Origin of the sequence: Pseudomonas kurunegalensis, assembly GCF_030291635.1 — a bacterium.
Classification (GTDB): domain Bacteria; phylum Pseudomonadota; class Gammaproteobacteria; order Pseudomonadales; family Pseudomonadaceae; genus Aquipseudomonas; species Aquipseudomonas monteilii.
Map to the genome: position 1 here is coordinate 4,230,577 of NZ_CP127871.1, position 57,671 is coordinate 4,288,247.

The following is a 57,671-nucleotide window of genomic DNA, read 5'->3' on the forward strand; positions in this document are numbered from 1 at the left end:
GATGTGCGGCGTGGTCGGCGCCCTGTCGGCGTTCTATCACGACTCCCTGGACATCAATAACCCGCAACACCGCGAAATTTCCGCGGTGCGCCTGGTCGCCAAGATGCCGACCCTGGCCGCGATGGTTTACAAGTACTCCATGGGCCAGCCGATGATGTACCCGCGCAACGACCTGTCGTACGCGGAAAACTTCCTGCACATGATGTTCAACACCCCGTGCGAGATCAAACCGATCAGCCCGGTACTGGCCAAGGCAATGGACCGGATCTTCATCCTCCATGCCGACCACGAGCAGAACGCCTCCACCTCCACCGTTCGTCTGGCCGGCTCGTCGGGTGCCAACCCGTTCGCCTGTATCGCCGCCGGTATCGCCGCACTGTGGGGCCCGGCCCACGGCGGTGCGAACGAAGCCGTACTGACCATGCTCGATGAAATCGGCGATGTTTCGAACATCGACAAGTTCATCGCCAAGGCCAAGGACAAGAACGACCCGTTCAAGCTGATGGGCTTCGGTCACCGCGTGTACAAGAACCGCGACCCGCGCGCCACCGTGATGAAGCAGACCTGCGACGAAGTCCTGCGCGAGCTGGGCATCAAGAACGACCCGCAGCTGGAACTGGCCATGCGCCTGGAAGAGATCGCCCTCACCGATCCTTACTTCATCGAGCGCTCGCTGTACCCGAACGTCGACTTCTACTCGGGGATCATCCTCAAGGCGATCGGCATTCCGACCAGCATGTTCACCGTGATCTTCGCCCTGGCACGTACCGTGGGCTGGATCTCGCACTGGAAAGAAATGCTCTCCAGCCCGTACAAGATTGGCCGCCCGCGCCAGCTGTACACCGGCGAGCAGAAGCGCGACATCGTTGCGCTGCAGGACCGCAAGTAAGCTTTACTGGCCGAACGCAAAAAGGCTGCCCTTGGGCAGCCTTTTTATGGTCTTTCCTGCGCCGGCCTCTTCGCGGGTAAACCCGCGAAGAGGCCGGCGCAGGCAGCACAAAACCTCAGTTTTTCTCAGCCCGCTCCCGCAGCCCTTTCAGGGTATTGAACGGCGCATCCACCACGAACTTGTTGGCCACCATTGCCGGCACACTACCACCCGGCTCGGTGTGCACCTGGTAGGTCACTTCGGTGCTGTCACCCTTGGGCACCAGCTTCCAGAAGCCCTCCACTTTCGCCACCCGCACAAAGCCCTTCTCTTCCGGGACATAGGTCGGCTCTTCGACCAGATTACGGGTCAAGCTGCCATCAGCCCCCTTGACCGTGGTGATATGCAGCACCGAATCACGCGGCGTCACCGGCCACGGCGTGTTGAACTGGGTGTAGGTCCAGCTCTGGTCACCTTCATGCTTGAGCAGCTTTTGCGACTTGCACTCGTGAATCCATGCACAGGCGCCGACCACGTCTTCCTGCAACGCCTGCACCTTGGCCAGCGGCGCCTTGATCACGGTCACGCCTTGATAGGCCTTGTACTTGGAACCAGCCACTTCACTGAGGGAAACCTTGATCCCCTCCTCGTCCTTGGCCACTTGCCAGTTTTCAGCCCAGGCCACCGGCGACAGCAAAACACCCATGCCACACAGCAGTGCAATACGCTTGAACGATCTCATCATGTTTATCCTTGTTGTCGAAGATCCAGCCTCTCACGCCGCCGTCATCTGCTCCCACCAACCCAGAATCCTGATTGCCTCGTCACGGTCGCTGCCGCACACCTCGACATCCGCCTTGAAGCCACCGCACACCGCCGGCCGCTCGGGCTTGCCAAACAGGTCGCAGAGGTTGGCAGCCGTCAGGTGCAGGCAGCGCTCACCCGCCGGCTTGCCATTGGGCATGCGCGGCATCGCAGAAGTGATGGACGGGGCGATGCAGCAGGCACCACAGCCCTCACGGCAATTCATGGCTATTCACCAAAATCAGGACTCCCTGGAACAAAACGGGACGAACGTCCCTGGATAGTAACCGCTCAAACAGGCGTTTGAAATTGCTGGCACGATGAAATGTGCAGTGACCCGGCAGTCAGTTTGACTGCTACTGCCGGTACTCGAAATCGATGGCCGCCCCTTCAACGTCATGACGGCTGTCGTTGCGCAATTGCAACTGCATTTCGTTGTTGATCAGCCGGCCATTGAGCTGGAACGGGCTGTCGTTGGTTTCTGGTTTCTCGGTAAACATGGGCGGCAGCAAGGGTTTGCGTCGCTGAATCGGCGACGGGGTGCCAACGTTCGGCTCAAGTGAGTTGACCATATCGACCGGCAGGCTGAGGTCAAGCTTTGCCTTTGGCAGTGGCTTGGCCACCGCCTTGCTGACCGGCTTGTGCGCCTTGGTCTTGCTGTTGGCGGCTTTTTTTACCACCTGCTTCTGCGCAGGCTCGGCTGTCGCCTTCTTCTGCACTGGCTTGCCCTGGGTTACCGGAGCCTGGCTGGCCGGCTGCGCAGCCATGGCTGGCACACAGCAGAACGGTGCAAGGCACAAGATCAGGGCAAAACGGCGTAAAGCATTCATGGCAAATGGACAGACTGGCAGGAAAGGTGCGTATGCTCCCTGTTCCACAGGCAGCTGGCAAGCCTTACAAAAGTGTGAGCGCAGGCTCCCGGCACAACTGCTGAGCCAGCAAGCCGAGGGTAATCACCGCACGCTCGGCCTCCTTGTTCCACGGAATACCGCAATTAAGGCGGATGCAGTGGTTGAACTGCTCTGTATTACTGAATATTAGCCCTGGCGCAATGCTGATGCCCTGCTCCAGCGCCCGCACATGCAGCTCCTGGGTGTTGACCCGCCCGGGCAGGCTCACCCACAGAATGAAACCGCCCGTGGGCCGGGTCATCTGGGTGCCTTCGGGGAAGTGCTGCTGCACTGCCAACTGGTAGGCACTGAGGTTCTTGCGATACTCCTGGCGGATGTAGCGCAGGTGCCGGTCGTAGCCGCCATTCTCCAGATAGGCCGCCACCCCCATTTGCGTGACGCTGCACGCCGAGTGGGTAGTGAAGGTTTGCAGCCGCTGGATTTCGTCCTGGTAGCGCCCGGCAATCATCCAGCCAACACGTACGCCGGGGGACAGCGTCTTGGAGAAGCTTGAGCAATAGATAACCCGGTCCAGCCGGTCGAACGCCTTCAGCGCCTTGGTCTTGCCCTGCTCGAACATCAGCTCGCCATAGATATCGTCCTCGATGATCTGGATATCGAAGTCCGACGCCAGCCGCAGCAGTTGTTTCTGTCGCTCTTCCGGGACGGTGCCACCCAACGGGTTGCTCAGCCGCGCGGTGAGCACCAGGGCCTTGATCGACCACTGGTTGGCCGCCAGCTGCAAAGCTTCAAGGCTGATGCCCGTGGACGGGTCGCTGGGGATCTCGATCACCTTCAGGCCCAGCAGGTCCGCCAGCTGCAGCAAGCCGTAATACGTCGGCGACTCGGCGGCGATCAAGTCCCCCGGACGCGTCAGCACACGCAATGACATTTGCAGCGCATCGACGCAACCGTGGGTCACGATCACCTCACGCGGGTCGACCAGTACACCGGCATCGCGCATGCGAATGGCAATCTGCCGGCGCAACGGCTCGAAACCCGGGCTGAACATGTAACTGAACGCGCGCGGGCTGTGAAAACGGGTGACCTTGGCAATTTGCTGGTGCAGGGCACGCACCGGCAGGTAGTCGACATGCGGCACCGCAGCGCCGAACGGAAACACACCGTCACGGCGCGCCTCGGTGAGCACTTGCTGAATGATGCTGGCACGGGTCACCAGACCAGGGCGCTCCACCCGAGCGATGTCGGGGGTTTGCGCAGTCAGGGCCGGCGTCTGGTGCACATAGTAGCCAGACTGCGGCCGCGCGCGGATCAGCCCTTGATCTTCGAGGTTGGCATAGGCCTGCAGCACCGTGGCATGGCTGACGTTGAGCTGGGCGCTCATCTTGCGCACGGAGGGTACCCGCTCGCCTGGCTGGTAGACACCACGGCGGATGTCATCGGCCAGTTGCTGGGCGATACGCTGGTACAGCAGCAGGTTGGTCATGGCGGCAGGCTCGTTGTTCTTGTGCGGCTCGATGACGGTAAAGGATACCGTAACAGTTGCAAAGTGTACTGGGACAGAATGCAACATAGTCGACAATACAACAGCGTGATAACTATCGAAACGATTAAACCGACAAAAAGAAGGGCCGCATGGCGGCCCCTCTATGGGTCGAACTCAGCGCGCAGGCGCGAGCCTGCCCTTGTCATCGGAGAATACGATTTCTACCCGACGATTCTGCGCCCTGCCCCGCTCAGAGGCATTGGCCTCGATCGGGTACTGATCGCCATAGCCCTCGACCTGCAAACGCTTTTCGTCGATGCCCAGGTCCACCAGCATGTCAGCCACGGCCTGCGCCCGGTCGCGAGACAGTTTCAGGTTGTCCTCGGCCGCGCCGGTGCTGTCGGTATAGCCTTCGATGCGTACCACCCGACGCGGGTTAAGCTGAAGGAACTGCACCAGCTTGAGCACGGTGCGGCTGGCCGAGTTCTTCAGGTCGGCACGGCCGGTATCGAACAGCACGTCGCCCAAGGTCATCACCAGGCCACGGTCGGTCTGCTCCGAGGCCAGCGCCGCGATTTGCGACTCGACCCATTTGCCCTGTTGCTGCACGCTGGCCAGCTTGGCCTCGCGCAAGGCCAGCTGCAGGCGCTGGCGCTCCAGGTCGAGCTTGGTCTGGCGTTCCTGGTTCAGCGCCAGCTTGGCATGCTCACGGGCAATTTCGCTGTAGCGCTGGCTGAGGTAAGCGTAATGGCGCACATCGGAACCGGTACCGATGTAGCTGGACAAACGCTCGGCACGGGCCAGCGACTCGCCCGCTCGGATCACATCGCGCGGCGCACTGCGCAGCACATCGGAATCATCCTTGACCTTCGCGAAGGCGGCACTGGCTTCATCCAGCGCTGCAGAACTGCGCTGGCTGGCACAGCCTTGCAAGCCTGCGGCCAGCGCCAGCACTACCAGCGCAGCCAACGGTGTGCGGCGGATCATGGCTGCACCTCCAGTTGCTTGCGCAGGCGCTTGACCCGCGACTGCAACAGCTGGAGCTGCTCTTCGCTCTTCTGGTTCAGCACCTGGGCCTCGGCCAGACGTGCATCCAGCTCGGCCTGCTCGGCACGCATGCGCGCATCGCGGTAGTCTTCGGTCAGCATGTTGGCCTTGGCCCGGGCCAGCTTGTCTTCAGCCAGCTTCAGCGTTTCGACCTGCTCGGTGGCACCTACGGCCTTGGCCTGCTCCAGGGCCTGTTCGGAAATGCGCATCTGCTCGTCAGGGGCCGGATCATTGGCGCAGCCAGCCAGGCCAAGCATGGCCAAGGCAAGGATTAGTGGTTGGGTTCTCACGCAATCTTCCTAGTGTTTGGGGGCGTCCGCCGGCACCTGCAACTGCGCTTTCCAGCGCTCGACATTTCGCTGCAGGACCGCCTCGGACGCACCGGAGATCGGCAATTCTGTCAGTTTTTTCGCCAATTGCCCACGTAACCAGCTGTCATTGCAGGCCGAGTTGTGCGAAAGGGCCAGGTACAGGCCTGGCCGGTCCACCGGCAGGCCACGGGCGATCAGGTCATTGCTCATACCCAGGCTCTGGGCCATGGCCATGCCTGAATAGCGGCCAGCCAGCACATAATCCACTTGGCCGAGCACCAGTTTCTGGAAGGCCTGGGTAAGGTTCTGCGCCGGCACCAGCTTGAGCTGGGCCTTGGCGAAGGCGGTGAAGGCCGGGGTCAGCCGTGCGCGCTCGGACAAGCTGCCCTGATACCTGGCCAGGTCCGCCGGGCCATCGAAGGTAAGCTGGGCATCATGACGCGTCCACACCAGGTACTCGTTGAGCTGCAACGGCGGGTGGATGTAGTCCAGCGCGGTCAATTGCTCCACCTGCATGGGGGTGTCGAGCAGCAGATCCATGCGGCCACTGCGCACTTCCTCCAGCGCCTGGTCACGACGACCTGCACTCAGTACTTCGACTTTTACACCCAACTCGCCAGCCACCTGACGCAGCAGGTCCACGTTGGCGCCGATCAGGTGTTTAGGGTCTTGTGGGTCTTGCCACGAATAGGGCGGTGCATCAGGGCTGCCGGTTGCCACCAGGCGTTCGCACTTGCCTGCCGCCATGACCAGCGGTGAAAACAGCGCCGCCATGCATGCCAGCACCCTGCCCGTTTCACGCAACGTCATCCCTCACTCCTCAACCCATAAAAAAACCCGACCCTCGAAACGAGGGCCGGGTTCTTTATAAGTGAAGCAGGCGGATCAGACCAGCTTTTCCAGCTCCGGAACCGCTTCGAACAGGTCTGCGACCAGGCCGTAGTCGGCTACCTGGAAGATCGGCGCTTCTTCGTCCTTGTTGATCGCAACGATCACTTTGGAGTCCTTCATGCCGGCCAGGTGCTGGATCGCGCCGGAGATACCGACGGCGATGTACAGCTGTGGCGCAACGATCTTGCCGGTCTGGCCGACCTGCATGTCGTTCGGCACGAAGCCGGCGTCGACCGCAGCGCGCGAAGCACCGACGGCAGCACCGAGCTTGTCGGCCAGGCTGTACAGGTGCTTGAAGTTGTCACCGTTGCCCATGCCACGGCCGCCGGACACGACGATCTTGGCAGCGGTCAGCTCTGGGCGGTCGGACTTGGCCAGCTCTTCGCCAACGAAGGCCGAAATGCCAGCGTTGTGCGCAGCACCAACAGCTTCAACAGCGGCCGAACCACCTTCGGCGGCGACAGGGTCGAAGCCGGTGGTACGCACGGTGATGACCTTGACCGAAGCGCTCGACTGCACGGTGGCAATGGCGTTACCGGCGTAGATCGGGCGTTTGAAGGTGTCGGCGGACTCGACCGAGATGATCTCGGAAATCTGGTCCACGTCCAGCAGCGCGGCAACGCGCGGCAGGATGTTCTTGCCGTTGGTGGTGGCCGGAGCCAGCACGTGGCTGTAACCGCTCGCCAGCTCTTTGATCAGCGGCGCGACGTTCTCTGGCAGCACGTGGGCGTAGGCAGCGTTATCGGCAACCAGCACCTTGGCCACGCCAGCGATCTTGGCAGCAGATTCGGCAATGCCGCCGACGTTCTGGCCAGCGACCAGCACGTGTACATCACCACCGATCTTGGCGGCAGCAGCAACAGTGTTCAGGGTAGCCGGGGCTACGGCACCGTTTTCGTATTCAGCGACAACCAGGATAGTCATTTAGATTACCTTCGCTTCGTTCTTCAGCTTCTCGACCAGTTCGGCCACCGATTTGACCTTGATGCCAGCGCTGCGGGCAGCCGGGGCTTCAACCTTCAGGGTCTTGTTGGTGGAGGCGAGGGAAACGCCCAGCGCGTCCGGAGTAACAGTCTCCAGCGGCTTCTTCTTGGCCTTCATGATGTTCGGCAGCGACGCGTAGCGCGGCTCGTTCAGGCGCAGGTCGGTGGTGACGATGGCTGGCAGGTTCAGCGATACGGTCTGCAGACCGCCATCGATTTCACGGGTGACGTTCAGCTTGTCGCCAGCCACTTCGACCTTGGAGGCGAAGGTGCCTTGCGCGTAGCCGGTCAGCGCAGCCAGCATCTGGCCGGTCTGGTTGTTGTCGCTGTCGATGGCCTGCTTGCCGAGGATGACCAGCTGTGGCTGCTCCTTGTCGACAACGGCTTTCAGCGCCTTGGCCACAGCCAGGGAGTTCAGTTCGTCAGCGGCTTCTACCAGGATGGCGCGGTCGGCACCCAGGGCCAGGGCGGTACGCAGTTGCTCCTGGGCAGTGGTCGGGCCGACGGAAACGACGACGATCTCGGTCGCAACGCCTTTTTCCTTCAAGCGGACAGCCTCTTCCACGGCGATTTCGCAGAAGGGGTTCATGGACATCTTGACGTTAGCAAGGTCGACGCCGGAGTTGTCCGCCTTGACGCGAACCTTGACGTTGTAGTCGACCACTCGTTTGACAGCTACAAGAACCTTCATGGATTCCTCGTTACTCTCCGGTGAATAGATAGTCGCCTGGGACTGAGCCCTGCGATGCGCGTGGGTACAAGGGCACCTCTAAAAACGTATCGGGAGGCAATAACTTCACAGTGACCGAACAGTCTTGTTCGGACCATTGCGACAAATACTCACGGGTCATTTTCTGTCGTGGCGTGTAAACTCCACTACAAACCGGCCAAAGGCCGCAAAACCCTGCTCCACACCTGGTCTTTAGAGGTGTACCTGCGCCCGGCTGCAAGCCTACGGCGAACGTAAAACCGCTCGTATCTTGACCGTAACACCCCATCCGGTCAATACGGCAAATCGGTCACCCTCCAGCCGCGCTCCTGTGATTTTACTGGCCTGCGGCAAATTCAAACAAACGTTTGTATTGGACCCGCCAAGTGGTGTAGATATAATGCGCGACCAAGACAAAACGGTGTAGTCCGTCATTTGCGCAGCTACAGTTCCGCTCCCGTGATGAGCCACTGCGCGCAAGCACCCATAAGACAAAGCAACAGCACGAGCCTTGATGAGTAGGAGAGAACCAGTGGAACGCGAATACATGGAATTCGACGTGGTCATCGTCGGCGCCGGCCCGGCGGGCCTGTCCGCCGCCTGCCGCCTGAAGCAGAAGGCCGCCGAAGCCGGTAGCGAAATCAGCGTCTGCGTGGTGGAAAAAGGCTCTGAAGTGGGCGCCCACATCCTCTCCGGCGCGGTGTTCGAACCCCGCGCCCTGAACGAGCTGTTCCCCGACTGGAAGGAACTCGGCGCGCCGCTGAACACCGAAGTGAAGCGCGACGACATCTACGTGCTCAAGGATGCCGGCAGCGCCACCAAGGTGCCTGACCTGTTCGTGCCCAAGACCATGCACAACGAAGGCAACTACATCATCTCGCTGGGCAACCTGTGCCGCTGGCTGGCCCAGCAGGCCGAGAACCTGGGCGTGGAAGTCTACCCGGGCTTCGCCGCCCAGGAAGCGCTGTTCGATGAAAACGGCGTGGTGCGCGGCATCGTCACCGGTGACATGGGTGTGGACCGTGAAGGCAACCCGAAAGACGGCATGTACACCCCGGGCATGGAGCTGCGTGGCAAGTACACCCTGTTCGCCGAAGGTTGCCGTGGCCACATCGGCAAGCAACTGATCAAACGCTTCAACCTGGACAGCGAGTCCGATGTGCAGCACTACGGCATCGGCCTGAAGGAAATCTGGGAAATCGACCCCGCCAAGCACGAGCAGGGCCTGGTGGTACACACCGCTGGCTGGCCGCTGGACGTGATGGCCAAGGACAACACCGGGGGTTCGTTCCTTTATCACCTGGAAAACAACCAGGTGGTGGTCGGCCTGATCGTCGACCTCTCGTACGCCAACCCGTACCTGTCGCCATTCGACGAGTTCCAGCGCCTGAAGCATCACCCGGTAATCAGCCAATACCTCGAAGGCGGCAAGCGCATCAGCTACGGCGCCCGCGCCCTGGCCAAGGGCGGCATCAACTCGCTGCCGAAAATGGTCTTCAATGGTGGCGCGCTGATCGGCTGCGACCTGGGCACCATGAACGTGGCCAAAATCAAAGGCAGCCACACCGCGATGAAGTCCGGCATGCTCGCCGCCGAAGCCGTGGCTGATGCACTGCTCGCCGGCAGCGAGGGCGGCGATCAGCTGAACAGCTACGTCAGCGCCTTCAAGGCCAGCTGGCTGTACGAAGAACTGTTCGCCAGCCGTAACTTCGGCCCGGCCATGCACAAGTTCGGCCCGCTGCTGGGCGCGGCGTTCAACTATGTGGACCAGAACTGGTTCGGCGGCAAGCTGCCGTTCACCCTGCACGACACCAAGCCGGACTACGCCTGCCTCAAGCTCGCGGCCGACTCGAAAAAGATCGACTACCCGAAACCGGACGGCAAGCTCAGCTTCGACAAGCTCAGCTCGGTATTCCTCTCCAGCACCAACCACGAAGAGGAACAACCCTGCCACCTGAAGCTGACCGACCCGAACGTGCCGATCGCCAGCAACCTGCCGCTCTACGACGAGCCGGCACAACGCTACTGCCCGGCAGGCGTGTACGAAGTGGTCACCCAGGAAGACGGCAACAAGCGCTTCCAGATCAACGCGCAGAACTGCGTGCATTGCAAGACCTGTGACATCAAGGACCCGGCCCAGAACATCACCTGGGTTACCCCTGAAGGCGCGGGCGGGCCGAACTACCCGAACATGTAAGGCCCCTGCCCTGGCGGCAACAAAAAGCCCCCGGCTCTCACGAGACGGGGGCTTTTTGTTGGCTGCCAATATCAAGCAGTACGCACTTCCTCGAAGAGCTCAGGATGGCGATCCAGCAGTTTGAGTAGCTTCACCAGCGCCACTGGCGGGGTGGTCTTGCCGTTTTCGTAACGGGAGAACGCATTGACCCCACCACCGAAAATTTCCCCCGCTTCACGCTGGTCGAGGTCAAACTTCCTGCGCATGGCTGCAATGAAGGCAGGATCAACAACAGCGCCATTCACTTGTCGCTCAAAGGCCGACATCAGGTCACTCATACGCTGCGCCTCACCCATGCGCAGTACCACCTCACCGCAGGCCGGGCAGTAGTCACCAAAAACATCTGGAATGACAGTAGCTTCACCCTTGTAGCGATAGGGCATGTCCTTGGATTGCGCGACCAATTCCGCACCTCCACACAGTGGGCATTTCATTTCATAGCTCCTTGAAAGACACGATGAGAAGGTCGTCAACCACCATCAACTTGAGGTAAACCTTGCCTACGGCGGTCTGGGGACGATAGACGTCCTGCCAGACTCGATGATTGTTGTAGGCCGTCATGCTCTTGTGAAAGTCGGCTGCCGTTAGCTCGCGAACAATGTTCAGCATGGCGAAAGGCTCAATCCCCAGCGCCCGCGCACCCTGCGCGGCTACCCCGGTAGTACGCACCTTACCCAGACTCAACAGCGCCTTCACACGCTCCAGCGGACAATGAGGCGTTCTCTTTTCCATGAGAAATTAACCTTCCAGGTTAAATTTGGCTAATAGGTTATTCCAATAACCCCCGCCTGGAAGGATGCCTCAATGCCCCGAGACCGTTACCAGCTCATTTGTCACCGCACATGATCGGCATCGGCTCCGCCGCGAACGCCAATGGCTCACGACGCCCGAAATACAACGCTGTCAGCAGCCCCACCGTGCCCATGACCAGACAAAAACCGACACACACCCACGGGCTCCACGGCATCAGCGCAATCAGCGCCAGCGGCGTGGTACTGGCCCACAGCGCGTAGGCCACGTTGTAGGTGAAGGAAATGCCCGACACGCGAATCTCGGCCGGGAACAGTCCAACCATCACCGACGGCACCACACCGACCACGCCGCAGGACAACCCCGCCAGCGCATAAGCCAGCCAGGTCATCTCCCACTGCCCCACCAGGCTGGCGTACAGCGCACCAATCCCCAGCGGCAGCAACAAGCTGTAGAGCATCAGCGCACGCCAAGCCCCTACGCGGTCGACCAGCAACCCGGCCAGCACGCAGCCGATGTTGAGGAAAACAATGCCTACGCTGCTCAGGGCGAAGGTGTGCCCGGCGCTCATGCCAAAGCGTTGCTGCATTACCGTGGGGGTGATCACCACCAGCACCACCACGGCCGAGGTCAGCACACAGGTCAGCAATGCCGCCGGAATCAACGCCCGGCGGTGCTCGCCCAGCACCCGCCGCAGCGGGAATTTCACCGGCTGTTCCTGGCGCGCACGCAGGGCGAGGAACACCGGTGTTTCGCTGAGCCAGCGGCGCAGCCACACGCCAATCACACCAAACACGCCACCCAGCAGGAACGGGTAGCGCCAGGCGTAATCGAGGATTTCCTGCGGCGTGAACACTTGCGCCAGCAACGTCGCGGTCAGTGCCCCCAGCAGGTAGCCGAAGGTCAGCCCGGCCTGCAAGAAGCCCAAGGCATACCCACGCCGCCCGGCAGGCGCGTGCTCGGCGACGAAGGTCCAGGCACTTGGCACCTCGCCCCCCACGGCCGCGCCCTGGAGGATGCGCAGCGCCAGCAGGATCAACGGTGCGGCATAGCCGATGTCGGCATAGGTCGGCATTACCCCGATCAGCAGGCATGGCAGGGCCATCATCAGGATGCTCAGGCTGAACACCCGCTTGCGCCCCAGGTGGTCGGCGAAGTGCGCCATCAGGATGCCGCCCAGCGGCCGCGCCAGGTAGCCGGTGACGAAGATCCCGAAGCTTTGCAGCAGGCGCAGCCACTCTGGCATCTCGGGCGGGAAGAACAGCTGGCTGAGGGTCAGCGCAAAAAATACGAAAATGATGAAGTCGTAAATTTCCAGCGCGCCGCCCAGTGCCGCCAGGCCCAGGGTCCGATGGTCGCCGCGGCTGAACCGGGGCGGGCGAGCGGTATCGATGGCAGTCATGGCAGGGTCCGCAAATCGGCAAAGGGCAAGAGGATAGCAAATAGCTGCCCCGTTGCCCCGCCTGCTGCGCCGCTAGCGGTTGAACACCGTGTGCGCGAAGTTGGCCCGCGGCCGTGGCCTGGCCGTAGCCGTCGGCATGGCGCCCGGCAGCGGCAACTTGCCGACCAGCATCGGTCCGTCGATGATCGCCATGAATGACTCCAGCGCCTCGTTATCGGGCACCTGCGGCAGGCTCAGGCTGACCGCCTGGCGCTCGGCCTGCGGCACCGCAGGCACTTTCAACTGGCTGGAATGGTAAAGCAGGGCGTGCTGGATCTGGGTACTGACGCGACAAAAACGCTCCAGGTCAACCCCGGCATGGCTGGCCAGTTCGATATTGCCCAGCAGCAAGTGAAAAGGCTGCAAGGCGCACTGCACCAAACGCTGCAGCTCCTCGAAGCTGTCAACGGGGGCGATCCGATAGTAGCCCATGCCATTGAGCAGCCGCTCCAACTGCAGCCGCTGGCAGGGGTGGGTGTCGGCAATGAGAATGCGCAGGGTCTTGTTTGCCATGGTCGGGCCTGGGCAGCTGGGTAATGGGCACATTCCATGACCTTACTGCGCCCGTCAAGGCGACTGCCAAGGCCATGCCTGGCAGCGGTCTACTTTGATAGAAGTCGGGAATGCCGCATAAATCAAGTGATTGACTGACGGAATTTGCATTTGCCTTTAGCCCGGTACTGCGGTTTGCCACTTGCGCTCACCCCGTCAAGCCGTGCAGATAACCGCGCGCCTAAACCCGGACGCTCGCCCTTCGTTTAAAGGAGGCTCATGCCCCAAGGCATCGCCTCTTACATTCGCGGAGAACCCAGATGTTTCGCCCGGCCCTAGCCTTTTTCGCCCTGACCCTGTCCAGCGTCGCATGGTCCGCCGAGCCCTGTTCGGTAGACATTCACAGTACCGACCAGATGACCTACGACCTGAAAACGATCACCGTACCGCCAACTTGCCAGCGCTTCACGGTTAACTTGCTGCACACCGGCACGCTGCCCAGGAACATCATGGGCCACAACTGGGTGCTGGCCAAAAAGGACGACATCAAAGGCGTGACCACCGATGGCGCTGCGGCAGGTGAAGCCGATAACTACCTTCAGCCGGGCGACAAGCGCGTGCTCGCCCATACCCGACTGATCGGTGGCGGCGAAAAAGATTCGGTCACTTTCGACACCGGCATGCTGCAGGCAGGTCAGGCGTACGCGTTCTTCTGCTCCTACCCTTTCCATTCCACCATGATGAAAGGCACCCTCACATTCGGTACCTCGTCAGGCAGCTGACGCTATCGGAAAGTGGGCCGCACAAGCCGAACGTGCGCTCAGGCCTCGGCCCACTCACGCATACGCAGCCGGCAATGCTTCATGGCGTTGACGATATGCTTCTCCACCATGGCCTTGGACAGGCCAAGACGCGCGGCAATCTCCCCATGTGACAGGCCTTCGAGCTTGCGCAGCAAAAAGCACGCCCGGCAGGTTTCGCTCAGCTCCGCCACTGCACGCTGCAGCAACTCCAGGCGTTCTTCCTGGCGACAGGCGCCGTGCACGGGGGCGACGAAGAATCGCTCATCGGTTTCCAGAACCTCCAGAGGCTCGGCGCGACGAAGCTGGTTGCGCCGATGACCATCGGTGACCAGGTTAAGGGCGGTACGGTAAAGGAAAGCGCGGGGATGGGAGATCTGCGTGTCGTCACACCGCTCGAGTACCCGCAGATACGCCTCCTGCGCGATATCCTCGGCAGCATGGTGGCTACCCAGACGCGAACGAAGGAACCCGACCAGTTCACGGTAGTAATGCTCGAGCAGTACACCCGAAGACGGCATCGAAGCGCTTTCCCTGTTATCCGATGATGGTAGAAGACCGCTGCAGGCCAAGTAATGGCACCGCTGGCGCATAAAATATAATAATTCTCATCAAGCTTAAAGACGTTGTTACATTTCCACGCCCGCAACGCGCGCTCCCCGCTAAATCCGCCCTGATCGCTTTCGTTTAATCGGCAGCCTCCCTAGCTGATCCTTGGTGACAGCGGCCCTCTCATGGTCGGAAATCCTGCATGATCCCTCAACGCCTTACCCGTCGTGCCGTAACGCTCGCGCTGTGCCTTATTCCGGTGGCCGTATTCGCCACCTGGCAACTGTTGCCCGGCGAGGCCGAGCAGCGGCCGTTCGTCAGCGTCAGCCGTGGCAACATCGAATCCAGTGTCACCGCGCTGGGCACCCTGCAGCCCCGTCAGTACGTCGACGTGGGCGCGCAGGCCTCCGGGCAGATCCGCACGTTGCACGTAGAAGTCGGTGACACCGTCAAGCAGGGGCAGCTGCTGGTGGAAATCGACCCTGCCACGCAACAGGCCCAGCTGGATGCCGAGCGCTATGCCATCCAGACCCTGAAAGCGCAGGTCAAGGAGCAGCGTGCCGAGCATCTCCTGGCCGAACAACAGTTGCGTCGCCAGCAGCGGATGGCCAGCGACGGCGCCACGCGCGAAGAGGATGTGCAGACGGCCCAGGCCAAGGTGCTGACAACCCAGGCGCGCATCGACATGTATGAGGCGCAGATTCTCCAGGCGCAGGCCACGTTGCGCAGCGCGCAAGCTCAGTTGGGCTACACCCGCATCTACGCCCCGATCGGCGGTACCGTGGTGGCTGTCGATGCCCGAGAAGGGCAAACCCTGAACGCGCAACAGCGCACCCCGCTGATCCTGCGGATCGCCAAGCTGTCGCCGATGACGGTATGGGCCGAGGTCTCGGAAGCCGACATCGGCCAGGTCAAGACTGGCATGCAAGCCTACTTCACCACCCTGGGCAGCGGCGGCAGGCGCTGGACCAGCACCGTCAGGCAGATTCTGCCGATTCCGCCCAAACCGCTGGACCAGCTCAGCCAGGGCGGCGGCAGCCCGGTTGCCACCGGTACGGCAAGCGGCAGCGGGACCGGCCGCGTGGTGCTCTACACCGTGCTGCTGGATGTCGACAACGATGACAACGCGCTGATGGCCGACATGACTGCCCAAGTGTTCTTCGTCGCCGGATCTGCCAAGGATGTGTTGACCGTGCCCATCGCGGCGCTTCAGGGACGCGGCCAGGGCGAGGGGCTGCAGACTGCCCATGTTCTGACCGGCAAAGGCGACGTACAGACGCGCCAGGTACGTACCGGGCTTAGCGACCGCCTGCGCGTGCAGATACTCGACGGGCTTGCCGAAGGTGACAAACTGCTGATCGGCCCTGTCGGCGGTGAGGGTTGACATGAGCACTCCGCTGATAGAACTGGTCGGCATCCGCAAATCCTACGGGGGCGGCGACAGCCCCCAGGTCGATGTGTTGCGCGGCATCGACCTGAAAGTCCATGCCGGCGAGTTCATCGCCATCGTCGGCACCTCGGGCTCTGGCAAGTCGACCCTGATGAACATCCTGGGTTGCCTCGACCGCCCAAGCGCCGGGCACTATCGCTTCGCCGGCCAGGATGTTGCCGGCCTGAACAATGACGAACTGGCCTGGTTGCGCCGCGAAGCGTTCGGGTTCGTGTTTCAGGGTTATCACCTGATCCCCTCCGCCTCGGCGCAGGAAAACGTGGAGATGCCGGCGATCTACGCCGGAACCACGGCGGCCCGGCGCGCCGAAAGGGCCAAGGCCCTGCTGCAACGCCTGGGCCTGGGCGAGCGCACCGGCAATCGCCCGCGCCAGCTTTCAGGCGGCCAACAACAACGGGTGTCCATCGCCCGGGCATTGATGAACGGTGGCCACATCATCCTGGCGGACGAACCCACCGGCGCGCTGGACAGCCACAGTGGCACCGAGGTCATGCGCCTGCTGGATGAACTGGCCGAGCAAGGCCATGTGGTGATCCTGATCACCCACGACCGCGATGTGGCCGCCCGAGCCCAGCGCATCATCGAGATCCGCGACGGCGAAGTGATCAGTGACAGCGGCGCCGACCAGGCGCCGCCACCGCGTCGCCCAGGTGCGCTGCAAGCCGTCGATCTGGCCGGGCGCCTGGTGCGTGCCGACAGCCAGGGCAGCCCCTGGCTGGGCGAAACCCGGGACGCCCTGCAAGCCGCCTGGCGGGTCATGTGGAGCAACCGCACACGCACCGCGCTGACCCTGCTGGGGATCATCATCGGCGTCGCGTCGGTGGTCGTCATGCTGGCAGTGGGTGAAGGCAGCAAGCGCCAGGTCATGGCCCAGATGGGCGCGTTCGGCTCGAACATCATCTTCATGAACGGTGCCCCTCCAACACCGCGCGCTCCGCCCGGCAACGTTCGCCTCAGCGACGTGCAGGCGCTGGCCGAGCTACCTCAAGTGAAGTCCATCATGCCGGCCATGACAGTGGAAGCGCAGGTGCGCTTCGGCAATCGTGACCTGGAGTCGACCATCGGTGGCTATTCGCCTGTGTTCCCGACGCTGATGAGCTGGCCCGTCAGCGAAGGCAGCTTCTTTACCGACAACGACCTGGCCACGGCTGCGACCGTGGCGGTGATCGGCTCGGAGGTGCGCAAGAAGCTGTTCGTCGACGGCCAGGACCCGATCGGCCAGTACATCCTCATCGAGAACGTGCCGTTTCAGGTGATCGGCGTGCTCGCCAGCAAAGGCTCCAGTGGCGCCAACCAGCGAAACGACCTGCGCATCGCCGTGCCGTACTCAGCGGTTTCCATACGTCTTTCCGGCACGCAACACCCGGAATACGTGATCATCGGTGCCGCCGACAGCACCCAGGTGCATGACACCGAACGCGCAATACGCCAACTGATGCTGAGCCTGCACGGTGGCATCGAAGACTTCGAGATCGACAACAGCGCGGCGATGATCCAGGCCGAGGCGGCGACACGCAACGGGTTGTCCCTGATGCTTGGCGCCATTGCCGCCATTTCGCTGCTGGTCGGCGGGATCGGCGTCATGAACGTGATGCTCATGACCGTCCGCGAACGCACCCGCGAAATCGGCATCCGCATTGCCACCGGCGCCCGACAGCGCGACATCCTGCGCCAGTTCCTGACTGAAGCCGTGGTGCTTTCGCTGACCGGCGGCCTGATCGGCGTCTGCCTGGCGTTGCTGATCGGCGTGGTACTCAGCCTGGCCAAGGTGGCCGTGGCGTTTTCTGCCCTGGCGATAGTGGGTGCCTTCGCCTGCTCGGTAGCCACGGGCGTCATCTTCGGTTTCATGCCCGCGCGCAAAGCCGCCGCCCTCGACCCTGTCGCCGCCCTGACCAGTGAATGACCATGACCAGAACCCCGTTTTTACTGCTACCGCTGCTAACCCTGCTGGGTGCTTGCAGCCACAACCCTGCGCCATTGGACAGCGGTATCGCTGCACCTGCCAGCTGGCAAAGTCCGGCTGGCGGCACGGCGGCCTCCGCGCAATGGTGGACAACGTTCAATAGCGCTCAACTGAGCCAACTGATCGAGCAGGCGCGCCAGGGCAGCCATGACCTGCGCGCCGCCATGGCAAGGGTCAGGCAGGCACAGGCCGACCTGCGTATTGCCGGCGGCCCCCTGCTGCCGCGCCTCGACGCCAGCGCCGACGCCTATCACCAGCGCCTGCTACGAGGCCAAGGGTACAGCGAGCAGGACACGTCGAACCGCGAGCGGACCTACCGCTACTTCAACACGGCCCTGACGACCAGCTACGAGCTGGACTTCTGGGGTAAAAATGCCGCTGCGCGTGACAGTGCCCGCCTTGGCCTGCAAGCCACTGCACGTGACCGTGACACGCTAGAACTGAGCCTGACGAGCAGCGTCGCCGATACCTACCTGAGCGCCCTCGCCGCTCGCGAGCAGGCACGCATCGCCGCGCTTAACCTGGAAAACGCCGACAAGGTCCTGAGCCTTGTACGCACACGGTTCCAGGCCGGGTCGTCGACTGCCCTGGAACTGGCCCAGCAAGAGAGCCTTGTGGCCAACCAGCGACAACAGTTACCGCTCTACCAACAAGAGGCCCGCGATGCGCAGATCACCCTGGCAACCCTGCTTGGCGTACCGGTGCAGGCGCTTGAACTGGCCGATCAGCCTTTCGATCAACTGAGCGGCCCGAGCATTGCCGCCGGCATTCCCAGCCAACTGCTGACGCGCCGCCCGGATATCGCTGGCGCAGAGGCGCGCCTGGCTGCGGCTCAGGCGGATGTCAGCGTTGCGCGGGCAGCACTGTTCCCCACGGTGAGCTTGACGGCCAGCCTGGCCACTGGCGACAGAAAAGCCATCGACCTGCTGCGCAACCCGGCGCTCAACCTCGGTGCCGGTCTGACGGCGCCCATTTTCAATAATGGCGCCTTGCGCGCCGAGCGTGATCGCGCCATCGCTCGCCAGGACGAGCTGCTCGAGGCCTATCGCAACGTGCTGATCACCAGTTTCGGCGAAGTCGAGAAGGCCTTGAACAGCGTCGACGGCCTGGACCGCCAGACACACTGGCAGCATGAAGCACTCACCCAGGCGCAACGTGCCTTCGACCTGGCCGAGAACCGCTACCGGGCCGGGGCCGAAGACCTGCTCAGCGTGCTGGAAGCGCAACGCAGCCTGTTTACAGCACAGGCCGAACGGGTACGGCTGCGCAAGGCGCGTTTGCAGGCCAGTGTTGCGCTTTACAAGGCATTGGGCGGCGGCTGGACGGCGTCGGACACACTGATGACAGCGAGGTAGGCAAGCCCCCTGACGGGAGCCCTACCTGCTGCAACACCGGCCAAAAATCCTCAACGCTACAAACCGTCACGTCGCGGGCCGGGTGCCAGATGACGGGCATACCAAGGCCGCTGAGGCACCCTGCCGGCCAGGCGATCGCCGTCTTCTTCAGGGCTGAAAATGACTTGCAAGGCCAGCTTCATGGTCTCGATGTCCAGTTTCCCGGTGCCGCCACCATTGCCCAGGCCCCAGGCACCGCAACCTTCACGCGTGGGCCCCAGCCAAGGCTCGGCCACACGCACCCAGCGCCCTGGCGCAAACCACGGAATGCCATCGATCATCTGCGGCTTCACTTCCCCTGGGTGCGCCTGTTGGTGGGCCAGGTACCAATCGTTCAGGCGGTCGTCGATCCAGCCATGAAAGGCCCAGAACACCGGGTTGACGTGGGAGGAAAACGGATCGCCGAGGAAGTCGTTCTCGGCGCGGAACCAGCGTTCGGAAAAATCGTAGTTGCGACGCCCGTAAGGCATCGGGTAATCCGAGTTCGGGTCACGCCCCAGGGATGCCCAACGCATGTGCAGCCAATCGTGGATCCCCAATTCGATGCGTGAACCCAACTCTCCCAGACACAGGGTGCTGAGGTATTGCGGATCATGCAGCTGGGCTTCCCACAGCTGGAAGTTGGCGTGCAGCCCCTGGCTGCTCTTGACGTAGTACAGCCATTGGCTGAAGGCTTCATCGCCGGCCGCCTGCCAGTTGGGCGGGACGCTGTAGCCGTCGCGGTTGTCGAGGTAATCGAAAAACGCCTGAACGCCATGCCCGATGGATGGACGTGCCGCAGGCAGGCTTGCCCAGGAACGCAGGTCCTGGACCTCGCGCACGCCATGCAGCATGTGCCGATGCATGAACAGAAAATCCTCGCCAGAGCCGTTGCGATGGCGATCATGCCCGCGTGCGTTGCGCTCCTTGCCCAACGGGCCGACCTGCCAACCCAGCGCACGCACCATCTGCCGCCGGGATTCATCGATGCGGTGCCAGCGATCGCGGCTGGCGTGCCAGAGCTGGTGATAGTAGCGACGCTGCGGTGAAATCAGGTCCTCGTGCAGGGCCGCCACGTACGGCAGCCGCTCACGCGCCAGCACGAACGGTCGGCGGACGGCGACAAAGCTCGCCTGCGCCCCGGAATGCCCCGCCTGCGTCCCTGCCAGGCGTACGTGCCCACTCAGGGTCGCGCTGCCTCCCCCCTCGCTCCAGTCGCCCCATATCTCATCCAGCACGGCATCGCAGTCATACGCCTCGCCAGAGCCCGCCATCATCTTCAGTTGCACCTTCGGCAGCCGGTCGGCAGCCAGCGGGCCGTATACCTGCAAACCCTGACCGCCATAGGGCGCAGTGCCCAGGTAGCCGCGCACGGCACGGGCACCCTGCCCTACATCGAGCAGCAGCTGCTGCGGCCGGGCCAGCTCGGTCAGCGCCGGGTGATCGCTCGTCATGCGCCAGTCCCAGATCCCGACCAGGCGTTCACCTAACAGCGCATTGGGCAGGTCATCGACCGGCACCGCAGGCTCGTCACTGCTCAGCTCCGCTTCCTCGGCCCGCTGCCACGCCTGCCGTGCGTAATAGCCGGCAGGCAGTGCTACACCGGCAGCCACCAGGCCCGCCAGGATCTTTCGACGTGACACTTTCATCCACTGTACTCATGACGTGACTCCTGCTGCGAAAACGAATGGTTGCGGGAGCGATTTAGAGGGTTGCTAAATTCTCTTGGGCTCGGCTCGTTTCACCCAGCAAGTTCGAACGGCATGGGGCCGTCGTGCAGGCGGTCGAGTACGCAATGAAGAAACAGGCTTTTTTTTCGCGCAGATGGCCATGGGCTTTGGCCCTTCTGCTCTTGCTCCTGGCGGCCGCAGGCGCCTGGTGGTATTGGGTCTACCTTGCCAAACACCCCTACGGCCGGGAAATCGAACAGCGGGCCAACGCCCTGCAGGCGCGCATCCCGGCCCTGGATGCGCACCTTGACGTGCCGCTGAGCTATGGCACCGATGGCGAGGAAGCAAACCGTGACGGCCCGACCCAGTTCGACCTGGTGAAAGCCGCCAAAGGCCGCCTGAGCGGCGCCTCGATCGCAATCTGGTCATGGCCGGAGTTCTGGAGTGGGCCCAATTGGCCGCACCGCCCCACACCCGGGTTCGAGGCGGCGATGGCCAACGAACTGGAAGTTCGCTATCGGATCATCACCAGCATCGCCAAGGACTACCCTGCGCAGGCCGGCATCGCTTACACCCCTGCCGACTTCCGCCGACTGGTCAGTGAAGGCAAGTTCGCCATCATTATCAGCCTGCTCAACGCCGCCCCTCTTGGCGACGACATCGACAAGCTGGACCACTGGGCCGCACGCGGCATGCGGGTGTTCGGGCCAGGCTACGTCGGCAACAACAGCTGGGTCGACTCGGCGCGCCCACTGCCCTTCCTGGGCGATTCGGTCGACCCGCTGGGCGGTCTTTCCGACATCGGTCGTCGCGCCATCACCCGGCTCAACGACCTTGGCGTGGTCATCGACGTCTCGCAGATGTCCAGCCAGGCCCTGACCCAGGTCACCCAGCTGAGCCGCGCGCCGGTCATGGCCTCGCACACGGGGGTGCAAGGCATGATGGACATTCGCCGCAATCTCAGCGACGCGGACCTGGCACACATCAAGGCCACCGACGGGCTGGTCAACATCGTGGCCTACTCCCACTACCTCAAGCCGTTCTCGCGCCCGACCATCGAAAAGATGAACGCGTTACGCGCCAAGTATGGCCTGCCAGATGTACAGAACCAGACCCAGATGGGCACCACCACCGACCCGGTGTTCTCGATCTGGTCGGAGAAAAAGTTCGGTGAATACCTCACGCCGTTCTACGACATCCTCGGCGCCGAGCCCGAAGCGACCCTGGCCGACTACGTCGACTCGATCGACTACGCGGTGAAGAAGATCGGTATCGACCATGTCGGCATCAGTTCCGACTTCAACGACGGCGGCGGTGTGGCTGGCTGGGAAAATGTCAGCCAGAGCCGCAACGTCACGGCCGAACTGATGCAGCGCGGCTATTCCGACGAAGACATCGCCAAGCTCTGGGGCGCCAACTTCCTGCGTGTGTGGGAAGCCGCCCAGAAGGCCGCCAGGCCGGCCCCTCCTCCTGTTGCCCACTACCCGTAAGGAAACCCATGAAACGGCTGACCTCACTGATTGCCCTCGGTTGTCTCTCACTGTCGCTCGAAGCCCTCGCTGCCGACCCGGCTGCACCGGGCAAGGTTTTCAAAGACTGCAAGGATTGCCCGGAAATGGTCGTGCTGCCTGCCGGCAGCTACGTGATGGGCACCCCCGATGACGAACTGGGCAAACAGGACGATGAAGGTCCGTTGCACACCGTGACCTTCGCCAAGGCCTTCGCCATGAGTCGCTTCCATGTGACTGCCGGGCAATGGCAGGCCTATGCCAAGGAAACCCACACGGTGCTGCCCGACGGCGACGACCGCCCGGGGCGGCTGTGCAAGAACGGCAAGCCCAGCTACCCGCAAGGCCCGACGCAGCCTGCGGTCTGCATGACCTGGGATGAGGCGCGCGGCTACATCGCCTGGCTCGCGAAGAAGACCGGCAAGCCCTACCGCATGGTCAGCGAGGCCGAACGCGAGTACGCCGGCCGTGCCGGCTCCACCGGCCCCTTCCCGTTCCCCTTCGACCAGGAAGGGGAATATCAGATCAGCAAGCATGCCAACACCTACGGGCCGCGTGATGGCTTCACCTACACGGCCCCGGTCGGCAGCTTCCCTGCCAATGCATTTGGCATGTACGACATGCATGGCAATGTGTACGAGTGGGTCGAGGACTGCTGGCATACCGATTATGTCGGCGCGCCCACCGACGGCAGCGCCTGGACCACCGGTGGTACCTGCACACACCGGCAGATTCGCGGCAACGACTACCTGGAACCGCCCATCTTCTCCCGCTCGGGCAACCGCAACGAGCGCGAACCCGACGTGCGCGGCGACTGGCTGGGCTTTCGGGTAGCCCGCGCCCTTCAGGACGGTGAACCCAACTGACAATCCACAGGGAGAGTGACCATGCCCACCTTGAGCAGACGCCGTTTCGTCGCCGCCGCTACCTTGACCGGCCTTGCCCCCGCCATGCCCGCCTGGGCGGCGGGCGCAGCGAGCGATCCACCGGCGGACGACGCCATCATCCGCCTGGATTACAACGAGAGCCCGTATGGCCCCTGCCCTTCGGCACTCGAAGCAATGCACCAGGGTGCTCGCCAGAGCGGGCACTACTTTCCGGAACACGAATACCGCCTGGCTGAGCTGTTCGCCCGGCAAAACCAGGTACCCGAAGACCATGTGGCGGTCTTCTGCGGCTCCCGCTCGCCGTTGCAGTACGCCTTGGCTCGCCACGCCGACAAGCGCAGCGTGGTCACCGCCGCGCCGACCTATGACTCGGTGGCCAATGGCGCCAGGGCTGTCGGCGCAACCGTGCATGAGGTGCCGCTCGATGCCCGTCACGCCCATGACGTACGCGGCATGCTTGCCGCCACCCGGCAACCCGGGGTGCTGTACCTGTGCAACCCGAACAATCCCACGGGCACGCTGACGCCACGCGCCGACATCGAGCACCTGGTCACCCACAAGCCGGCAGGCAGCCTGGCGATCATCGATGAGGCCTATATCCACTTTACCGACGCGCCCTCCTGCCTGGACCTGGCGGTCAGCCATGACAACGTCATGGTCCTGAGGACGTTCTCCAAGCTCTATGGCATGGCCGGTGCCCGCCTGGGGCTGGTAGTCGGGAAACCGGCATTGCTCGCCGACCTGCAACGCCTGAACGGCTACAACTTCGTGCCACTTGCCGCCGCCATGGGCGGCATCGCCAGCCTGCAACAAGAAGACCTGGTCAGCGAACGAAAACACATCAATCGAGGCATTCTGCGGAACACGATCGACGCCCTGCAAAAGGCCGGCTACCGCTGCACCGACGCCCAGGCCAACTGCTTCATGGTGGCCCTCGGGCGCCCCGCCAAACCTGTGATCGAGGCACTCGCGCAACGCAACATCCGGGTCGGGCGGGTATTCGAGGCGTGGCCGCAGTGGATGCGTGTCAGTGTCGGCACGCCGGCGCAGATGCAGGCCTTCCTGAAGGCGTTTCTTGACGTCATGCACGGCTGAAGTCAGCCGCCTAAATCCACCCTCCGCGGCTTCGTTTAACACCTACCCAACAGCAGCGCACGCAAGGCGCTGCTCCCCCCCGCCAGCGTCGGCTGATCTACTCAGGAGCACATCATGTCCCAGCCCACCCGCGGCGCCGTGCAGGACCTCTTCGCCCTGCTCAAGCCGTTTAAATACACCGTCGCGCTTTCCGTCATCCTGGGCATGGTCGGCGGCCTCAGCATCACCGTCCTGCTGGCCACCATCAACCGGGCCCTGCACGACGATTCCGGCCTGACCCAAGGCGTGGTCTGGGGCTTCGCCGGGCTTTGCCTGGTGGCCCTGGCCAGCTCGGTGTTTTCCGACATCGGTAGCAACCGAGTGGGCCAGCACATCATTGCCGCCTTGCGCAAAACGCTGGGCGAGAAAGTGCTGTCGGCCCCCATCGAACAAATCGAGCGCTATCGCAGCCATCGGCTGATTCCGGTGTTGACGCACGACGTGGACACCATCAGCGATTTCGCCTTCGCCTTCGCGCCCCTGGCGATCGCCCTGACCGTCACCCTGGGCTGCCTGGGCTACCTGGCCATGCTGTCCTTGCCCATGTTCCTGCTGATCCTGACCGCTATCGCCCTCGGCACCGTCGTCCAGTACATCGCACGGGCCCGGGGCATGCAGGGGTTCGTCGCGGCGCGTGATGCCGAGGATGAGCTGCAACGACACTACAATGCGATCGCCGGTGGCGCCAAGGAGCTGCGCATCCACCGCGCTCGCCGCCAACGTATGTTCAGCCGCAACATCCAGGGCACGGCCGACCTGATTCGCGATACCCAGATCCGCTCCATCAATACCTTCGTCATCGCCAAGACCTTCGGCTCGATGCTGTTCTTCGTGGTCATCGGCCTGGCGCTCGCCTTGCAATCGTTATGGCCCAACAGCGACAAAGCGGTCATGAGCGGTTTCGTCCTGGTGCTGCTGTACATGAAAGGCCCACTGGAATACCTGATAGGCACGCTGCCAATCATCAGCCGCGCCCAGATCGCCTTCCGCCGGGTTGCCGAGCTCTCCGAGCGGTTCTCCTCGCCAGAGCCGCACCTGCTGCTCGAAGACAAGGCCAGCCAACTGCCCGCCTTGCGCACCCTTGAGCTGCGTGATGTGCGCTTCGCCTTCCCTCCGGTCGACGGCAACGCACCGTTTACCCTGGGGCCGGTAAACCTGCAGATCCGCGAGGGCGATATCGTCTTCATCGTCGGCGAGAACGGCTGTGGCAAGACCACCCTGATCAAGCTGCTGCTAGGCCTGTACCCCCCGCAACAAGGCGAGATTCGCATCAACGACCAGCCCATAACCGCGCGGGATCGCGACGATTATCGCCAGCTCTTCACCACCATCTTTTCCGATTACTACCTGTTCGACGACCCCTTCCTGGGCGCCAAGCAGGTGCCAGAGAGCGCCGAGGTCTATCTCAAGAGGCTGGAAATCGCACACAAGGTCAGCATCCGCGACGGCAGCTTCACCACCACCGACCTCTCGACCGGGCAACGCAAGCGGCTGGCGCTGATCAATGCCTGGCTCGAAGAGCGCCCGGTGCTGGTGTTCGATGAGTGGGCTGCAGACCAGGACCCGACCTTCCGGCGCATCTTCTACACCGAGCTGCTGCCCGAACTGAAGCGCCTGGGCAAGACAATCATCGTCATCAGCCACGATGACCGCTATTTCGATGTCGCCGACCAGCTGGTGCGCATGGCGGCCGGCAAGGTGGTCGTCGAGGCGTGCGTCGCCTGATGCAACAAAAGCGAAGCATTTGCATTCCGGTTTGTCATCAGCCGTGCGTCATACCCCTAGTCACCCTAAAAAAAGATCTGCCCAGCCTATCCACTCAACATCTACAACGAGCACCGAAATGCCCACCCACCTTCGATTGAATCACCTGACCCGGGCGCTTGGCCTTCGACGCGCATTCAACGCCCGACTGCCAGCACTGGCCCTGAGCCTGGCCCTGCCCTTGGCTGCCCAGGCGCAAGATCAGCAACTGACCTTGAATATTCCGGCACAGCCCTTGAGCTCGGCGCTGAAGGCATTTGCGGAGCAGACCGACGTGCAGGTGTTGTATGAGCCCGATGCCGTACAGAACCTGCGCTCAGGTGCGTTGAGCGGCCGCTACAGTCTGGATGAGTCGGTACGCGTGCTGCTCAGGGAAAGTGGCTTGCGCTATCAGTTGCGCGACAACACCTTGACCTTGCAGGCGGCCTACGAAGGTGGCAGCGCGATGCTGCTCGATGCCACGAGTATCCAGTCCAGAACCCTGGGTGCCACAACCGAGGGAACAGGGTCTTACATCACCGGTTCCACCAATACCGCAACGAAGCTGGCCCTGTCGCCTCGCGAAACCCCACAGTCGGTCAGTGTGGTGACGCGTCGCCAGATGGACGACCAGAACATGCAGTCACTCGACGATGTCGCGCGCGCTGCCACCGGTATCAACACCGTGAAGGACTTCGGTACCGAGCGTTCGCGTTACTTCTCACGGGGCTTCCAGGTCAACGACCTGCAGTACGACGGTGTGCCAAGCAGCATCTCGGAAAGTTTCTCCATGGACGTCACTTCGGTGAACAACATGGCGATCTATGATCGGGTCGAGTTCGTTCGCGGCGCGAACGGCCTGATGCAAGGCGCCGGCTCGCCCTCGGCAGCGATCAACCTGGTGCGCAAGCGCCCGGGCGATACCTACCAGATGAAGGCGGAGATCGGCGCAGGGTCGTGGGACAACTACCGCGGCCAGATCGACGTTGGTGGCCCGCTCAATGCCGAAGGCACCCTTCGCGGGCGCACGGTCATGCTCTACAGTGCCGGCAACAGTTTCGTGGACAGGGCCAACAAGGACAACCAGCTGTTCTATGCGATCGGCGAAGCCGACCTGAGCGACTGGACAACGGTCAGCCTGGGTACCGTGTTGCAGAAGGACAACAATGGCGGATATGACTGGGGCGGCCTGCCAACTCAGAAAAGCGGCAGCTTTTACCCCTTCTCCCGATCGACTTCCTTCGCGCCGGGCTGGGCACACCTGAACAAGATCAACCGCACCGTGTTCGGCGACGTTCGGCACGAATTCAACGAGGACTGGAAGCTGACCGTGAACGGCAGCATGACCTGGTCCAATGCTGACTTCCTTGCCTTGTATGGCACCAACGTGGGCAACGACCAGCTCCAACTGCGTACCAACGATACCAAGTACGACGACGAGCAGATCAGCCTCGATGCGGCGCTCAATGGTGCGTTTGACCTGTTCGGTCGCAAGCATGAGCTGGTCTTCGGTGCTACGGCACGCAAGGATCGCTTCATCAACGAATCGCGTTACAACGACAACCCCACGACAGTCGACATTCTCGATTTCGACCCTCACCTGGTCGCCCCCCCTACCTACAGTGGCGAGCGCGTGCAGTACCGGGCGGTGCGCAAGGACAAGGGGATTTATGCCGCGACGCGCCTGAACGCTACCGACGACCTGCACGTGATTTTGGGCAGCCGCCTGAGCTCGGTGAAGTACGAGTCACCGGACGAGATGGAACCGTTCGAGGAAAAGAACAAGATCATCCCGTATGGCGGCATCGTCTACGATGTCACCGACAACACCTCGGTCTATGCCAGCTACACCGAAATCTACCAACTGCAGGCCAACTATGGCCTGGATAACCACTTGCTCAGCCCGATCACCGGCACCAACTACGAAGTCGGGATCAAGAACGAGTTTCTGGGTGGCCGCGTCAACACCGCCATCGCGCTCTTCCAGGTAGACCAGAGCCACATGCCCGAGAAGATCAACGGAACAGGGAAATGTGGCCCAGGCGGTGCCTACAGTTGCTACGAGGAAGGCGGCAAGGTACGCAACCGTGGTTTCGACATCGAGGTCGGGGGTGAGGTCCTGCCGCAGTGGAACGTGATGGCGGGGTACACCTACAGCCATCCCGAGTATGTCTCCGGCGCCAAGAAAGGTACTGACTACTCGACCGAAACGGCCCCGCAACGACTGTTCAAGGTCTCGACCAACTATCAGTTGCCTGGCCGCTTCCAGGACTGGAGAGTCGGTGGCAACGTCTACCACCAGAGCAAGATCTACCTGGGCGATGTGAAGCAGAGCGCCTACAACCTTGTCGATCTCAACACGCAGTACAAAATCAACAACAACTTGAGCGTGCAACTCAACCTGAACAACGTGTTCGACAAGAAGTACTATTCGTCTGTCTTCAACAGCAACCTGGGCAACTACTTCGGCGCGCCGCGTAACTTCGGCCTTACCCTGCGCTACGAAAACTGAAACCGCTGGGCTGACCTTGGCCCGCAATGCAAAAAATCCGATGCCCGGAAACGGGCATCGGATTTTTTTGCGTCCCGGCCAGCGTTATCGGCTGCCGGTACCTTCGGCCTGCAACCAACTGCGCACGCCGACTGCCAGCTGGTCGTAGACCTCCGTGACTTCCGGCACGATGGACAGTGTTCGCAGCAGATCGTGAGTCAGGCCCTCTGCCACGATACATTCAACGTTCACCCCGGCCTGCTCAAGCCGCGCCGCGTAGGCCTTGCCTTCATCCAGCAGCGGGTCCAGGCCTGCCAACAGAATGATCGCAGGTGCAAGCCCCGCAAGCTCATCCGCCAGCAACGGTGAGAAACGCCAATCCCGGCGGTCTTCGTCGGACTGCGCGTACTGCGCGTAGAACCAGTCGAGTGTCTCGTCTTCCAACAAATACCCTTCACCGAACACGGTGTGCGACGAACGCTTGCAGCTTGCATCCGTTATCGGGTAGCACAGCAGCTGGCCAACAGGCGTTATCGCCGCCTGCGGGCCCTGCCTTGCCGCTTCGATCGCCAGCGCAGCGGCCAAGGTGGCCCCTGCGCTGTCGCCGGCGAACACGACCCGGGCCGGGTCGAGCCCCAGGCGGCGACCCTGGGTCGCCAGCCACTGCACGGCATCTGCACAGTCCTCATGGGCCGTCGGGAACCGGTGTTCCGGAGCAAGCCGGTAACCGACCGAAAGCACCGCGCAACGGGTACGCCCGGCAAGCTCTCGGCATACGCCGTCGTGCGAATCCAGGCTGCCTACCACGTAGCCCCCACCGTGGAAATACAGCACCACTGGCAAGTTCTCGCCCGCGTCAACCGAGGGTCGGTAAAGCCGTAACGCAAGCGAACTGCCATCGCGCACGACAGCCGACAGGTCTTCGACCCGCAGATCCCAAGGCACGGGCCAGCGCAGTCGTTGCGAAGACGACTCGAAGGTTGCCCGTGCCTGGGCCGGAGAAAGCGTGTGCAGCGGTTTGATATCAAGGTTCAAGCCAGCCAGGTCGAGGAAGGCTTCCAAAGCGTTATTCAACATGCAACTCCCTAAATGTTCGGCGCTGCTGTCCTCGGCCGTCAGGCCGGGACAGTCACGCCCACACAATGTTCGATCAGTGCCACCAGCTCGCGCTGGAACTGTTCCATCAGCCGCTCTATCGTCTCGGCTCTGTAGCGGCGTTTGCTGTAGATGCAGCGGAACGAGAGCACCCCGTCGTAGACCTGCCCTACCGTCTGCAGCTGGTTCACCAGGTTGGCATCGGCGTGGTAGCAATCGCCCGGATCATCGGCGGCTGGCTCCAGCAACGCATGCTCGTCGAAGTGCTGATCGAACTGCCCGAAGTAGTTGAAGGTGACCTCGGCCTGGGCACCTTCAAGCAGTTGCCGACGCATCTCACCCGAACCGAACTGGCGCAAGACCGCGTAGCCGATACCCTTTTCGGGGATGGCTGCCAGCTGCCGCTGCGTACTGCGAATGGCTTGCGCTGCCGTGTCGTCCTGGCGTGATGTGAGGCGGACCGGGAACAGGCTGTTGAACCAGCCGAGGGTACGCGAGACATCGACGCCCTCGAACAGGTCCTCGCGGCCATGGCCTTCCAGTTGCACCATCACCGCCTCTTGGCCGGTCCAGCGGCCCAGTGCACGCCCGAGCGCCGTCAACAAGATGTCATTGACCTGCGTGCCATAGGCAGCCGGGGCCTGCTTCAGGAGCTGCGTCGTTTGTTGCGGCGTCAGCCGGAAATGGCTCACCGCCTGTTGGCTGGAGTGATTCCGACCGCGCGGGTTGTCGCAGGGCAGCTTCCCGGCGCAAGGACGAACCTGATCAAGCCACCAGTCGCCCTGCTGCGCTTCAATGGATGTTGCCTCGGCCTGCAGGCGCTCGACCCATGACCGGTAGCTGCTGGTCCGTGCGGGCAGCACAGGGTCTGTTCCAAGGCAGCACGCCGCATAGGCAGTCTGAAGGTCCTCGAGGAGAATGCGCCATGACACACCGTCCATGACCAAGTGGTGAAGGATCAACAGCAACCGCGCCTGCCCATCCGGCAGCTGGATATGCAGGGTGCGCCAGAGTGGACCTTGCGCCAGGTCGAGGCTGCGTTGCGCCTGGTTGGCCAGTGCCGTCATCGCCTCCATGCTTTCGACACGGTGCAGGCTCAGCCTGGGCGTCGTGCTACCGGAAGGCTCGCCATAGCACTGCATCCACTGCCCGTGCGGCTGGGAGAAACGCAGCCGCAGCGCGTCGTGATGCAGTTCGACATGCTGCAGCGCCTGCTCAAGGGCGACGAGGTTCAGGGCCGCCCGGGGCCTGAGCATCAATGCCTGGTTGAAATGGGCCGGATCAGGCAGATGCTGCTCGAACATCCACTGCTGGATAGGCAGCAGGTTGAACAGGCGCTGGTCGACCTCTGTCGACAGCGGCGCTTCAACCACCGCAGGCGCGGCCTCCCAATTGGCAACGATCGCCTCGATCGTCTGATAACGCATCAAGTCACGCAGCTTGAGGTCCAGGTCGAGCTGCGGATGGTTTCTGACACGAGAGACGACTTGCAGGCTGAGGATGGAGTCCCCTCCCCGCTCGAAGAAATTATCGGTGATGCTCAAATCGTCGACCTGCAGAACCTGTTCCCAGATATCCACCAGGATCGATTCCCGCTGGTTTCTCGCTGCCTGGAACTGCGTCGAAACGAATTCGGGTTCAGGCAATCGCAGGCGGTCGATCTTTCCATTGGGCGTGACAGGGAATTGCGCCAGCTCGATCAGGTAGGCAGGCACCATGTAGTCGGGCAAGTGGTCGGCCAGGCGCGCCTTCAGTTCGCCAGCGATACCCGCCTGCTCACTGACGACGTAGCCTACAAGCTGTTTGCCTACCGGGCTTTCCCTGACCACCACCAGGGCATTGCGGATGCCAGGCTGCGCCCGCAGGCACGCTTCGATCTCACCAAGCTCGACCCGGAAGCCACGCAGCTTGACCTGATGGTCGGTACGCCCCACGTAATCGACCAGCCCATCCAGGCGCTGTCGGACTACGTCGCCACTGCGGTACATGCGCCCGCCCTCGCCAGCCGGATCAGGCACGAATCGTTCCGCCGTCAGGCCCGCACGGCCATGGTAACCACGGGCGATGCCATCACCGCCGATCATCAGTTCACCGGCAAAGCCAATACCTGACGGATTGAGGTCATGGTCGAGGATGTGCAGCGTACGGCAGCCGACCGCATGGCCGATGGGTGCATAGGCAGCCTCGCAACGTGCGCCGCCGCCCACCTTCCAGAGCAACGGCGTGACCACAGTCTCGGTCGGGCCATAGCCATTGGTGAACAGCCGTGGCCTGAGTGCAGCCTTGACCTGCTCGAAGGTCTGCTCGGGCACGGCATCGCCGCCAAAGCAGTAGATATCCACTGGCGGTGGCTCGTGCCCCGCGTCATGCACCGCTTCTGCCAGCTGTTTCAGGTAGGCGGGAGGGAAGCAGGCGATCGTGATTTCATGCTGCCAAAGTGCCTGAAGCGTCTGTTCGGCGGTCCACAACTCGCCATCGCGAATGACCAGAGCGCCTCCGCTCGCAAGCACGCTGAGCCAGCGCTCCTGGGCCCCGTCGAAGGCGAAGGACATGAAGTGCAGTTCTCGCGTCGCAGGCCCCATTTCATAGAGCCGCATGATCGCCTGGCAATGCCGGCTCAGAGGGCCTTGAGACACCGCCACGGCCTTGGGCCTGCCGGTCGATCCCGATGTATAGATCAGATAGGCCAGGCAACGCTCGTCCACGGCAATGTCGACGAACGCCGGGCCTGCATCGGCAGGCTGCGCATCAGGCGCGAGAACGAGCAGGTGGCCATGCTCCGGCAGGGCGTCGCGGCACTCTGGCCGGGTGATCATCAACGACATGCCTGAATCCTGGATCATCCAGGCCAGGCGCTCCATCGGATACTCCAGGTCCAATGGCACATAGGCGGCGCCTGTACGCATTACCGCAAGCAGCGCGACGACCAGCTCCGCCGAGCGTTGCAATGCCACCCCAACCACCGTTTCAGGTCCGGCACCGCTTGCCTGCAAGGCAAGCGCCAGGCGCCCCGAACGGCGGTCCAGCTCCGCATAACTGATGCGCTCATCGCCGCAGACCAGGGCGATGGCATCGGGGCGATCGTGGGCGTGCTCGATGATCAGCTCTGCCATCCGTTCCGGGCGGTAGCTTGCCAGCGCTTGCGTGCCAGTGTCGGCGACAGGGGCGCGCTGCGCAGCGGGCACAATGTCCAGGTTGCCAAGGCGTGCCTGCGCATCCTGCAGCAGGGTTTCTAGCACCGACTCCATGGTCTGGCGAATACCGTCGACCGCCTGTTCGCTGAACGCATTGCGCAGGTAAAGGTACTCGATCATCAGCGTATCGTTGAGGTGAACCGCAAGGTCCATGGGGAAGTTGGTGACCCCCACGTCATTGGAATCACCGAACTCCAGACCTGCCTCGGGCGCCTCACGCAAACCTTCGTCGATGGGGTAGTTCTCGAAGACGATGATGCTGTCGAAGAGTTTCTGCCCCGGCACGGCCGACCAGCGTTGAACCTCGTTCAACGGCGTATGCGACCAGTTGCGCAGCTCGACGTTGTAGGCCTGCAAGGCCTGCAGCCAGTCCGCCAGGCGCATCAGAGGGTCCAGCGTCTGCGACACAGGCAAGGTATTGATGAACAGGCCCAAGGTGGTATCGGCATCCTGTAGCGACTCTGGGCGCCCGGCCACGGTCGCGCCGAAAGTGACGTTGCGCTTGCCCGTGTAGCGCTGCAGCAGCAGAAGCCAGGCGCCCTGGATCAGGGTGTTAGGTGTAATACGCAACGTTCGGCAGTACTGCTGAAGACGTTTGGTCCATGCGGCGTCACGCCGGGTATACAGCGCGTGGTGGCCCGGTTCATCCGAAGTGTGCCGTGGGTACACGGCCTGACTGAGCGACGTCACCTCGCTGTGCGCCAGGCTGCCGCGCCAGAACGCTTCCTGACGAGATTTGTCCTGCGCCTGCAACCAGGCGATGAAATCGCCGTAGCGGCCGCTGGTGCCAGTGACCGGTTGGCCGGCGTAATGCTGCATCAGTTCGGCAAACAGCCTGGACTTGCTCCAGCCATCCATCAACAGGTGATGGCTCGTCCATATCATCTGGTAACTCGACGACGTCAGTCGAACCAGAACCATGCGGTGCAACGGAGCCTGCGTCAGGTCAAAACCTGCCACCAGCTCCTCACGCGCGACCTCACCGGCCAACCTGTCCGGCGCTGCATCCGCCCGGGCGTCGATTTCGCGCATCGGCATGTGCGCCTGGGCGTGCACGATCTGTACCGGCTCATCCAGCCCGACCCAGTGGAAACTGGTGCGCAATACCTCGTGCCGTGCGATGACCGCTGCCCATGCGCCAACGAACGCCTCAATATCGAGCCCGCTGATTGGCAGGCTGACCTGGTTGATATAGAGATCATTACCGCTGTCTTCGATCGAATGGAAGAGCATGCCCTTCTGCGCAGGCGACAGCGGGTACATGTCGGCGATCTCGGCGATCGGAACCGGCAGCTCGTCCAGTTGCATCTGGCTGAGCGAACACAGCGGGAAGTCGGACGGGGTGGCCCCTGCGACGCCTGGCAGGGTGCAGTGCTCGATCAGCGCCAGAAGCTCCAGATGGAACGCTTCAGCCAGGCCTTGAATGGTGGACTCGCTGAAACGCCGTGAGCTGAAGCGCCAGTCGATGCGCAACCCCTCCGGCCATACCCGAGCATCGACCGACAGACCGTTGCCGCATGACGATTCACGCCCTTCCCCGTCCTTCAATGGCTCGAACAGCACGTTGGCCAGCGCCTTCCGGTAGCTGAAGGAGCACTGCGGCACCGGCAATGCGGCCAAGGTTTCCCTGCTGGCTTCGTCTCCCAGATAGCGTAACGCGGCGAACGACAGGCGCTTGTCGGCAGCCGTACGCAACTGTTGCTTGAGCCCCTTGATCGCGCCATCCAGCGTGGTCTTGTCAATGTCGAGAACGACAGGGAACGGATAATCCAGGCAGCCAACCGTGCGGCCCAGATCGACACCCGAGCGTGTCTGGCGACGGGTATCAGCCTGCACGCCAAGGAAGACCCTGTCCTGGCCTGTCCAGCGGGCCAAGACACGCGTCAGCGCGACCAGCAGCAGGTCGCCGGGCTCGGCGCGGTAGGCTGCGGCGGCCTGCTCTGTCAGGCGTCGGGTCAGGTCGAGGTCCAGCCAGGTACCCAACGTTGCACTGTCGGCGGGCGCCCCTGCTTGTCGTGGGCTGCCAACCAGCTCGTCACTGACCCCGGCCAGTGCCTTCTGCCAATGGCTCAATACGCTCGGGCCATCCTCGAGCGAGTCATGCACGGAATACGCCCAGCTCTGAACCGAGGTGGACTTGGCGGGAAGCGCCACAGGCTGCCCTGCTTGGAGCTGCTCGCAGGCCAGGCGCAGATCCTGCAGGACGATGTCCCGGGATGCCTCGTCCATCGCCAGCGCATGGTTTACCAGCAGCAGCCGTTGGCTGCCATCTGCCAGCGTCGCCAGGACTGCCCGGACCAGGATGCCTCTATGGACGTCGAGGCTGGCACTCGCCTGCCTGGCCAACGCGTCCAACTGTGCCGGGTCCTGCACGGCTGCAAGCCACAGCACGGGCTCCTTCTGCCAAAGCGCCTGGTGTTCGGAAAGCGGCGCCCCGTGCGCCTCCTGCGCGGCATTGAACGCCAACCGCAACCCGTCGTGGTGCGCCAATACGGCCTGCAAGGCCTTTTCCGTCGTGTCGGGGTCAAGCGCACGGGTAGGCCTGAGCGTCATCACCACGCTGCCAGGCGCATCACCATTGCCCTGCAGTTCGAAAAAGCGTGCCTGAGCGGGCAGCAAGGGCACCTTGCCGGTGATCGGCCCCTGGTCGAGCGTCGACGTGCCGCCGTCATCCTGCTCTGCCACGGACACCAGCCCTTGGATGGTCTGGTGCTGGAACAATTGCTTGGGCGTGAAACGTATACCTTCCCGACGGGCCCGACTGACGACCTGGATCGACACGATCGAGTCGCCTCCAAGCTCGAAGAAGTTGTCGGTGATGCCCACTCTTTCAAGCTTCAGCACATCGGCCCAGATGCTCACGAGCTTCGCTTGCAGCGCGCTCTGCGGCGGCACGTAGGCTTTCTGCTGCTGGCTCACATCCGGCTTGGGTAGTGCCTTGCGATCCAGCTTGCCATTGGGGGTAAGCGGCAAGGCCTGCAGCGACACCAGGTAGCTCGGCACCATGTAGTCGGGCAATGCCGACTTGAGATGTTGCAGGATTTCCTCATGACTGGCCGCCCCTTCATCAAGCACCAGGTACGCAGCCAGCTGCTTGGCATGGAGCCCGTCGATGTCGATCACTACCGCCTCGCGAACACCCGCATGCTCAAGCAGGCTGGATTCGATCTCGCCCAGCTCGATGCGCAAGCCGCGGATCTTCACCTGATGATCGATACGCCCCGCGTACTCGATCACGCCCCCTGTTCGATAACGCGCCAGGTCGCCGGTGCGGTACAGCCGCCCCCCACCCTGCTGGCTGGCATCATGAGGGTCCGGGACGAACCGTTCGGCGGTAAGGCTCGGCCTGCGATGGTAGCCTCGCGCCAAGCCGACGCCGCCCAGGTAGAGCTCGCCGTTTGCGCCATGAGGAAGCGCAAGCAGATCGCGGCTGAGAATGTGCGTCTTGAGGTTGTCGATGGGCGTGCCGATCGGGACGCTGCCCGGGCACGATGGCCGGCAGGTCCAGTGGGTTACGTCGATCGCAGCTTCGGTAGGGCCATAAAGGTTGTACAGGCCAGCGTGTGGCAATCGGGCCAAGGTCTGCTCCGACAGATCGGCAGGCAACGCCTCGCCACTGCAGACGACACGTCGCAAGGTATCGCAGCGCTCGACATGCTCGCAGGTCATGAAGGCCTGCAACATCGATGGCACGAAATGCAACGTCGTCACGCCGTGTCTCTGAATGGTGCTCACCAAGCGCTCAGGGTCGCGGTGGTCACCCGGTTCCGCAAGCGCCAGCCTGGCGCCGGTCAACAGGGGCCAGAAGAACTCCCACACCGAGACGTCGAAGCTGAAGGGGGTCTTTTGCAGGACCGTATCAGTGGCGCCCAGACCATAGGCCTTCTGCATCCAGACAAGGCGATTGACCAATGCCTGGTGCGCGTTGGCTGCACCTTTCGGTCGCCCTGTCGAGCCCGAGGTGTAAATCACGTAGGCAAGGTGTTCGGGGTGGGTGAGGTGCACGGGATCGTCGGCGCTGAAAGCCGTCAGCCAACTGTCGTCGTCATCCAGCACAATGCTGCGCACACTGGAAGGGATCGGCAGGTGTTCGAGCAACGCACGCTGCGTCAGCAGTAACCCGATACCGCTGTCGTCCATCATGTAAGCAAGCCGATCCCTCGGATACTCAGGGTCGAAGGGAACGTAGGCGCCGCCGGCCTTGAGGATCGCCAGCAGGCCAACGACCATTTCCAGCGAGCGTTCGACCGCGATGCCGACCAGCACGTCGGGCCCTACCCCTTGCTCACGCAATGCGTGAGCGAGGCGGTTGGCGCGCTGATTGAGCTGTCGATAGGTGAGCTGCTGTTCGCCGAACAGAACGGCCAAGGCATCAGGTGTTTCGCCTGCCTGCGCCTCGATCAACTGATGCACGCTCCGATCACCGGGATAAGGTGCCTGGGTGTGGTTCCAGTGTTCGAGAATTTCCTGCTGTTCACCGGCCGCGAGCAGGGGCAGCTCGCCGATCCGTTGCCGAGGATGGTCGACGATCGATTGCAGCAGGTTGATCCAGTGCCGCGCCATGCGTTGCACGGTTGGCTCATCGAACAGCGCCGTGGCGTAATTGAGCTCTGCCGAGATACCTTCGTCGTGCTCGACGGTGTTCAAGGTCAGGTCGAACTGCGCCGTCTTGCGTTGCCAGGCAATGTTCTCGACCAGCAGGCCAGGCAGGCTACGCCGCGTACCTGCGGCGACTTTCTGGTGGTTGTACATGACCTGGAACAGCGGGCTGTGGCTCAGGCTGCGCTCAGGGTGCAGCGCCTCGACCAGTTGTTCGAAAGGCAGGTCCTGGTGGGCTTGGGCATCCTGCGTCATCTGACGCGTCTGGGCCAGCAGGTCGCTGAAGTGCACAAGCGAACCGAACTCGGCCTTGAGCACCTGGGTGTTGACGAAAAAGCCGATCAGCCGCTCGGTTTCGACACGGTTGCGGTTCGCGACCGGGATGCCGATGCGGATATCATCCTGCCCACAGTACCGATGCAGCAAGGTCTGGAAGCTGGCCAGCAGCAGCGTGAAGAGTGTCGCACCCTGCTGCTGCGCCAGTTGCTTGAGGGCATCGGCCAGACGGCGTTCGATCTCAAGGTGCACACTGGCGCCCTCGAAACACTGGTTCGCTGGGCGCGGGCGGTCGCTGGGCAGCTCGAGAACCGGGTGCTCGGTACCCAGGTGCTGCTTCCAGAACGCCAACTGTCGTTCCTGCTCCCCCGCTTCCATCCAGTGCCTTTGCCAGATGGCATAGTCGGCGTACTGGATCGGCATCTCGGGAAGCGCGAGGGGCTGGCCCATGCAGTGATGCGCGTAGTGCTGGATCAGCTCTTCGACCATCAGGTGCATCGACGAGCCGTCAGTGGCGATATGGTGCAGCGTAATGATCAGCACATGATCATCTTCTGCTACCTGTAGCAGCCTGACTCGAACAGGTCGCTCGTGCTCAAGATCGAAAGGCGCGCGGGCCTCGGCCTCTACAAGCGCCTGCAGGCGCTGTTCGAGATCGATTGCCGGTTCGCGGTCAACCTGCTCGACATCGAGCGTGAACACGCTTTGTGGATGAATGATCTGCACCACCTGATCGTCGTTCAGACCAAACGTGGTTCGCAGGGTCTGGTGGCGTGCCTGCAGTGCCTCGAAGCTCGCGCGCAACGCCTCGCTATCCAGTTCGCCCTTGAGCCTCAAGGCGACAGGCAGGTTGTAGGCAGATCCCTGGGGGTCCATCTGCCAAAGGAACCACTGGCGCTGTTGGGCGAACGAAACCGGAATGACGTCGAACAGTGTTTGAACGCAAGGCACTGGCAAGTTGGCCGGAGAAATGTTCTCGGCGTGCATCTTCTGCAGATACAGCTTGCGCTTGGCCAACGGCAGCGTGACAAAACGCTTGGCGATATTCAGCGCGGCATCATTACTCATTCATTCACCTCGAACTCTTCAAAAAGCATATCCAGACGCTGCAGTTTTTCGTCGAAAGCCGACGCGTCGCCGATGGATTCGATGTATCTGGCGAAATCGCCCAGGACCGGGTGCTGGAACAGCACGGCCGGTTCCACGGTCAATCCCAGGGAAAGTTGCAAGCGCGAGAGCACCGACAGCGCCAGCAGCGAATGCCCTCCCAGGTCGAAGAAGTTGTCATTGAGACCGACCTTCTCGACATTCAGCAGCTGCGCCCAGACGGCAGCGACCTGCTGCTCGACCTCGCTCTGCGGCGCGACATGGCCTTGCTGCGATACGCCAAGGTCAGGCTGGGGCAAGGCTTTGCGGTCGAGCTTGCCGTTGGGCGTCAGCGGCAGCGCATCGAGCCAGGTCAGGTACGCGGGGACCATGTAATCCGGCAAGGACGCGCGCAGCTGCTCGCGCAGGTGCCGACGCAAGGCGCTGCGCTGCTCCTCCGTCGCGACCGCTTCGCCGCTCGAGACCAGGTAGCCGGCCAGTTGCTTGCCGCCAGGCCCATCGATGTCGATGACCACCGCCTCGCGCACCGCAGGATCATCAATCAGCCTTGCCTCGATCTCGCCCAGTTCGATGCGATAGCCACGCACCTTCACCTGGTGGTCGATGCGGCCCACGTACTCGAGCAGGCCATCGTTGCGATAGCTGGCCAGGTCACCCGTACGGTAGAGCCTGCCACCGCCCTGCCCGCTACGATCGTAGGGGTCCGGGACGAAGCGCTCGGCGGTCAACGCGGCACGGCGCTGATACCCCCGGGCCAGGCCATCGCCACCGATCATCAGTTCCCCGGCCATGCCGGCCGCGGCTGTCGAGAGATCGTGCGCCATGACCTGCAAGGTGGTGTTGGCGATCGGCTTGCCCAGCAACGGCAAGGGGTGTTCGTTGTCCAGGCAGTACGCCGCCGACCAGATCGTCGTTTCGGTTGGCCCGTAAAGGTTCCAGATGCGCCCGCACAACGGCAGGAGCTGCTCGGCCAGGTCGACAGGCAGTGCCTCACCGCCACTGATGACCTTACAGCCACGCAAGGTCTGCGCCGGCAGCGCCTGCAGCAGCATGCGCCAGGTCGACGGTGTGGCCTGGATGGTGGTGATGGCATGGCGCTCGATCACCGCCTGCAGCGCCGACGGGTCTTTGTTCTGGCGCTCGCCGAGCAGTACCACCGAAGCCCCGGCCAACAGCGGCAGGTACAGCTCCAGGCCGGCGATGTCGAACGACAGCGAAGTCAGCGCAAGGACCCGGTCGCTGGCGTCGATCCCAGGCTCGACAGCCATGCTGGCGAGGAAGTTGACCAGTGCCTGGTGGCGTACCTCGACCCCCTTGGGCCGACCGGTGGAACCGGAGGTGTAGATGCAATAGGCGAGATGCTCGGGATGCTGCACGATGCCGAGATTCTCGCCATCGAAGGCCTCGACCTGATGCCAGTCGCTGTCCAGGCACCAGGCCTGCGCGCCGTGCGTGGGCAGTTGCGGCAGCAGATGGCTGAGGGTCAGCAGCAAGTGCGCCCCACTCTGCTCCATCATGTACGCCAGGCGCTCGCGGGGGTATTCCGGGTCCAGTGGCACATAGGCGCCGCCGGCCTTGAGAATCGCCAGCAGGCCCACGACCATTTCCACCGACCGTTCGACAGCAATCGCGACCAGCACATCTGGCCCGACGCCCAACGTGCGCAACTTGCTCGCCAGCCGGTTGGCACGCTGGTTGAGTTCGCGGTAGCTCAAGGTCTGTTCGGCAAACCGCAATGCCGGGGCCTCAGGGGTACGCGCGACCTGCATTTCGAACAGCTCGGGCAGGCAGTGCGCCTGCGGGTACTGCATCTGGGTACGGTTCCAGTCGCGGACGATGCGCTGTTGCTCCTGGTCATCGAGCATCTGCAGTTCACCGACAGGGGTATCGGCGTGTTGCACCAGCGCGTGCAGCAGATTGGCAAAGTGCCGGGCGATCTGTTCGACGCCGGTGTCGCCGAGGTGGCTGCGGTCGTAGTGGTAATGGATCGTCAGCGCATTGCCCGACTCGATCATCAGCGTCAATGGATAGTTGGTCCGCTCACGATTCTGCGTGCCCGAAAACACCAGGCCTGCGCTGGAATCCTGCTGCAGGACTTCGCCGACCGGGTAGTTCTCGAACACCAGCAGCGTGTCGAACAACTGCTCACCGGCCGAGCCCGCCCAACGCTGAATGTCATAGAGCGGCGTGTGCTCATGTTCGCGCATGCTCAGGTTCTGCGCCTGCAGACGTTCGACCCACTCCCCCACCCGCAGGTCAGGCTGCAGCCTGCCAGCCACCGGCAAGGTGTTGATGAACAGGCCCAGCTGCTGCTCGACACCGCGCAGGTCTGCCGGCCGTCCGGCAACCGTGGCACCAAATGCCACGCCTTCCTGGCCGGTATAGCGGTGCAACAGCAGTAGCCAGGCAGCCTGCAGCAAGGTATTGACCGTCACTCGCCGTTGCCTGGCAAACGCGCTCAACGCCTGGAAGCACGCCGGGTCGAGCGTCTGATGATGTTCGCCATGGCCAGTGTCAACGCGGCTGCGATCCTGACGCAGCGCCTGAGCCAGCCGCGTGGGTTCGGTGAGGTGCAGCAATTGCTGGCGCCAGAACGTCTCGCTCTGCCCCGCGTCCTGGCGCTGCAGCCACTCGATATAGTCGCGGTAGCGGCCTGCCGGGCGCTCCAGGGCAACGCCTGCGTAGTGTTGCAACACCTCGCCCAGCAGCTGCGCATTGCTCCAGCCATCCATCAGGATATGGTGGCTGGTGAAAATCAGGTGATGCCGGCCGCTGCCTGTACGGATGGCCGTCAGTCGCAGCAACGGTGCGGCCTGCAAGTCGAAGCCACGCCGACGATCCGCCTCGGCCCAGGCATCCAGACGCCCCTCGAGGTCATCCTCGTCGGCCCAGTCAAGCACGTCGAACGGCAGCTCGACGTGCTTGCGAATCACCTGCACCGGGCGTTCCAGATGGGCGACGAATGCGGCGCGCAATACGTCGTGTCGATCCAGCATTGCCTGCCAGGCACGCTTGAAACGCTCGATATCCAGCCCCGAGACGTTGACTCGCATCTGATTGACGTACTCACCCTGGCCCTGCTCGAAGACCGTGTGAAACAGCATGCCCTGCTGCATGGGCGAGAGCGGATAGATGTCATCGATGGCAGCCGCCGGGATCGGCAACGCATCCAGCTGGGCCTGGTCCAGCGCTGCCAGCGGCACATCGGACGGTGTCAGGCCCACCGCGCCCTGGCTGACGCAATGGTCGATCAACACCTGGAGTTCAGTCATGTAGTCGTCGGCCAGGGCCTGAACCGTGGCGCGGTCGAACATGGCCTGGCTGAAGGTCCAGGCCAGGCTCAACTCACCGGCATAGACCTGCCCGTTGATCGACAGCAGGTTTTCCAGCAGGGCCTCGGCAGACTGGCTGGCGCCGCTGCTTTCGCTGGCTGGCTGCAGGAATCGCTCGGTGCCCGGGCCCGCGCCTTCGGCAAAGGTACTGTCAAGCTGCCCCAGGTAATTGAAGGTGATGGGGGGAACTGGCAGGCCAGCCAGCACATTGTGCGCGTGCGAATCCCCCAGGTAGCGCAGCGCGCCATAGCCGATGCCCTTGTCAGGGATGGCGCGAAGTTGCTCCTTGATCTGCTTGATGGAGGCGCCGAGGTCCGACGCAGCGGTCAGCTTCACGGGGAAGAGGCTGGTCAGCCAGCCGACCGTCCGCGTCAGGTCGACCGCATCGAACAGGTCTTCACGGCCGTGCCCTTCCAGTTGCACCAGCACGTCTTCGCGCTGAGTCCAACGGGCAACCACCCGGGCCAGCGCGGTCAGCAGCAAGTCGTTGACTTGGGTGCGGTATGCCGTCGGCGCCTGTTGCAACAGCCGTGAGGTCTGCTGCCGATCCAGACGCGCATGCACCGTCGCGCCGTGGCGGCCATGCAACGATCCATCCGCCCTGTCCAGAGGCAGTTGCGGGTCAACCCCTTGCAACTGCGACTGCCAATAGCCGAGCTCTGCCTGCAGCGCTTCGCTTTGCGCGTAGGCCTGCAGCCGTTCGGCCCAGGCTTTGGTCGAGGTGGTCTTGGCGGGCAACACGGCAGGCTGACCTGCCACGTGACGGTCATAGGCGTTTTGCAGGTCTTCCAGGAGAATGCGCCAGGACACGCCATCCACCGCCAGGTGATGGATCACTAGCAGCAGGCGCTGGCTGCCATCGGGCAGGGTCGCCAATACACCGCGCAACAGCGGCCCCTGCTGCAGGTTCAGGCTGCGCTGCGCGCGCTCGCACAGGGCGTGTAGCGCGTCAGGATCGGTCAGGGTTTCGGCCCACAGCAACCCGGCCTCGACGTCGCCCGGCGCGCAATGAGCGGCGTGCCAAGCGCCCGCGTCCTGGGGTGGCATGAAGCGCAGGCGCAACGCATCGTGATGCTCGAGCAGCGTGTGCAAGGCCTTCTCCAGCGCGGTGCTATCGATGACCTTGGTCGAGGTCAGCAGAACCGCCTGGTTCCAGTGATGGGGCTCGGCGATCGACTGTTCGAGGAACGCCTGCTGGATCGGCAGCAAGCGTGTCTCGCCGATCACCGGCGCCTGGTCGATCTGCGGGCCGTTGCCTTCCATGCGCGTGGCCACCGAGGCCAGGTCTTGTACGGTCTGATGCTGGAACAGCGCCTTGGGCGTGAAGCGGATACCGGCCTGCCTTGCCCGGCTGACGACCTGGATCGAGATGATCGAGTCCCCTCCCAGTTCGAAGAAGTTGTCCGTCACGCCGACCTGATCGAGCTTCAGCACCTCGGCCCAGATCGCCGCGATCTGTTGCTCCAGCGCGTTGCGCGGGGCCACGTAGCTGTCCTGCAGCACGCTGGCGTCGGGCTTGGGCAGGGCCTTGCGGTCCAGCTTGCCGTTGGCCGTCACCGGCAGGCGCTCGAGGAACAGCAAGTGGGTCGGGACCATGTAGTCGGCCAGGCCGAGCCGGAGGTGCTCGCGCAGTTCGCCGCGCAGCGCGTTCTGTTGCTGTGGGTCGCTCGGCAGGTCGCCAGCCATGACCAGGTACGCGGCCAGTTGCTTGCCACCCGGCCCGTCGATGTCCAGCACCACCGCCTCGCGCACGCTCGGCTGCTCGAGCAGGCGCGTCTCGATCTCGCCCAGCTCGATGCGCAGCCCGCGGATTTTCACCTGGTGATCGAGACGGCCCTTGTAGTCGATCACCCCGTCGGCCCGATACCGCGCCAGGTCGCCGGTGCGGTACAGGCGACCGCCGCCTTGTGCCGTGTTGTCGAAGGGGTCCGGGACGAAACGTTCGGCCGTCAGCGCCGGGCGACGGTGATAGCCACGGGCCAGGCCGATGCCGCCCAGGTACAGCTCGCCAGCCGCGCGCGGGGCGACACTCTGCAGCCCGGCACCGAGGATGTGGGTTTTCAGGTTGCCGATCGGGCGGCCAATCGGCACGCCGCTGTCGCTGCCCGGGCGGCAGGTCCAGTGGGTGACATCGATGGCCGCTTCGGTCGGGCCGTAGAGGTTGTACAACTGTGCGCCGGGCAGGCGTGCCAGGGTCTGTTGCGCCAGCTCTGCAGGCAAGGCTTCGCCGCTGCACACCACGCGCTTGAGACTGCTGCAGCGCTCGACCTCGGCGCTGCCCATGAACGCTTGCAGCATCGACGGGACAAAGTGCAGCGTGGTCACCGCGTACTGCCTGATCACCTCCACCAGGCGCTCCGGATCACGGTGCTCGCCCGGTTGCGCCACGGCCAGGCGTGCGCCGGCCAGCAGCGGCCAGAAGAACTCCCAGACCGAGACGTCGAAACTGAACGGGGTTTTCTGCAGCACCGTATCGCCGGCATCCAGGCCGTAGGCCTGCTGCATCCAGCACAGGCGGTTGACCAGCGCGCGATGGCTGTTGCCCGCGCCCTTGGGCCGGCCGGTGGAGCCGGAGGTGTAGATCACGTAGGCCAGGTTGCCCGGGCGGGTGTGGTGCACCGGGTCGGCGTCGCTGTAGCCCGGCAGCGGTTCGAGCAGCAGTGGCTGCACACCCTCAGGTACCGGCAACTGCGCCAGCAGGTGGGCTTGCGTCAGCAGCAGGCCGATGCCGCTGTCCTGCATCATGTAGGCCAGGCGCTCGGCGGGGTATTCCGGGTCCAGCGGCACATAGGCGCCACCGGCCTTGAGGATGCCCAGCAGGCCGATGACCATGTCCACGCTGCGCTCGGCGGCAATGCCCACCAGCACGTCCGGCCCCACGCCCTGTTCGCGCAGCTTGTGCGCCAGCTGGTTGGCGCGGCGGTTCAGCTCACGGTAGCTCAGGGCCTGTTCGGCAAACACCAGCGCCGGCGCGTCCGGGGTGGCGGCGGCTTGCGCCTCGATCAGTTGCTGCAGACACTGCTCCAGCGGGTAGTCGGCGTGGGTGCGGTTCCAGTCGTGAACCACCTGTTGCTGCTGCGCGGCATTCAACAGCGGCAGCTCGGCGATGCGCTGCTGCGGCTGGGCGACGATGGCGGCCAACAGGCCCTGCCAGTGCCCGGCAAGCTGGGCGATGGTGGCTTCATCGAACAAGGCCGTTGCGTAGGTCAGGAACGCACCGATGCCGTGTTCATGCTCGACAGTGTTCAATGCAAGGTCGAACTGGGTGGTATGGATTTCCCAGTCGAGCGCCTCCAGGGTCAGGCCTGGCAGGCGCCGCGTCTGGCCCCTGCCCTCGCTGCCGTGGTTGTGCATCACCTGGAACAACGGACTATGGCTGAGGCTGCGCTCTGGCTGCAGGGCTTCGACCAGTTGCTCGAACGGCAGGTCCTGATGCGCCTGTGCGCCGAGCCCGGCCTGGTGAACGTGCGCGACCAGCTCGTCGAAGGTGGTGCTCAGGTCGAATTCGGCCTTGAGTACCTGGGTGTTGACGAAAAAGCCGATAAGCCCCTCGACTTCGCTGCGAGTGCGGTTGGCGATCGGGACGCCGACGCGGATGTCGTTCTGCCCGCTGTAGCGGTGCAACAACGCCTGGAAGCTTGCCAGCAGCAAGGTGAACAGCGTCACGCCCTGACGCTTGGCCAACTGCTTCAGCGACTCTGCCAGCGCATCGGCAATGGCGATGTCGAGGCGTGCCCCTGCATGGCTCTGCACTGCACCGCGCGGGCGGTCCAGCGGCAACTCCAGTACCGGCTGTTCGTCCCCCAGATGGGCCGTCCAGTAGCCCAGTTGCTTCTCGCGTTCACCCGCTTCCATGAACTGCCGTTGCCACAGCGCGTAGTCGGCATACTGCACAGGGAGCGGCGGCAATTGCAGCGCCTGCCCGGACTTGCCGGCCTCGTAGAAACGCACCAGCTCGTCGACCATGATCGGTGTCGACCAGCCATCGGAGACGATGTGGTGCAGGGTCAGCACCAGTACATGGTCATCCGCCGCCAGACGCAGCAGCTTGACCCGCAGCAAGGGCCCCTGCTCAAGGTCGAATGGCTGCTGAACTTCCTGCTCGACCCATGCCTTCAATGCCGCGCTGGCATCGGCATCGACGGCCTTGAGTGTATCGATGACCAGCTTGACGGGCGCTTCGGGGTGAATCACCTGCACCGGCTGGTCGTTGTCGAGGTGAAAGGTGGTACGCAGGGTTTCGTGTCGCGCGATCAGGGCATCGAAGCTGGCCTGCAGCGCCTGAAGGTCAAGATCGCCCTTCAGACGCAGGGCGACCGGAATGTTGTATGCGCTGCCCTGGGGGTCCATTTGCCAGAGAAACCATTGCCGCTGCTGGGCGTAGGACAACGCCAGCGCTTCCCCCGGCGCTCTCGCAGGGATCGGCGCGACTCCGTACAAGTTGATTCCCTGACGCTTCAGGAGCATGGCCAGAGCGTGACGCTCTTTGGTGGACAACGATTTGACGGAGTCGAGCAACGCTTGCACTGATGTATCCCCTATGAAATCAGTTCATCAATTTCCTCCGTGGTTAGACGTTTGAGCGCCTCCAGCGATTTAGCCAGTTCTGCCTGAATCGGATCGATTTGCTGATTTTTCTCTTCGAGGCGACGAGAGAAATCCGCCAGCAGGGGATGCTCGAACAGCTCCTTCAAAGTGGCGTCGATGCCTGTCGCCTCGCGCACACGCACGATCACCTGGGTGGCCGACAGCGAATGGCCACCCAGGACGAAGAAGCCATCGTTCAGGCCAACCCTTTCGAGCTTCAGCACGTCTGCCCAGATCGCCGCGATCTGTTGCTCCAGCGCGCTGCACGGGGCCACGTAGCTGTCCTGCAGCACGCTGGCGTCGGGCTTGGGCAGGGCTTTGCGATCCAGCTTGCCGTTGGCCGTCACCGGCAGGCGCTCGAGGAACAGCAAGTGGGTCGGGACCATGTAGTCGGCCAGGCCGAGCCGGAGGTGCTCGCGCAGTTCGCCGCGCAGCGCGTTCTGTTGCTGTGGGTCGCTCGGCAGGTCGCCAGCCATGACCAGGTACGCGGCCAGTTGCTTGCCACCCGGCCCGTCGATGTCCAGCACCACCGCCTCGCGCACGCTCGGCTGCTCGAGCAGGCGCGTCTCGATCTCGCCCAGCTCGATGCGCAGCCCGCGGATTTTCACCTGGTGATCGAGACGGCCCTTGTAGTCGATCACCCCGTCGGCCCGATACCGCGCCAGGTCGCCGGTGCGGTACAGGCGACCGCCGCCTTGTGCCGTGTTGTCGAAGGGGTCCGGGACGAAACGTTCGGCCGTCAGCGCCGGGCGACGGTGATAGCCACGGGCCAGGCCGATGCCGCCCAGGTACAGCTCGCCAGCCGCGCGCGGGGCGACACTCTGCAGCCCGGCACCGAGGATGTGGGTTTTCAGGTTGCCGATCGGGCGGCCAATCGGCACGCCGCTGTCGCTGCCCGGGCGGCAGGTCCAGTGGGTGACATCGATGGCCGCTTCGGTCGGGCCGTAGAGGTTGTACAACTGTGCGCCGGGCAGGCGTGCCAGGGTCTGTTGCGCCAGCTCTGCAGGCAAGGCTTCGCCGCTGCACACCACGCGCTTGAGACTGCTGCAGCGCTCGACCTCGGCGCTGCCCATGAACGCTTGCAGCATCGACGGGACAAAGTGCAGCGTGGTCACCGCGTACTGCCTGATCACCTCCACCAGGCGCTCCGGATCACGGTGCTCGCCCGGTTGCGCCACGGCCAGGCGTGCGCCGGCCAGCAGCGGCCAGAAGAACTCCCAGACCGAGACGTCGAAACTGAACGGGGTTTTCTGCAGCACCGTATCGCCGGCATCCAGGCCGTAGGCCTGCTGCATCCAGCACAGGCGGTTGACCAGCGCGCGATGGCTGTTGCCCGCGCCCTTGGGCCGGCCGGTGGAGCCGGAGGTGTAGATCACGTAGGCCAGGTTGCCCGGGCGGGTGTGGTGCACCGGGTCGGCGTCGCTGTAGCCCGGCAGCGGTTCGAGCAGCAGTGGCTGCACACCCTCAGGTACCGGCAACTGCGCCAGCAGGTGGGCTTGCGTCAGCAGCAGGCCGATGCCGCTGTCCTGCATCATGTAGGCCAGGCGCTCGGCGGGGTATTCCGGGTCCAGCGGCACATAGGCGCCACCGGCCTTGAGGATGCCCAGCAGGCCGATGACCATGTCCACGCTGCGCTCGGCGGCAATGCCCACCAGCACGTCCGGCCCCACGCCCTGTTCGCGCAGCTTGTGCGCCAGCTGGTTGGCGCGGCGGTTCAGCTCACGGTAGCTCAGGGCCTGTTCGGCAAACACCAGCGCCGGCGCGTCCGGGGTGGCGGCGGCTTGCGCCTCGATCAGTTGCTGCAGACACTGCTCCAGCGGGTAGTCGGCGTGGGTGCGGTTCCAGTCGTGAACCACCTGTTGCTGCTGCGCGGCATTCAACAGCGGCAACTCGGCGATGCGCTGCTGCGGCTGGGCGACGATGGCGGCCAACAGGCCCTGCCAGTGCCCGGCAAGCTGGGCGATGGTGGCTTCGTCGAACAGCGCGGTTGCGTAGGTCAGCGACACTGCAATCCCTGCCCCGTGCTCCACGGTCTCCAGCGTCAGGTCAAACTGCGCGGTCCCGCGTTCCCAGTTCAGGGTCTCGACAGCCAAGCCAGGCAGCTGCCGACCCTGCCCGCGCGCTTCGGTCTGGTGATTGAACATGACCTGGAACAACGGGCTATGGCTGAGGCTGCGCTCTGGCTGCAAGGCCTCGACCAGCTGCTCGAACGGCAGGTCCTGATGGGCCTGAGCACCCGAGACGCGTCGCTGAGTCTGCTCAAGCAGTTCAGTGAAGGTCATCCCCAGGTCGAAGTCCGCCTTGAGTACCTGAGTGTTGACGAAAAAGCCGATCAGGCCTTCGGTCTCCATTCGATTGCGGTTGGCCGTGGGTATGCCGACACGGATATCGTTCTGCCCGCTGTAGCGGTGCAGCAAGGTCTGGTAGCTGGCCAGCAGGAGCATGAACACCGTCACGCCCCGATCACGCGCCAGCTGCTTGAGGCCGGCACACAGTGTGTCGTCCAGGCTGATATCCAGGCTTGCACCTGCCCGGCTCTGCAAGGCCGGGCGAGGACGGTCGATCGGCAGTTCCAGCACCGGCTGCTCACCACCCAGCTCGGCCTCCCAGTACGCCAGCTGACGCGCCAGCTCGCCCGCTTCCATGCACCGGCGTTGCCAGATGGCATAGTCGGCATACTGGATCGGCAGTTCCGGCAACGACGCCGGCTGGCCAAGGCGATGCCCCTCGTAACTGCGGATCCACTCGTCCAGCAGTATCGGCATCGACCAGCCATCGGAGACGATATGGTGCATGACCAGGATCAGCACATGGTCGGCCTCGTTCACCTGCAGCAGCCTTACCCGCCACAGGGGCGCCTGCCCCAGGTCGAAAGGCTGGCCGGCCTCTTCTTCGATGCGACGTTCAAGGCGCTCGGCGAAATCAGCGTCGGGTGCCGCTGCAAAGGGCTCCCGCACAATGTCCACCCGCACACTCGGTTCAATGACCTGGACAGGCTGGTCGCCGTCCTGGGCAAAAGCGGTGCGCAGGCTTTCGTGGCGGTGCACCAGGTCTTCCAGGCTACGCTGCAGAAGCGCGGGGTCCAATGCGCCCCTGAAACGCAGGGCCATGCTGATGTTGTAGGCCGCGCTTTCGGGCTCGAACTGCCAAAGGAACCACTGGCGCTGCTGGGCATACGACAACCCGATGGGCCCCCATTCGTCCCGTATCCGCGGGATCGGCAGCCGAGCGAAGCTCATGCCCTTGGACTGCATCTTTTCAAAGAATTGCTTGCGCTGCTCCAGTGGCAGGTGCAGGAACCGTTTAACCAGCTCGATGTTCTGGGCCGTCATTTCAAACACTCTCCAGTTCTGCCAGGAAATCACTCAACTCATCGACATCCGCTGCGCTGGCAGGCGCCAGCTCAGCCATCGTCGCCACGTAGTCCGCAAGTCGCCCGGCACCGAACAGGGCTGAAAGCGGCACCTCCAGCCCCAGCAGCAACTGCACGCGCTGGGTCGCCTGGACTGCCAGCAGCGAATGCCCGCCCAGCTCGAAGAAGTTGTCGTTCATGCCGACCCTTTCAAGCTTCAGCACATCGGCCCAGATCGCTGCCACCTGCGCTTCAAGTTCGCTACAAGGCGCCACGAAACCTTGCTGAAGCGTGTTTGCATCCGGTGCAGGCAGGGCTTTGCGGTCCAACTTGCCATTGGGGGTCAGTGGCAGAGCGTCCAGCGCGACGAAGTGCGCCGGGACCATGTATTCCGGGAGCATGGCCTTCAGGTACTCACGCAGGGTGTCGCGAAGCGCCTGCATGCACGCGTCAGCCACAAGGTACGCGACCAGTTGCCGCCCACCCGGGCCTTCGCTATCGATCACCACCGCTTCGCGAATGGCGGGATGCGCAAGCAGCTTGAGTTCGATCTCGCCCAGCTCGATGCGGAAGCCACGAATCTTCACCTGATGATCGATACGCCCGATGTACTCGATCATGCCGTCGTTGCGATAGGACGCCAGATCACCTGTCCGGTACAGACGGCCTCCGCCTTGCTCGGAAGTATCGAAAGGATCGGGCAGGAATTTCTCCGCGGTCAGTGCCGGACGCCCCAGGTAGCCCCGGGCAAGACCGGCACCGGTAAGGCAGAGCTCGCCCGCAACCCCGGACGGCATGGATTTACCATTGATGTCCAGCGTGTACGCTGTCGTGTTCGCGATAGGCCGGCCAATATTGGCTCGCCCACCGGACTCACGGCGGGTCCAGGTGGAATAGGTGGTGTCTTCGGACGGCCCGTACAGGTCGTAGACATGCTCCACGTGGCCCAGTGCATAGAGCCTGTCCACCACTGGCTGCCGCAAAGGTTCGCCTGCCAGGTTGACAATGCGCACGCTCGCAGGCAGCGAACCGGCGTCGAGCAGCGCCTTGATGGCCGAGGGCACGGTATTGACCAGGCGTACGCGTTCTCGTGCAGCCAGGTAGGGCAGTTCCAGCGCATTCTGCGCGAGCACCGCGTAGCCACCCGCAGCCAGCGTGACAAACAGCTCCCATACCGACAGGTCGAAACAGATGGACGTCGATGCCAGCACGCCTTGCAGGTCCTGCGTGGTGTAGACCGTCCGCGCCCAACCGATCAGCGCCGTGACATTGCGGTGCTCGATCAGCACACCTTTGGGCAGTCCCGTGGATCCCGAGGTGTAGATGCTCAGCGCCAGGTTGCCCGGCGCGGTGACATTGTCCAGATTCCCATCAGCGTCGTCTCGCAGCTGCAACCGGTCAAGCAGCAAGACTTCGGCCGTCCCGCCCTGCGGCAGGCGATCCGCCAGCGAAGCCTGGGACAGCAACAGGCGAGCCTGACTGTCCTGCATCATGTAGGCCAGGCGATCACGGGGGTAGAGAGGGTCCAGCGGCACATACGCACCGCCTGCCTTCAAGATGGCAAGGAGACCGATCACCATCTCCAGGCCGCGCTCGAGTGCGACCCCTACCAGCACATCCGGGCCCACCCCGCGTTCGCGAAGGTGGTGCGCCAACTGGTTGGCACGCCGGTTGAGTTGCTGATAGGTCAGGTGTTGGTCGCCGAAAATCAGCGCGGTGGCGTTCGGCGTGCGAACGGCCTGCGCTTCGATCAACAGGTGTACACAGGGCGCGTCCGAAAGCGACAAGGCATCACCGTGTCGATGAGCGAGGTCTTGCAGGTCCTCGTCCTGGGTCGTCATTGCCAGGTCACCCAGCCTCTGATCTGCGCCATTGACCAGCGCCTGCAACAGCGTGCCGAAGTGGCGGGCGATCTGCGCGATGCTTTCTTGCGCGAAACACTGGCGGTCGTAGCTGTAGTGCACCGACAGGTGCGTACCTGCACCAATCGCCAGGGTCAGCGGCACGCTCGACTGTTCATGCCCGTGCACGTTGCCGAACACGAGCCCGGCGGGTGCGCTCTGCTGCAGTGCATCGCCGACCGGGTAGTTCTCGAACACCAGCAAGGTATCGAACAGCCCTTCCCCACCCGATCCGGCCCAGCGCTGGATGTCGTACAAGGGGCTGTGTTCGTATTCGCGCAGCGCCAGGTTCTGCGCCTGCAGTTGCTGCACCCATTCCGCCACCCGCTGCTGCGGACGCGGGTTGGCGACCACCGGCAGCGTGTTGATGAACAGCCCCAGCTGCTGCTCGACGCCGCGCAGCTCCGCCGGGCGACCGGATACCGTCGCGCCGAAGCTCACGCACGATTGCCCGGTGTAACGCTGCAGAAGCAGAAGCCACGCCGCTTGCACCAAGGTATTGACGGTCACCCGCTGCTGCCGGGCAAAAGCAGCCAGCGCCTGCGTCTGCTGCTCGCTCAAGCGCTGCTGGTGTTCACCGTAACCGGTACCCAGGCGGGCCTTGTCCTGACGCATGGCCAGTGCCAGGCGCGTAGGCTCGTTCAGGTCATGCAACTGCTGCTGCCAGAAGGCCTGAGCTTGCAGGGCATCCTGGCGCTGCAGCCATTCGATGTAATCGCGATAGCGGCCCGTCAGCCCACCGTTCGGCACCCCGGCATAAGCCTGGAGCACCTCAGCGAGCAACTGCGCATTGCTCCAGCCATCCATCAGAATGTGATGGCTGGTGAAGACCAGATGGCACGATGCTTCGCTGGTGCGGATAACCGCCAGGCGCAGCAGGGGGTCATGCTGCAGGTCGAAGCCCTTGCGCAGATCCGCTTCGGCCCAGCTGTCCAGGGCCGCACCCTGCTCCGCGATGCCTGCCCAGTCCAGGTACGTGAACGGCAATTCGAGCTGCCTGCGAATGACCTGCAGCGGGTGCTGGAAGCAGGTCACGAAGTTGGCCCTGAGCACCTCATGGCGATCGACAGCGGCCTGCCAGGCAAGCCTGAAGCGTGGCACGTCGAGCCCTTTGACGTCGACGCGCATCTGGTTGATGTAATGCCCCCCGCCTTGCTCGAACAGGCTGTGGAACAGCATGCCCTGCTGCATGGGTGCAAGGGGATAGAGGTCTTCGATCTGCGCCGCCGGAACAGGCAGGCTGTCCAGTTGGGCCTGGGTCAGCCCGGCCAGCGGAACATCCGAAGGCGTCAAACCTGCGTGGGTATCCGCCAGGCAATGCTCGACAATCGCCTTGAGCTCGGCAGCGAACTGGTCGGCCAGGCGCTGCACCGTGTCAACGTTGAACATGTCACGGCTGAAGGTCCACTCAAGGCTCAGCTCACCGGCATAGACCTGGCCATTGATCGACAACCAATTGTCCAGCGGCGCTTCGCTGCTCTGGCTGGCGCCGGCGCTTTCGCCAGCGGGCACCAGGAATGCCGACGCATCGGCGTCCGAGCCCGGCGCGAAGCTGCCGTCGAACTGCCCCAGGTAGTTGAAGGTGATGCGTGGGTTCGGCAACTGCGCAAGCGCTGCGCGGGCCTGCTCATCGCCCAGGTAGCGCAGGGCACCGTAGCCGATGCCTTTGTCCGGGATCGACCGCAGCTGCTCCTTGATCTGCTTGATCGACGCATCAAGCGTCTGCTCGGGGCTCAGTCGCACCGGGAACACACTGGTGAACCAGCCCACGGTCCGCGTCAGGTCAATGGTATCGAACAACTCTTCGCGGCCATGCCCCTCCAGCTGCACGAGCACGTCGCTACGCTGGGTCCAGCGTGCGATGACGCGGGCCAGTGCAGTCAGCAGCAAGTCGTTGACCTGCGTACGGTAGGCAGCAGGTGCCTGTTGCAACAGTTGCCGGGTACTGGCCGAGTCAAGACGGGTGCGGGCGGTGCCGACATGCATGCCATGCAACGAGCCACCCGGGTTGTCGCAAGGCAGGTCTGCATCAGCCTGGCCGAGTTGCGCCTGCCAGTAAGCCAGCTGCGCCTGCAGTGTTTCGCTGCGTGCGTAGCGCTGCAAGTGCGCAGCCCACGCCTGGGTCGCGCTGGTCTTGGCTGGCAGGTCGACTGGCTGGCCGGCATGCAACTGGCGGTAGGCGGTTTGCAGGTCTTCCAGCAGCACACGCCAGGACACCCCGTCCACCACCAGGTGATGGATCGCCAGCAACACGCGCTGGCTGCCATCCGCGAGGGTTGCCAGCAATGCCCGCAGCAACGGGCCACGCTGCAGGTCAAGGCTACCCTGGACGTCATTGCACAACGCTTCAAGCGCCTCGGCATCCGCCACAGTAGCCTGCCACAGCAGACCTTGCTGTGGCTCTGGCGAACCGTACCGAGCCGTCCATTCACCCTCTGCACAATCGAAGCGCAGGCGCAGCGCGTCATGGTGGATCACCAGGGCCTGAAGCGCTTGCTCCAGTGCCTGGCTGTCGAGCGCCTGACCTGCCTTGAGCAACAGCGCCTGGTTCCAGTGGTGGCGCTGGGCAATGTCCTGCTCGAAGAACGATTGCTGGATCGGCAGCAGCAGGGTCTGGCCTGTGGCAGCCTTCTGCTCGATCAGCAGTCCACCTTCGTCCCCTTGCCTGGCGACCGAGGCCAGCCCTTGGACGGTCTGGTGCTGGAACAGCTCTTTGGGGGTGAAGCGGATACCCGCCTGGCGCGCGCGGCTGACCACCTGGATCGAAATGATGGAGTCGCCACCCAGTTCGAAGAAGTTGTCGGACAGCCCCACCTTGTCGACTTTCAGAACATCCGCCCAGATCCCGGCGATGGTCTGCTCCAGCGCATTTCGAGGTGCCACGTACACTTGCTGCAGCTGAGTGACGTCAGGCGCTGGCAGGCCCTTGCGGTCCAGCTTGCCATTGGGCGTGAGCGGCAACGTGTCGAGGAATACCAGGTGCGTGGGCACCATGTAGTCCGGCAAGGTCGCCTTGAGGTGATCGCGCAGTTCGCTGCGCAGCAGGCTTTGCCCCGGCAGGTCGTCGAGTTGCACATCCGCACTGACCAGATACGCGGCGAGCTGCTTGCCGCCTGGGCCCTGGATGTCGATGACCACACTTTCGCGCACCGCCGGGTGATCCTGCAACCGCGCCTCGATCTCGCCAAGCTCGATACGGAAACCGCGGATCTTGACCTGATGGTCGATGCGCCCCAGGTAGTCAACCAGACCGTCGGCGCGTGTGCGGGTCAGGTCACCGCTGCGGTAGACGCGCTCGCCGTTCGCGGCGAACGGGTCGGGGACGAAGCGCTCGGCGGTCAGGCCTGGGCGGTCGAGATAGCCACGCGCCAGGCAGAGCCCGCCGAGGAACAGTTCGCCACTGTGCCCCAACGGCACCAGGTTGAGGCTGGCATCGAGGACATAACTGCGGCGGCGCCCGACCAGCCGGCCGATAGGCGCGTAGGCCGCGCCGCAGGTATCGCCTGGCGACGCGCTCCAGAGCAACGGTGTGACCACGGTTTCGGTCGGCCCGTAGCCGTTGAAGATGTATTGCGGACGCAGGGCCTGCCAGGCCAGCTCGTATCCGGCTTGCGGTACGGCATCACCACCGAAGCAATAAATGCGCACCGGTGGCGGGTTGCCCACGCGCAGGGCATGCTCGGCCAGCTGTTGCAGATAGACCGGCGGGAACACGGCAATGGTCACGCCATGCCGGTGCATCTCGGCGTAGGCCTGCTCGGGCAGCCACAGGCTGTCGTCACGCACCAGCACACTGGCGCCGTTGATCAGCAGGTGCATCCAGGCCTCATGGGCGCCATCGAAGGCGAAGGACATGAAGTGCAACTCACAATCCTGCGGGCCGGTTTCATAGCGTTCACCGTTGGCCAGAATGTGCGAGGCCAGAGGCCCGTGCGCCACTGCGACACCCTTGGGCATGCCGGTCGAGCCCGAGGTGTAGATCACATAGGCAAGGTTGTGCTTTGACAGCGCCACCTCGGGCGCCGTGTCCGGGCCTTGCTGCCAGGCGGCCGGCAGGTCCACCGCCAGCGTCGGCAACCCATGCGGGATCGGCAGCGTGCCCAGCACATCGCTCTGCGTCAGCACCAAGGCCGCAGCGCAGTCCTGCATCATGTAGCGCAAGCGGTCCTGCGGATAGGCGATGTCCAGCGGCACATACACGCCACCTGCCTTGAGCACCGCCATGAACGCCACCATGATGTCGGTGGAGCGGCGCATGGCGATGACCACCCTGACCTCCGGGCCGACGCCTTGCTCGATCAAGCGGTGCGCCAGGCGATTGGCCTGCGCATCGAGTTGGCGGTAGCTCAGGCGTTGATCGTCGAAGCGGATCGCGATGGCTTCGGGCGTGCGGGTAACCTGGTCTGCGAACAGTTGATGGACGAAACGGTCGTCCGGATGGTCGTCGCCAGTCTGGTCCCACCTTGCCAACAGTTGCTCACGCTCCTGGCTGCCCAGCATCGCCAGTTCGGCGACACGCTGATGGGGTTGACGCACGATGTCGGCCAGCAGGTTGCACCAATGCTGCGCCAGCGCCTCGATGCGCGGGCGGTCGAACAGCGACGTGGCGTAGACCAGCGAGGCCCCCAGCCCGTCGGCATGCTCGAAGGTATCAAGGGTCAGGTCGAACTGTGCGGTATAGCGCTCCCAGGCCATGCCTTGAACTTCCAGCCCGGGCAGGCTGCGCGCCTGCCCCCGCTGTTCGGTCTGGTGATTGTAGAGCGCCTGGAACAGCGGGCTGTGGCTCAGGCTGCGCTCAGGGTGCAGCGCCTCGACCAACTGCTCGAACGGCAGGTCCTGATGGGCCTGGGCCGCCAGGGCCGTCTGACGCGTTTGCTCCAGCAGCTGGCTGAAGGTGGTGTGCAGGTCGAACTCGGCCTTGAGCACCTGGGTATTGACGAAGAAGCCGATCAGGCGTTCGGTTTCCAGGCGGTTACGGTTAGCGATCGGCACCCCGACGCGAATGTCGTCCTGCCCCGAATAGCGGTGCAACAGGGTCTGGAAGCTGGCCAACAGCAGCATGAACAGGCTGACGCCCTGCTGCTGGGCCAATGCCTTAAGCGCCTGCACGAGGTCGCGGTCCAGGTCGATGGCGAAACTGGCGCCGGCGAAGTCCTGGTTAGCCGGGCGCGGGCGATCGCCGGGCAGTTCGAGCACCGGTTGCCTGTCGCCCAGCTGGGCCTTCCAGTAGGCCAGCTGGCGCTCACGCTCACCGGCCTCCATCCACTGCCGCTGCCATACGGCGTAGTCGGCGTACTGGACAGGCAGCTCAGGCAACTGCGCCGCCTGCCCGTTGCGCAGCCCTTGGTACAACTGCACCAGTTCATCGACCATCACCGGCATCGACCAGCCATCGGAGACGATATGGTGCAAGGTCAGTACGAGGACATGGTCATCCTCGGTCACGCGCAACAGTTTCACGCGCAGCAATGGCCCGTGCTCCAAATCGAACGGGCGTTGCGTCTCTGCCTCGACCAGGTGCTTGAGCTGTGCGGCCTGTTCGTCTCCCTCGCACGGTTCGACCCCTTCGCAGGCCAGGCTGAACGGCTGCGCCGGGTGGATCACCTGCAGGGCTTGGTCACCGACCTGGCGGAAGGTGGTACGCAGGGTCTCGTGCCGCGCGATCAGCGCTTCGAAACTCAGGCGCAGTGCCTCGACATCCAGCTCGCCGCGCAGTCGCAGGACCGTGGCCATGTTGTAGGCGGTACTTTCAGGGGCCATCTGCCAGAAGAACCACTGCCGCTGCTGGGCA

General features: G+C 63.4%; 31 protein-coding genes (2 of these 31 only partly in view). 11 read left to right on the forward strand and 20 right to left on the reverse strand.

Translation table 11 applies throughout. The annotated features are described in order from the left end of the window. Positions 1–889, forward strand: partial view of a citrate synthase gene (gene gltA / locus QQ992_RS19340; protein ID WP_016711651.1) — the 3' portion only. It extends 401 nt beyond the left edge of the window; the window shows 889 of its 1,290 coding nt (coding positions 402–1,290); its start codon lies beyond the left edge, outside the window; the stop codon is at positions 887–889. A gap of 115 nt (positions 890–1,004) precedes the next feature. On the opposite strand, the gene QQ992_RS19345 is transcribed toward gltA, so the two are convergent. From QQ992_RS19345 to QQ992_RS19385, 9 genes are all read right to left on the reverse strand, one after another. Further along, entirely contained in the window at positions 1,005–1,610 is a 606-nt protein-coding gene (locus QQ992_RS19345) for an START domain-containing protein (protein ID WP_025753288.1), read from the reverse strand. Positions 1,611–1,643: 33 nt separating this feature from the next. Further along, positions 1,644–1,898: a YkgJ family cysteine cluster protein gene (locus tag QQ992_RS19350; protein ID WP_009684718.1), complete on the reverse strand. Its 255-nt coding sequence runs from the start codon at positions 1,896–1,898 to the stop codon at positions 1,644–1,646. Positions 1,899–2,028: 130 nt separating this feature from the next. After that, positions 2,029–2,502, reverse strand: coding sequence for a hypothetical protein (locus QQ992_RS19355; RefSeq protein WP_286110732.1), 474 nt, complete (start codon positions 2,500–2,502; stop codon positions 2,029–2,031). Between the two features lie 64 nt (positions 2,503–2,566). Continuing rightward, complete coding sequence (locus tag QQ992_RS19360; RefSeq protein ID WP_012273358.1) at positions 2,567–4,009, reverse strand: aminotransferase-like domain-containing protein; 1,443 nt, start codon at positions 4,007–4,009, stop codon at positions 2,567–2,569. Between the two features lie 174 nt (positions 4,010–4,183). After that, positions 4,184–4,996, reverse strand: coding sequence for an OmpA family protein (locus QQ992_RS19365; protein ID WP_019096319.1), 813 nt, complete (start codon positions 4,994–4,996; stop codon positions 4,184–4,186). Then, positions 4,993–5,346: a DUF4398 domain-containing protein gene (locus QQ992_RS19370; RefSeq protein ID WP_060500813.1), complete on the reverse strand. Its 354-nt coding sequence runs from the start codon at positions 5,344–5,346 to the stop codon at positions 4,993–4,995. The genes QQ992_RS19365 and QQ992_RS19370 overlap by 4 nt, the downstream gene beginning before the upstream one ends. A gap of 9 nt (positions 5,347–5,355) precedes the next feature. Next, entirely contained in the window at positions 5,356–6,177 is an 822-nt protein-coding gene (locus tag QQ992_RS19375) for a substrate-binding periplasmic protein (protein WP_286110733.1), read from the reverse strand. A gap of 75 nt (positions 6,178–6,252) precedes the next feature. Beyond that, positions 6,253–7,182 carry an electron transfer flavoprotein subunit alpha/FixB family protein gene (locus QQ992_RS19380; RefSeq protein ID WP_264360164.1) on the reverse strand — a complete coding sequence of 310 codons (930 nt, stop codon included), beginning with the start codon at positions 7,180–7,182 and terminating at the stop codon, positions 6,253–6,255. Next, entirely contained in the window at positions 7,183–7,932 is a 750-nt protein-coding gene (locus QQ992_RS19385) for an electron transfer flavoprotein subunit beta/FixA family protein (RefSeq protein WP_016498683.1), read from the reverse strand. 550 nt (positions 7,933–8,482) lie between these two features. On the opposite strand from QQ992_RS19385, the gene QQ992_RS19390 reads away from it, so the two are divergent. After that, positions 8,483–10,147, forward strand: coding sequence for an electron transfer flavoprotein-ubiquinone oxidoreductase (locus QQ992_RS19390; RefSeq protein WP_433963091.1), 1,665 nt, complete (start codon positions 8,483–8,485; stop codon positions 10,145–10,147). Between the two features lie 71 nt (positions 10,148–10,218). On the opposite strand, the gene QQ992_RS19395 is transcribed toward QQ992_RS19390, so the two are convergent. The 4 genes from QQ992_RS19395 to QQ992_RS19410 all read right to left on the reverse strand — a co-directional run bounded on the left by QQ992_RS19395 (position 10,219) and on the right by QQ992_RS19410 (position 12,890). Then, on the reverse strand, positions 10,219–10,620 hold the full coding sequence (locus QQ992_RS19395) for a type II TA system antitoxin MqsA family protein (RefSeq protein ID WP_119369314.1): 402 nt from the start codon (positions 10,618–10,620) through the stop codon (positions 10,219–10,221). 1 nt (position 10,621) lies between these two features. Beyond that, positions 10,622–10,918, reverse strand: a complete 297-nt coding sequence (locus QQ992_RS19400) for a type II toxin-antitoxin system MqsR family toxin (RefSeq protein WP_119369313.1) — start codon at positions 10,916–10,918, stop codon at positions 10,622–10,624. A 94-nt stretch (positions 10,919–11,012) separates the two neighbouring features. Then, on the reverse strand, positions 11,013–12,338 hold the full coding sequence (locus tag QQ992_RS19405; RefSeq protein ID WP_286110734.1) for an MFS transporter: 1,326 nt from the start codon (positions 12,336–12,338) through the stop codon (positions 11,013–11,015). A gap of 72 nt (positions 12,339–12,410) precedes the next feature. After that, a complete protein-coding gene (locus QQ992_RS19410; protein WP_286110735.1) occupies positions 12,411–12,890 on the reverse strand; it encodes a histidine kinase in 480 nt (159 codons plus the stop codon). Between the two features lie 299 nt (positions 12,891–13,189). Between QQ992_RS19410 and azu the strand changes: the two genes are divergently transcribed. Next, positions 13,190–13,651, forward strand: coding sequence for an azurin (gene azu / locus QQ992_RS19415; RefSeq protein WP_119369310.1), 462 nt, complete (start codon positions 13,190–13,192; stop codon positions 13,649–13,651). A 38-nt stretch (positions 13,652–13,689) separates the two neighbouring features. Here the strand turns inward: azu and QQ992_RS19420 are convergent, their stop codons facing one another. Continuing rightward, positions 13,690–14,190, reverse strand: a complete 501-nt coding sequence (locus QQ992_RS19420) for a sigma-70 family RNA polymerase sigma factor (RefSeq protein ID WP_286110736.1) — start codon at positions 14,188–14,190, stop codon at positions 13,690–13,692. A gap of 230 nt (positions 14,191–14,420) precedes the next feature. On the opposite strand from QQ992_RS19420, the gene QQ992_RS19425 reads away from it, so the two are divergent. The 3 genes from QQ992_RS19425 to QQ992_RS19435 are packed head-to-tail and all read left to right on the forward strand — an operon-like array spanning position 14,421 to position 18,986. Beyond that, positions 14,421–15,602 carry an efflux RND transporter periplasmic adaptor subunit gene (locus QQ992_RS19425; protein ID WP_286110737.1) on the forward strand — a complete coding sequence of 394 codons (1,182 nt, stop codon included), beginning with the start codon at positions 14,421–14,423 and terminating at the stop codon, positions 15,600–15,602. Between the two features lies 1 nt (position 15,603). Continuing rightward, positions 15,604–17,571 carry a MacB family efflux pump subunit gene (locus tag QQ992_RS19430; protein ID WP_105946485.1) on the forward strand — a complete coding sequence of 656 codons (1,968 nt, stop codon included), beginning with the start codon at positions 15,604–15,606 and terminating at the stop codon, positions 17,569–17,571. Next, on the forward strand, positions 17,568–18,986 hold the full coding sequence (locus QQ992_RS19435; protein ID WP_286110738.1) for an efflux transporter outer membrane subunit: 1,419 nt from the start codon (positions 17,568–17,570) through the stop codon (positions 18,984–18,986). The genes QQ992_RS19430 and QQ992_RS19435 overlap by 4 nt, the downstream gene beginning before the upstream one ends. 56 nt (positions 18,987–19,042) lie before the next feature. Here QQ992_RS19435 and pvdP read toward each other — a convergent pair whose 3' ends face one another. Continuing rightward, positions 19,043–20,653, reverse strand: coding sequence for a pyoverdine maturation tyrosinase PvdP (gene pvdP / locus QQ992_RS19440; protein ID WP_286110739.1), 1,611 nt, complete (start codon positions 20,651–20,653; stop codon positions 19,043–19,045). A 146-nt stretch (positions 20,654–20,799) separates the two neighbouring features. Between pvdP and QQ992_RS19445 the strand changes: the two genes are divergently transcribed. The 5 genes from QQ992_RS19445 to QQ992_RS19465 all read left to right on the forward strand — a co-directional run bounded on the left by QQ992_RS19445 (position 20,800) and on the right by QQ992_RS19465 (position 28,458). Beyond that, positions 20,800–22,164 carry a dipeptidase gene (locus QQ992_RS19445; RefSeq protein WP_433963092.1) on the forward strand — a complete coding sequence of 455 codons (1,365 nt, stop codon included), beginning with the start codon at positions 20,800–20,802 and terminating at the stop codon, positions 22,162–22,164. Between the two features lie 8 nt (positions 22,165–22,172). Next, the gene (gene pvdO / locus QQ992_RS19450) at positions 22,173–23,048 is read left to right on the forward strand and encodes a dihydropyoverdine dehydrogenase (RefSeq protein WP_019096330.1); all 876 of its coding nucleotides are present in this window, start codon (positions 22,173–22,175) and stop codon (positions 23,046–23,048) included. 21 nt (positions 23,049–23,069) lie between these two features. Further along, positions 23,070–24,164, forward strand: a complete 1,095-nt coding sequence (gene ptaA, locus QQ992_RS19455) for a pyoverdine biosynthesis transaminase PtaA (RefSeq protein WP_286110741.1) — start codon at positions 23,070–23,072, stop codon at positions 24,162–24,164. A 114-nt stretch (positions 24,165–24,278) separates the two neighbouring features. Continuing rightward, positions 24,279–25,928 carry a cyclic peptide export ABC transporter gene (locus QQ992_RS19460; protein WP_286110742.1) on the forward strand — a complete coding sequence of 550 codons (1,650 nt, stop codon included), beginning with the start codon at positions 24,279–24,281 and terminating at the stop codon, positions 25,926–25,928. A 118-nt stretch (positions 25,929–26,046) separates the two neighbouring features. Next, positions 26,047–28,458 carry a TonB-dependent siderophore receptor gene (locus QQ992_RS19465; RefSeq protein WP_286110743.1) on the forward strand — a complete coding sequence of 804 codons (2,412 nt, stop codon included), beginning with the start codon at positions 26,047–26,049 and terminating at the stop codon, positions 28,456–28,458. A gap of 84 nt (positions 28,459–28,542) precedes the next feature. Here QQ992_RS19465 and QQ992_RS19470 read toward each other — a convergent pair whose 3' ends face one another. The 5 genes in view from QQ992_RS19470 to QQ992_RS19490 are tightly spaced (at most 38 nt apart) and all read right to left on the reverse strand, a layout consistent with a single transcriptional unit that may run on beyond the window. Then, complete coding sequence (locus QQ992_RS19470; RefSeq protein WP_286110744.1) at positions 28,543–29,514, reverse strand: alpha/beta hydrolase; 972 nt, start codon at positions 29,512–29,514, stop codon at positions 28,543–28,545. Between the two features lie 38 nt (positions 29,515–29,552). Next, on the reverse strand, positions 29,553–38,669 hold the full coding sequence (locus QQ992_RS19475; protein ID WP_286110745.1) for a non-ribosomal peptide synthetase: 9,117 nt from the start codon (positions 38,667–38,669) through the stop codon (positions 29,553–29,555). After that, a complete protein-coding gene (locus QQ992_RS19480; RefSeq protein ID WP_433963093.1) occupies positions 38,666–46,567 on the reverse strand; it encodes an amino acid adenylation domain-containing protein in 7,902 nt (2,633 codons plus the stop codon). The genes QQ992_RS19475 and QQ992_RS19480 overlap by 4 nt, the downstream gene beginning before the upstream one ends. Before the next feature lie 11 nt (positions 46,568–46,578). Next, a complete protein-coding gene (locus QQ992_RS19485) occupies positions 46,579–49,959 on the reverse strand; it encodes an amino acid adenylation domain-containing protein (protein WP_286110746.1) in 3,381 nt (1,126 codons plus the stop codon). Position 49,960: 1 nt separating this feature from the next. After that, a protein-coding gene (locus QQ992_RS19490) for a non-ribosomal peptide synthase/polyketide synthase (protein WP_286110747.1) crosses the window boundary here: on the reverse strand, positions 49,961–57,671 show its 3' portion. Its footprint extends 6,494 nt past the window's final position; 7,711 of the gene's 14,205 nt are visible here — the last part of the coding sequence; its start codon lies beyond the right edge, outside the window; it ends in the stop codon at positions 49,961–49,963.

Excerpts from the sequence above, each read along its gene's own strand:
- QQ992_RS19345 (WP_025753288.1), bottom strand. The coding sequence starts at position 1,610 with ATGAGATCGTTCAAGCGTATTGCACTGCTGTGTGGCATGGGTGTTTTG.
- QQ992_RS19350 (WP_009684718.1), bottom strand. The coding sequence starts at position 1,898 with ATGAATTGCCGTGAGGGCTGTGGTGCCTGCTGCATCGCCCCGTCCATC.
- QQ992_RS19355 (WP_286110732.1), bottom strand. The coding sequence starts at position 2,502 with ATGAATGCTTTACGCCGTTTTGCCCTGATCTTGTGCCTTGCACCGTTC.
- QQ992_RS19360 (WP_012273358.1), bottom strand. The coding sequence starts at position 4,009 with ATGACCAACCTGCTGCTGTACCAGCGTATCGCCCAGCAACTGGCCGAT.
- QQ992_RS19365 (WP_019096319.1), bottom strand. The coding sequence starts at position 4,996 with ATGATCCGCCGCACACCGTTGGCTGCGCTGGTAGTGCTGGCGCTGGCC.
- QQ992_RS19375 (WP_286110733.1), bottom strand. The coding sequence starts at position 6,177 with ATGACGTTGCGTGAAACGGGCAGGGTGCTGGCATGCATGGCGGCGCTG.
- QQ992_RS19380 (WP_264360164.1), bottom strand. The coding sequence starts at position 7,182 with ATGACTATCCTGGTTGTCGCTGAATACGAAAACGGTGCCGTAGCCCCG.
- QQ992_RS19385 (WP_016498683.1), bottom strand. The coding sequence starts at position 7,932 with ATGAAGGTTCTTGTAGCTGTCAAACGAGTGGTCGACTACAACGTCAAG.
- QQ992_RS19395 (WP_119369314.1), bottom strand. The coding sequence starts at position 10,620 with ATGAAATGCCCACTGTGTGGAGGTGCGGAATTGGTCGCGCAATCCAAG.
- QQ992_RS19400 (WP_119369313.1), bottom strand. The coding sequence starts at position 10,918 with ATGGAAAAGAGAACGCCTCATTGTCCGCTGGAGCGTGTGAAGGCGCTG.
- QQ992_RS19405 (WP_286110734.1), bottom strand. The coding sequence starts at position 12,338 with ATGACTGCCATCGATACCGCTCGCCCGCCCCGGTTCAGCCGCGGCGAC.
- QQ992_RS19410 (WP_286110735.1), bottom strand. The coding sequence starts at position 12,890 with ATGGCAAACAAGACCCTGCGCATTCTCATTGCCGACACCCACCCCTGC.
- azu (WP_119369310.1), top strand. The coding sequence starts at position 13,190 with ATGTTTCGCCCGGCCCTAGCCTTTTTCGCCCTGACCCTGTCCAGCGTC.
- QQ992_RS19420 (WP_286110736.1), bottom strand. The coding sequence starts at position 14,190 with ATGCCGTCTTCGGGTGTACTGCTCGAGCATTACTACCGTGAACTGGTC.
- QQ992_RS19425 (WP_286110737.1), top strand. The coding sequence starts at position 14,421 with ATGATCCCTCAACGCCTTACCCGTCGTGCCGTAACGCTCGCGCTGTGC.
- QQ992_RS19430 (WP_105946485.1), top strand. The coding sequence starts at position 15,604 with ATGAGCACTCCGCTGATAGAACTGGTCGGCATCCGCAAATCCTACGGG.
- QQ992_RS19435 (WP_286110738.1), top strand. The coding sequence starts at position 17,568 with ATGACCATGACCAGAACCCCGTTTTTACTGCTACCGCTGCTAACCCTG.
- pvdP (WP_286110739.1), bottom strand. The coding sequence starts at position 20,653 with ATGAAAGTGTCACGTCGAAAGATCCTGGCGGGCCTGGTGGCTGCCGGT.
- QQ992_RS19445 (WP_433963092.1), top strand. The coding sequence starts at position 20,800 with ATGAAGAAACAGGCTTTTTTTTCGCGCAGATGGCCATGGGCTTTGGCC.
- pvdO (WP_019096330.1), top strand. The coding sequence starts at position 22,173 with ATGAAACGGCTGACCTCACTGATTGCCCTCGGTTGTCTCTCACTGTCG.
- ptaA (WP_286110741.1), top strand. The coding sequence starts at position 23,070 with ATGCCCACCTTGAGCAGACGCCGTTTCGTCGCCGCCGCTACCTTGACC.
- QQ992_RS19460 (WP_286110742.1), top strand. The coding sequence starts at position 24,279 with ATGTCCCAGCCCACCCGCGGCGCCGTGCAGGACCTCTTCGCCCTGCTC.
- QQ992_RS19465 (WP_286110743.1), top strand. The coding sequence starts at position 26,047 with ATGCCCACCCACCTTCGATTGAATCACCTGACCCGGGCGCTTGGCCTT.
- QQ992_RS19470 (WP_286110744.1), bottom strand. The coding sequence starts at position 29,514 with ATGTTGAATAACGCTTTGGAAGCCTTCCTCGACCTGGCTGGCTTGAAC.
- QQ992_RS19475 (WP_286110745.1), bottom strand. The coding sequence starts at position 38,669 with ATGAGTAATGATGCCGCGCTGAATATCGCCAAGCGTTTTGTCACGCTG.
- QQ992_RS19485 (WP_286110746.1), bottom strand. The coding sequence starts at position 49,959 with ATGACGGCCCAGAACATCGAGCTGGTTAAACGGTTCCTGCACCTGCCA.